At 70.4% G+C, this 55,878-nt stretch carries 54 protein-coding genes (1 of these 54 only partly in view); 28 read left to right on the top strand and 26 right to left on the bottom strand.

Features of this window, described 5'->3' with window-relative positions:
* Positions 1 to 1,402, top strand: the 3' portion of a protein-coding gene (locus ACIBLC_RS35490; protein ID WP_399215532.1) for a SpoIIE family protein phosphatase. The gene continues 644 nt to the left of window position 1, outside the view; only the last 1,402 of its 2,046 coding nucleotides appear in the window; its start codon lies beyond the left edge, outside the window; it ends in the stop codon at positions 1,400 to 1,402.
* 27 nt (positions 1,403 to 1,429) lie between these two features.
* Here the strand turns inward: ACIBLC_RS35490 and ACIBLC_RS35485 are convergent, their stop codons facing one another.
* Both ACIBLC_RS35485 and ACIBLC_RS35480 read right to left on the bottom strand, forming a co-directional pair.
* Positions 1,430 to 2,434 carry a GlxA family transcriptional regulator gene (locus ACIBLC_RS35485; RefSeq protein WP_399215531.1) on the bottom strand — a complete coding sequence of 335 codons (1,005 nt, stop codon included), beginning with the start codon at positions 2,432 to 2,434 and terminating at the stop codon, positions 1,430 to 1,432.
* Positions 2,422 to 3,069, bottom strand: coding sequence for an HD domain-containing protein (locus ACIBLC_RS35480; RefSeq protein WP_399215530.1), 648 nt, complete (start codon positions 3,067 to 3,069; stop codon positions 2,422 to 2,424). Before ACIBLC_RS35480 ends, ACIBLC_RS35485 begins: the two co-directional genes overlap by 13 nt.
* A 303-nt stretch (positions 3,070 to 3,372) precedes the next feature.
* Here ACIBLC_RS35480 and ACIBLC_RS35475 point away from each other — a divergent pair, with 303 nt between their 5' ends.
* The 4 genes from ACIBLC_RS35475 (at position 3,373) to ACIBLC_RS35460 (ending at position 7,345) form a co-directional block, all read left to right on the top strand.
* Positions 3,373 to 4,518: a S1 family peptidase gene (locus tag ACIBLC_RS35475; RefSeq protein WP_399215529.1), complete on the top strand. Its 1,146-nt coding sequence runs from the start codon at positions 3,373 to 3,375 to the stop codon at positions 4,516 to 4,518.
* Positions 4,519 to 4,660: 142 nt separating this feature from the next.
* A complete protein-coding gene (locus ACIBLC_RS35470) occupies positions 4,661 to 6,160 on the top strand; it encodes a metallophosphoesterase family protein (protein ID WP_399215528.1) in 1,500 nt (499 codons plus the stop codon).
* 81 nt (positions 6,161 to 6,241) lie between these two features.
* Entirely contained in the window at positions 6,242 to 6,607 is a 366-nt protein-coding gene (locus ACIBLC_RS35465) for a cupin domain-containing protein (protein ID WP_399215527.1), read from the top strand.
* 117 nt (positions 6,608 to 6,724) lie between these two features.
* On the top strand, positions 6,725 to 7,345 hold the full coding sequence (locus ACIBLC_RS35460; RefSeq protein ID WP_399215526.1) for an L-threonylcarbamoyladenylate synthase: 621 nt from the start codon (positions 6,725 to 6,727) through the stop codon (positions 7,343 to 7,345).
* A 43-nt stretch (positions 7,346 to 7,388) separates the two neighbouring features.
* Here the strand turns inward: ACIBLC_RS35460 and ACIBLC_RS35455 are convergent, their stop codons facing one another.
* The 4 genes from ACIBLC_RS35455 to ACIBLC_RS35440 form a co-directional block, all read right to left on the bottom strand.
* Positions 7,389 to 7,700, bottom strand: a complete 312-nt coding sequence (locus ACIBLC_RS35455; RefSeq protein ID WP_399215525.1) for a hypothetical protein — start codon at positions 7,698 to 7,700, stop codon at positions 7,389 to 7,391.
* On the bottom strand, positions 7,697 to 7,891 hold the full coding sequence (locus ACIBLC_RS35450; protein ID WP_399215524.1) for a hypothetical protein: 195 nt from the start codon (positions 7,889 to 7,891) through the stop codon (positions 7,697 to 7,699). Before ACIBLC_RS35450 ends, ACIBLC_RS35455 begins: the two co-directional genes overlap by 4 nt.
* Before the next feature lie 153 nt (positions 7,892 to 8,044).
* A complete protein-coding gene (locus tag ACIBLC_RS35445) occupies positions 8,045 to 8,755 on the bottom strand; it encodes an AAA family ATPase (RefSeq protein WP_399215523.1) in 711 nt (236 codons plus the stop codon).
* 122 nt (positions 8,756 to 8,877) lie between these two features.
* Positions 8,878 to 9,114, bottom strand: a complete 237-nt coding sequence (locus ACIBLC_RS35440) for a DUF6296 family protein (protein ID WP_399215522.1) — start codon at positions 9,112 to 9,114, stop codon at positions 8,878 to 8,880.
* A gap of 177 nt (positions 9,115 to 9,291) precedes the next feature.
* On the opposite strand from ACIBLC_RS35440, the gene ACIBLC_RS35435 reads away from it, so the two are divergent.
* Entirely contained in the window at positions 9,292 to 12,039 is a 2,748-nt protein-coding gene (locus ACIBLC_RS35435) for a SpoIIE family protein phosphatase (RefSeq protein WP_399215521.1), read from the top strand.
* Here the strand turns inward: ACIBLC_RS35435 and ACIBLC_RS35430 are convergent.
* Positions 12,030 to 13,667: an MFS transporter gene (locus tag ACIBLC_RS35430; RefSeq protein WP_399215520.1), complete on the bottom strand. Its 1,638-nt coding sequence runs from the start codon at positions 13,665 to 13,667 to the stop codon at positions 12,030 to 12,032. The two genes, ACIBLC_RS35435 and ACIBLC_RS35430, sit on opposite strands and share 10 nt — an antisense overlap.
* A gap of 164 nt (positions 13,668 to 13,831) precedes the next feature.
* On the opposite strand from ACIBLC_RS35430, the gene ACIBLC_RS35425 reads away from it, so the two are divergent.
* Positions 13,832 to 14,011 (top strand): antitoxin, encoded by a 180-nt coding sequence (locus tag ACIBLC_RS35425; protein WP_399215519.1) that lies wholly within the window; start codon positions 13,832 to 13,834, stop codon positions 14,009 to 14,011.
* A gap of 42 nt (positions 14,012 to 14,053) precedes the next feature.
* Here the strand turns inward: ACIBLC_RS35425 and ACIBLC_RS35420 are convergent, their stop codons facing one another.
* The 5 genes from ACIBLC_RS35420 to ACIBLC_RS35400 form a co-directional block, all read right to left on the bottom strand.
* On the bottom strand, positions 14,054 to 14,914 hold the full coding sequence (locus ACIBLC_RS35420; protein ID WP_399215518.1) for an ABC transporter permease: 861 nt from the start codon (positions 14,912 to 14,914) through the stop codon (positions 14,054 to 14,056).
* The gene (locus tag ACIBLC_RS35415) at positions 14,874 to 15,803 is read right to left on the bottom strand and encodes an ATP-binding cassette domain-containing protein (RefSeq protein ID WP_399215517.1); all 930 of its coding nucleotides are present in this window, start codon (positions 15,801 to 15,803) and stop codon (positions 14,874 to 14,876) included. The genes ACIBLC_RS35420 and ACIBLC_RS35415 overlap by 41 nt, the downstream gene beginning before the upstream one ends.
* On the bottom strand, positions 15,800 to 16,255 hold the full coding sequence (locus ACIBLC_RS35410; RefSeq protein WP_399215516.1) for a MarR family winged helix-turn-helix transcriptional regulator: 456 nt from the start codon (positions 16,253 to 16,255) through the stop codon (positions 15,800 to 15,802). Before ACIBLC_RS35410 ends, ACIBLC_RS35415 begins: the two co-directional genes overlap by 4 nt.
* A gap of 109 nt (positions 16,256 to 16,364) precedes the next feature.
* Complete coding sequence (locus tag ACIBLC_RS35405; RefSeq protein ID WP_399215514.1) at positions 16,365 to 17,429, bottom strand: NAD(+)/NADH kinase; 1,065 nt, start codon at positions 17,427 to 17,429, stop codon at positions 16,365 to 16,367.
* A 20-nt stretch (positions 17,430 to 17,449) separates the two neighbouring features.
* On the bottom strand, positions 17,450 to 18,154 hold the full coding sequence (locus tag ACIBLC_RS35400; protein ID WP_399215513.1) for a GAF and ANTAR domain-containing protein: 705 nt from the start codon (positions 18,152 to 18,154) through the stop codon (positions 17,450 to 17,452).
* Positions 18,155 to 18,310: 156 nt separating this feature from the next.
* On the opposite strand from ACIBLC_RS35400, the gene ACIBLC_RS35395 reads away from it, so the two are divergent.
* The 4 genes from ACIBLC_RS35395 to ACIBLC_RS35380 all read left to right on the top strand — a co-directional run bounded on the left by ACIBLC_RS35395 (position 18,311) and on the right by ACIBLC_RS35380 (position 20,930).
* Positions 18,311 to 19,150 carry an alpha/beta fold hydrolase gene (locus ACIBLC_RS35395; RefSeq protein ID WP_399215512.1) on the top strand — a complete coding sequence of 280 codons (840 nt, stop codon included), beginning with the start codon at positions 18,311 to 18,313 and terminating at the stop codon, positions 19,148 to 19,150.
* Positions 19,151 to 19,463: 313 nt separating this feature from the next.
* Positions 19,464 to 19,799 carry a hypothetical protein gene (locus ACIBLC_RS35390; protein ID WP_399215511.1) on the top strand — a complete coding sequence of 112 codons (336 nt, stop codon included), beginning with the start codon at positions 19,464 to 19,466 and terminating at the stop codon, positions 19,797 to 19,799.
* Between the two features lie 286 nt (positions 19,800 to 20,085).
* Complete coding sequence (locus ACIBLC_RS35385; RefSeq protein ID WP_399215510.1) at positions 20,086 to 20,466, top strand: hypothetical protein; 381 nt, start codon at positions 20,086 to 20,088, stop codon at positions 20,464 to 20,466.
* Complete coding sequence (locus ACIBLC_RS35380) at positions 20,463 to 20,930, top strand: peroxiredoxin (protein WP_399215509.1); 468 nt, start codon at positions 20,463 to 20,465, stop codon at positions 20,928 to 20,930. The genes ACIBLC_RS35385 and ACIBLC_RS35380 overlap by 4 nt, the downstream gene beginning before the upstream one ends.
* 158 nt (positions 20,931 to 21,088) lie before the next feature.
* On the opposite strand, the gene ACIBLC_RS35375 is transcribed toward ACIBLC_RS35380, so the two are convergent.
* Positions 21,089 to 23,911: an AAA family ATPase gene (locus ACIBLC_RS35375; protein ID WP_399215507.1), complete on the bottom strand. Its 2,823-nt coding sequence runs from the start codon at positions 23,909 to 23,911 to the stop codon at positions 21,089 to 21,091.
* Between the two features lie 155 nt (positions 23,912 to 24,066).
* Between ACIBLC_RS35375 and ACIBLC_RS35370 the strand changes: the two genes are divergently transcribed.
* Positions 24,067 to 24,762, top strand: a complete 696-nt coding sequence (locus ACIBLC_RS35370; protein WP_399215506.1) for a LuxR C-terminal-related transcriptional regulator — start codon at positions 24,067 to 24,069, stop codon at positions 24,760 to 24,762.
* Positions 24,763 to 24,970: 208 nt separating this feature from the next.
* Positions 24,971 to 25,186: a hypothetical protein gene (locus ACIBLC_RS35365; RefSeq protein WP_399215505.1), complete on the top strand. Its 216-nt coding sequence runs from the start codon at positions 24,971 to 24,973 to the stop codon at positions 25,184 to 25,186.
* A gap of 57 nt (positions 25,187 to 25,243) precedes the next feature.
* Here ACIBLC_RS35365 and ACIBLC_RS35360 read toward each other — a convergent pair whose 3' ends face one another.
* The 5 genes from ACIBLC_RS35360 to ACIBLC_RS35340 all read right to left on the bottom strand — a co-directional run bounded on the left by ACIBLC_RS35360 (position 25,244) and on the right by ACIBLC_RS35340 (position 29,406).
* Entirely contained in the window at positions 25,244 to 26,443 is a 1,200-nt protein-coding gene (locus ACIBLC_RS35360; RefSeq protein ID WP_399215504.1) for an SPFH domain-containing protein, read from the bottom strand.
* An 11-nt stretch (positions 26,444 to 26,454) separates the two neighbouring features.
* Positions 26,455 to 26,706, bottom strand: a complete 252-nt coding sequence (locus ACIBLC_RS35355) for a hypothetical protein (RefSeq protein ID WP_399215503.1) — start codon at positions 26,704 to 26,706, stop codon at positions 26,455 to 26,457.
* Between the two features lie 43 nt (positions 26,707 to 26,749).
* Complete coding sequence (locus ACIBLC_RS35350) at positions 26,750 to 27,832, bottom strand: glycerophosphodiester phosphodiesterase family protein (RefSeq protein ID WP_399215502.1); 1,083 nt, start codon at positions 27,830 to 27,832, stop codon at positions 26,750 to 26,752.
* 178 nt (positions 27,833 to 28,010) lie between these two features.
* Positions 28,011 to 28,892 (bottom strand): hypothetical protein, encoded by an 882-nt coding sequence (locus ACIBLC_RS35345; RefSeq protein ID WP_399215501.1) that lies wholly within the window; start codon positions 28,890 to 28,892, stop codon positions 28,011 to 28,013.
* Positions 28,893 to 29,169: 277 nt separating this feature from the next.
* A complete protein-coding gene (locus ACIBLC_RS35340; RefSeq protein WP_399215500.1) occupies positions 29,170 to 29,406 on the bottom strand; it encodes a chaplin family protein in 237 nt (78 codons plus the stop codon).
* 198 nt (positions 29,407 to 29,604) lie between these two features.
* Between ACIBLC_RS35340 and ACIBLC_RS35335 the strand changes: the two genes are divergently transcribed.
* The 8 genes from ACIBLC_RS35335 (at position 29,605) to ACIBLC_RS35300 (ending at position 38,518) form a co-directional block, all read left to right on the top strand.
* Complete coding sequence (locus tag ACIBLC_RS35335; protein WP_399215499.1) at positions 29,605 to 29,811, top strand: hypothetical protein; 207 nt, start codon at positions 29,605 to 29,607, stop codon at positions 29,809 to 29,811.
* 192 nt (positions 29,812 to 30,003) lie between these two features.
* A complete protein-coding gene (locus ACIBLC_RS35330) occupies positions 30,004 to 30,831 on the top strand; it encodes an SAM-dependent methyltransferase (RefSeq protein ID WP_399215498.1) in 828 nt (275 codons plus the stop codon).
* 88 nt (positions 30,832 to 30,919) lie between these two features.
* Positions 30,920 to 31,456: a hypothetical protein gene (locus tag ACIBLC_RS35325; RefSeq protein WP_399215497.1), complete on the top strand. Its 537-nt coding sequence runs from the start codon at positions 30,920 to 30,922 to the stop codon at positions 31,454 to 31,456.
* 211 nt (positions 31,457 to 31,667) lie between these two features.
* Entirely contained in the window at positions 31,668 to 34,532 is a 2,865-nt protein-coding gene (locus ACIBLC_RS35320; protein WP_399215496.1) for an AAA family ATPase, read from the top strand.
* Positions 34,529 to 35,524 (top strand): alpha/beta hydrolase, encoded by a 996-nt coding sequence (locus tag ACIBLC_RS35315; protein WP_399215495.1) that lies wholly within the window; start codon positions 34,529 to 34,531, stop codon positions 35,522 to 35,524. The genes ACIBLC_RS35320 and ACIBLC_RS35315 overlap by 4 nt, the downstream gene beginning before the upstream one ends.
* A gap of 211 nt (positions 35,525 to 35,735) precedes the next feature.
* Positions 35,736 to 36,731 (top strand): helix-turn-helix domain-containing protein, encoded by a 996-nt coding sequence (locus ACIBLC_RS35310; protein WP_399215494.1) that lies wholly within the window; start codon positions 35,736 to 35,738, stop codon positions 36,729 to 36,731.
* Positions 36,732 to 36,794: 63 nt separating this feature from the next.
* Positions 36,795 to 37,763, top strand: coding sequence for an alpha/beta hydrolase (locus tag ACIBLC_RS35305; protein WP_399215492.1), 969 nt, complete (start codon positions 36,795 to 36,797; stop codon positions 37,761 to 37,763).
* 29 nt (positions 37,764 to 37,792) lie between these two features.
* The gene (locus ACIBLC_RS35300) at positions 37,793 to 38,518 is read left to right on the top strand and encodes an alpha/beta fold hydrolase (protein ID WP_399215491.1); all 726 of its coding nucleotides are present in this window, start codon (positions 37,793 to 37,795) and stop codon (positions 38,516 to 38,518) included.
* Positions 38,519 to 38,850: 332 nt separating this feature from the next.
* Here ACIBLC_RS35300 and ACIBLC_RS35295 read toward each other — a convergent pair whose 3' ends face one another.
* The 3 genes from ACIBLC_RS35295 to ACIBLC_RS35285 all read right to left on the bottom strand — a co-directional run bounded on the left by ACIBLC_RS35295 (position 38,851) and on the right by ACIBLC_RS35285 (position 40,673).
* A complete protein-coding gene (locus ACIBLC_RS35295) occupies positions 38,851 to 39,369 on the bottom strand; it encodes a hypothetical protein (RefSeq protein WP_399215490.1) in 519 nt (172 codons plus the stop codon).
* A gap of 189 nt (positions 39,370 to 39,558) precedes the next feature.
* On the bottom strand, positions 39,559 to 40,131 hold the full coding sequence (locus ACIBLC_RS35290) for a DUF6624 domain-containing protein (protein WP_399215489.1): 573 nt from the start codon (positions 40,129 to 40,131) through the stop codon (positions 39,559 to 39,561).
* Complete coding sequence (locus tag ACIBLC_RS35285) at positions 40,128 to 40,673, bottom strand: ATP-binding protein (protein ID WP_399215488.1); 546 nt, start codon at positions 40,671 to 40,673, stop codon at positions 40,128 to 40,130. The genes ACIBLC_RS35290 and ACIBLC_RS35285 overlap by 4 nt, the downstream gene beginning before the upstream one ends.
* A 144-nt stretch (positions 40,674 to 40,817) precedes the next feature.
* Between ACIBLC_RS35285 and ACIBLC_RS35280 the strand changes: the two genes are divergently transcribed.
* On the top strand, positions 40,818 to 41,639 hold the full coding sequence (locus ACIBLC_RS35280; protein ID WP_399215487.1) for an SDR family NAD(P)-dependent oxidoreductase: 822 nt from the start codon (positions 40,818 to 40,820) through the stop codon (positions 41,637 to 41,639).
* Positions 41,640 to 41,692: 53 nt separating this feature from the next.
* On the opposite strand, the gene ACIBLC_RS35275 is transcribed toward ACIBLC_RS35280, so the two are convergent.
* The gene (locus ACIBLC_RS35275; protein ID WP_399215486.1) at positions 41,693 to 43,105 is read right to left on the bottom strand and encodes a hypothetical protein; all 1,413 of its coding nucleotides are present in this window, start codon (positions 43,103 to 43,105) and stop codon (positions 41,693 to 41,695) included.
* Positions 43,106 to 43,360: 255 nt separating this feature from the next.
* Here ACIBLC_RS35275 and ACIBLC_RS35270 point away from each other — a divergent pair, with 255 nt between their 5' ends.
* The 4 genes from ACIBLC_RS35270 (at position 43,361) to ACIBLC_RS35255 (ending at position 45,983) form a co-directional block, all read left to right on the top strand.
* Positions 43,361 to 44,227, top strand: coding sequence for a helix-turn-helix domain-containing protein (locus ACIBLC_RS35270; protein WP_399215484.1), 867 nt, complete (start codon positions 43,361 to 43,363; stop codon positions 44,225 to 44,227).
* A 3-nt stretch (positions 44,228 to 44,230) separates the two neighbouring features.
* Positions 44,231 to 44,476, top strand: coding sequence for a DUF397 domain-containing protein (locus ACIBLC_RS35265; protein ID WP_399215483.1), 246 nt, complete (start codon positions 44,231 to 44,233; stop codon positions 44,474 to 44,476).
* Positions 44,477 to 44,634: 158 nt separating this feature from the next.
* Positions 44,635 to 45,147: a hypothetical protein gene (locus ACIBLC_RS35260; protein WP_399215482.1), complete on the top strand. Its 513-nt coding sequence runs from the start codon at positions 44,635 to 44,637 to the stop codon at positions 45,145 to 45,147.
* A gap of 26 nt (positions 45,148 to 45,173) precedes the next feature.
* On the top strand, positions 45,174 to 45,983 hold the full coding sequence (locus ACIBLC_RS35255) for an SAM-dependent methyltransferase (protein WP_399215481.1): 810 nt from the start codon (positions 45,174 to 45,176) through the stop codon (positions 45,981 to 45,983).
* A gap of 3 nt (positions 45,984 to 45,986) precedes the next feature.
* Here the strand turns inward: ACIBLC_RS35255 and ACIBLC_RS35250 are convergent, their stop codons facing one another.
* The 4 genes from ACIBLC_RS35250 to ACIBLC_RS35235 all read right to left on the bottom strand — a co-directional run bounded on the left by ACIBLC_RS35250 (position 45,987) and on the right by ACIBLC_RS35235 (position 52,947).
* Positions 45,987 to 47,384, bottom strand: coding sequence for an FAD-binding oxidoreductase (locus tag ACIBLC_RS35250; protein WP_399215480.1), 1,398 nt, complete (start codon positions 47,382 to 47,384; stop codon positions 45,987 to 45,989).
* 168 nt (positions 47,385 to 47,552) lie between these two features.
* Complete coding sequence (locus ACIBLC_RS35245) at positions 47,553 to 50,147, bottom strand: AAA family ATPase (protein WP_399215479.1); 2,595 nt, start codon at positions 50,145 to 50,147, stop codon at positions 47,553 to 47,555.
* Between the two features lie 37 nt (positions 50,148 to 50,184).
* Entirely contained in the window at positions 50,185 to 52,320 is a 2,136-nt protein-coding gene (gene glgX, locus ACIBLC_RS35240) for a glycogen debranching protein GlgX (RefSeq protein WP_399215478.1), read from the bottom strand.
* Positions 52,321 to 52,404: 84 nt separating this feature from the next.
* Complete coding sequence (locus tag ACIBLC_RS35235) at positions 52,405 to 52,947, bottom strand: pep a2 (RefSeq protein ID WP_399215477.1); 543 nt, start codon at positions 52,945 to 52,947, stop codon at positions 52,405 to 52,407.
* Positions 52,948 to 53,254: 307 nt separating this feature from the next.
* On the opposite strand from ACIBLC_RS35235, the gene ACIBLC_RS35230 reads away from it, so the two are divergent.
* Entirely contained in the window at positions 53,255 to 53,521 is a 267-nt protein-coding gene (locus ACIBLC_RS35230) for a DUF5133 domain-containing protein (RefSeq protein WP_399215591.1), read from the top strand.
* 163 nt (positions 53,522 to 53,684) lie between these two features.
* Positions 53,685 to 55,778: an alpha-1,4-glucan--maltose-1-phosphate maltosyltransferase gene (locus tag ACIBLC_RS35225; RefSeq protein WP_399215590.1), complete on the top strand. Its 2,094-nt coding sequence runs from the start codon at positions 53,685 to 53,687 to the stop codon at positions 55,776 to 55,778.
* Positions 55,779 to 55,878 lie beyond the last annotated feature (100 nt).

The raw sequence follows: 55,878 nt of genomic DNA, 5'->3' as shown, positions 1-55,878 counted from the left end.
GGCGGCGGATCCCGCGGACCGCGCGTTCTCGGAGTCCTACCACCGCATCGAGGACGCGGAGGGCCGCGTACTGGGCCTGGCGATGTCCATCATCGACGTCTCGGAGCGGCAGCAGGCGGCGGCCGAGATCTCCCAGGCACGCGAGCACCTGTCGGTGATCGCGGACGCCGGAGCGCGGATCGGCACCACGCTGGATCTCCAGCAGACCGCCCGGGAACTGGCGGACGTGGCCGTACCGCAACTCGCGGACCTGGCCGCCGTCGACGTGCTCGAGGCGGTGGTCGCCCACGGCACCACCACGGCGGTCACCGAAGACGCCCAGGCAGAGTTCCGGGCGCTGGCGGTGGCGGCCGGATACCTCACGGACGCCATCCACGCCGCGGACCCGGTCGGCGAGCTGGCCACCTACGGCCCGACGCGGATCATCACCCAGTGCGTCCGGGAGGCCAGGCCGATCCTGGTGGAACGGGTGGACTCCGCCATGATGCGGCGCATCGCCAGGGACTCGCACGCCGCACAGACCCTGCGCGCGGCCGGAGTCCACTCGTATCTGGCCGTCCCGCTGGTGGCCAGGGGCGAGGTGCTGGGCACGCTCAGTCTGTACCGCACGGTCAACACCCGGCCGTTCGACGAACAGGACGCCGTCCTCGCCTCGGAACTCGCAGCGCGGGCGGCGATCTGCGTGGACAACGCCCGGCTCTACGGACGCGAGCGCACCGCCGCTCTCACCCTCCAGCGCAGCCTGCTCCCCCGCACGCCCGTGGACCACGAGGGGCTCGACATCGCCGTCCGCTACCTGCCCGCACTGAGCGAGGTCGGCGGGGACTGGTACGACGTGCTGCCCCTGAGCGGGGGCCGGACCGGTCTGATCGTCGGTGACGTGATGGGCAAGGGGGTTCAAGCGGCCGCGGTCATGGGGCAGTTGAGCACCGCCACCCGCGCGCTGGCTCGACTCGACCCGTCTCCCGCCGAGCTGCTGGGCCACCTCGACGACATCGCGGGTTCGCTCGGCGACGCGATCGCGACCTGCGTGTACGCCGTCTGCGACCCGCGACGGGGCACCTGCGAGCTCTCCAGCGCCGGTCACCTCCCGCCGGTCGTGATCCGCCCCGACGGGAGCGCCGACCTGCTCGACATCCCCGGCGGCGTACCGTTGGGCGTCGGTGGCGTGCCCTTCGGCACGATGGAGGTGGAGCTGCCGCCGGGCTCTCTGCTCGCCCTCTATACGGACGGTCTGATCGAGAACCGCACGGAGCCCATCGACACCGGCCTGGACAGGATGACACGGTTCCTGCAGAGCACCCGGCAGTCCCTTGAGCGGACCAGCGACATGCTCCTGGGCGCGCTGCGCCCCGAGCCCGACGACGACGTGGCACTGCTGCTGGCCCGCACGCACGGCTGACGACCGGCGCGCGGACAAGGGGGCCGGTCACCCGTCCGCGGCGCCGCCCGTCGTCCGGAAACGTGCCCGGTACGCCGTCGGTGAGACGCCCAGCGTCTGCTGGAACACGCGGCGCATGGACTCCGCCGAACCGAAGCCCGCCTCCTCGGCGACCACGTCGACGGTGTCGCTGCCGGATTCCAGCAGGGCCCGTGCGGCTTCTAGGCGCACGGACTCGACGTACTGGCCGACGGTCATTCCCGTCTGCGTACGGAAGAGTCTGCTGAGGTGGCGGGTGCTGACGCCGGCTCCGCGGGCGAGCGCGTCCAGGTCGCGGGCCGCGGCGGGGTCGGCTCCCACACAGTTCATGACGCGGCGGACGACCAGGTGGGTGGCGTCCCGTGGGGTCAGCCGCGCGCTGAACTGGGACTGACCACCGGGGCGCGCCATGAAGACGACGAGTTCACGGGCGACGTCGCGGGCGGTGTCGGGGCCGTGGTCCTCCTCGACGAGGGCCAGGGCGAGGTCGATGCCCGAGGTGACGCCCGCGGAGGTGATGACGTTGCCGTCCCGGACGAACAGCGGATCCGTCTCGACCGTGACCCGCGGATAGGCGCCGGCCAGCTCCGCGGCGAGCTGCCAATGGGTCGCGGCCCGCCGGTCGTCGAGCGCTCCCACCTCTGCCAGCAGGAAGGCCCCCGCGCATACGGACGCGACCCGCTCGGCGCGTCCGGCCAGCTCCGCGGCGGCGGCGACCAGGCTCTCGTCGGCGACCACCTGCCGCCATTCCCGGCTGCCGGGTACGAGCAACGTGCCCAGGCGGCAGGGGACTTCGTCCCAGCCGCCGTCGACGCCGACGCGCACGTCGGCAGAGGTGCGGATGTCGGCGCCGGTGACGGACACCAGGCGCACGTCGTAGCGGGCTCCGTAGGTGTTGGCCGTCTTCAGAACCTCCACGGGGCCGGTGACGTCCAGCAGTTGCACTCCGTCGAAGGCCAGCACCACGACGACGTGGGCCGCCGTCCCGGAGGCCGCGGGTCTTACTCGGGCCATGGGGAGTCCAGGATGGTGCGGACGAAGTCGCCCCGCTCGAAGCCGGGTACGTAGTGCTCCAGTACGTCGGCCTTGACGTTGCCGAAGGTGGTCTCGGGCTTGGGGCGGATGCCGTCGGTGAAGGCGCCCAGGATCTGCTTCTTGAAGTCGGGCCGGGGGTGCAGGGCGACGATGCCCGCCCGGTCGGCGGCGGAGATGTCGTCGAAGCCGATGCCCAGGACGTCGTACTCGACGCCCGCCGTCACCAGGGCCACCTCCGGCTCCATGAACTGCGGGATGCCGGGTGTGGTGTGCAGGGCGATCGCCGTCCACACCAGGCGGACGCTGTCCTCGGGCACGTCGTGCGAACGCAGGAAACGGCGGGCCTCATCGGCTCCGTCCACCTCGAAGCGGCGTCCGCTGGAGTGGAAGCGCTCGGACAGTCCGAGGTCGTGGAACATCGCGCCGAAGTAGAGGAGTTCGGGGTCGAAGCTCAGGTCGCGGTGGTGGCCCCGCAACGCGCCGAACAGGTACACGCGGCGCGAGTGGTGGTAGACGAGGTCGCTCGTGGTATCCCTGACCAGTTCGGTGGCCTCCCTGGCCAGCCTGGTGTCCGGCACGCTCACCCCGGCGACCGGGTTCGAGTCCGTGGTCATCGTTCTCACCCGCGATTCTTGGTCATTTCCGCCGCCGGGCCGTCCGGCGACAGGATCCAGCCTCGTCGGAGCGGTGGCACGACGCCATGGCCGCAGGGCCATACAACCCACAGATACGGACACCCGCACGTCGTACGCCGCTCGAGGACCGCCGGAGCGTGGTCGCAGGGCCGAACAATCACTGTGATTGGCATGGACCTGACCATGATCACCGGCTAGCGTCAGCGGCGCACCTCAGTGAGAGCGCTCTCACCCTGCCCTTCCGCTCCTACCCCACGACCGGAACGACGAAAGGCAACCCCCTTGAGACGCACAACAGTTCTGCGCTCCTGTCTGTCCGCGGCCCTGCTCCTGAGCACGGTGGCCGCCGGTGCCGCCACCCAGGCATCCGCCACCCCCGCCGCATCGGACCGCGCCCCGGCGTCACCCGGCCTGATCACCGCCATGCAACGGGACCTCGGCCTGTCCGAATCCCAGGCCACCGCCCGCCTCAAGGCCGAGACGACGGCTCGTACCGTCGAGCGCGCCGCCGAGCGCGCCGCGGGCGGCTCGTACGGCGGGTCCTGGTTCGAGGCGAAGAGCGGCAAGCTCACCGTCGCGATCACCGACAACGCGCGGAGGACGGCCGTCGAGGCCACCGGCGCCCGGGTCACTCTCGTCGCGCACAGCGAGCGTCGGCTCGACGCCGCCATGGCGCGGATCGACAGGCTTGACGCGCCGTCCGGTGTCAGCGGCTGGCACGTCGACCCCCGGAGCAGCTCGGTCGTCGTCGGCGTGGTCTCCGCACAGAAGGCTGACAACGATGTCGAGGCGTTCGTCGCCCAGGCCCGCAAGGCCGGTCCGGTGACGGTGGAGGAGACCGGGCGTTCCCCGCGCACCCTCGCCGCCGGGACCGTGGGCGGAGACCCGTACTACACGGGCAACGTCCGCTGTTCCATCGGCTTCTCCGTGTACGGCGGCTTCGTCACCGCCGGACACTGCGGGCAGCCCAGCGCCGGGGTCCGCGGCTGGGACGGCAGCTACATCGGCAACTTCCAGGGCTCCTCGTTCCCCGAGAACGACTACGCGTGGGTCAACGTCGGCAGCGGCTGGTGGACCGTGCCCGTCGTGCTGGGCTGGGGAACCGTCTCCGACCAGCTCGTCCGCGGCTCGGGCGAGGCTCCCATCGGCGCGTCCATCTGCCGATCGGGCTCGACCAGCCACTGGCACTGCGGCACGGTGCTCGCCAAGAACGAGACCGTCAACTACAGCCAGGGTGCCGTGCGCCAGATGACGAAGACGAACGTGTGCGCCGAACCCGGGGACTCCGGCGGCTCGTTCATCAGCGGCGACCAGGCCCAGGGCGTCACCTCGGGCGGCTGGGGCAACTGCTCCAGCGGCGGTGAGACCTGGTACCAGCCCATCAACGAGATCCTCAGCCGTTACGGGCTAACCCTCCACACCGCCTGACCGGCGGTCGGGGCCGGTCCGGCACACCCCATGTGCCGGACCGGTGGCCGGCGCCGCGAAGTAATCCCCGCAAGCCGGGAGTTGTCGCACCTCGAAGCCGCCCGTTCCGCGCCCACCGGAAGATCGTTGTTACGGTTCACCGATGTCCGACTCATCGCGTGACACCGCCGAGGGCGCCGGCTGGGGAACCCCAGAACCCGGCGCCTACCAAGAACTGATGCCGCACCGGGTGGAGAAACTCTCCTGGCTCAACCCGAAAACGCTGTGGCCCGCCCGCAACGGCGTGCTGGCCTCCTGGTTCGGGGACCCCACGGGCCGTACCCGCGGCCGATGGGTGGAGCAGCGGCTCGCCGCCGGGGCTCCCGCGGACGCCCTGATCCGACGCGATGATCCCGACGACTTCTCCTTCATGGTCATCGGTGACACCGGCGAGGGCGACGCCCCTCAATACGCCGTGGTGCCAGGGTTCCTGAAGATCAGTCAGGACACGAGGTTCGCCGTTCTCGCCAGTGACGTGGTCTATCCGGTCGGCAGCGCCGACGACTACGGCACGAAGTTCTACCGCCCCTACAAGGACTATCAGGCACCCGTCTACGCGATACCCGGCAACCACGACTGGTACGAGGACCTCCAGGGTTTCATGCGCGCGTTCTGCGACGCGCCGCCCCTGGCACCGCAGGCCGCGCCGCGCCGGCTGTCGCGGGCCTGGCTCCGCGCACTGCTGTGGCACACACCGGGCACGCAGGACGAGCAACGCCTCGCCGAGGCAAGGCAGTCGCGTACCGCGCCCGCCCAACAGGCAGTCCAGCCCGGCCCGTACTGGGCCATCGACGCCGGACCGGTGCGCATCATAGGAATCGACACCGGACTCCTGGGCACCCTCGACGCCGAGCAGGGCCGTTGGCTGCGCGAGGTGTCCAGGGGAGACCGCCCCAAGATCCTCATCACCGGCACGCCCCTGTACGTCGACGCCGAGTACGACCCCTGTCCCATCGAGGGCGGCGGCACCGTCGACGACATCGTGCGCGATCCCGGGCACCACTATGTCGCCGCGATCGGGGGCGACATCCACAATTACCAGCGCTATCCGGTACGGGTGGACGGTCGCACCATCCAGTACGTGGTCGCGGGCGGCGGCGGGGCGTTCATGCACGCCACGCACACCATCCCCCCTGTCACGGTCGCCGGGGTCACCGAGAAGGACTTCCGCTGCTACCCGCTGCGCGGTGACTCCCTCGCCTTCTACAGCAGGCTCTACGGACGGCGTCTGCGCCTGCGGCGCTTCTTCACGCTCACCGAGGCCCAGGCCACGGCGGTCATCGCGAAACGGCTCGGTATCCGCGCGACCCGCGACTGGGGCGAACCCGCCCCGATCACCCTGCGCACCCGCCTGGTCGCCGCCCTGCTGGGCGCAGGCCGCCGGCCCGGCCACGGCTCGCGTCTGCGCCTCCCGGTGCGCAAGACGTACACGCAGCTGTTCTCGCCGGGCTCGGCGACCTACAGCCCGCCCTTCTTCAAGTGCTTCCTACGGCTGGACGTCACCCCGGCCTCGATCCGGCTGCGCTGCTTCTCGGCCACCGGGAACCGGAAACAGGAACTCGACCCGCCGGTCGAGGACGAAGTGATCATTCCCCTGCGCTGACACCCGCGTCGCCCGGATGGCGCACTCCGGTGGACAGGCGGACCATTGAGTGCGGGGGTTCCGATGTGAAGGGAGGCCGTCATGATCGAGGTCAAGACGGTCGACAAGCCGGACGAGCGGCGCGATTTCCCTCGCGGTCACCTCGAAGCCGTCCACCTCACCGGGCTCGACTTCGCGGTGGGTACCTTCGAGCCGGGCTGGCGTTGGTCCGAGTCCGTGGCTCCCATCGCGGGAACCGAGAGCTGCCAGGTCCATCACAACGGCTACGTCGTCCAGGGACGGATGCACATCCGCATGGACGACGGCGGCGAGAGTGAGCTCGGGCCCGGCGACGTGTTCGTGGCCCCGCCCGGACACGACGCGTGGATCGTGGGAGACGAGCAGTGCGTGGTCTACGACTTCGCCGGAGGCATGGCGAGGGAGTACGCGAAGGCGTCGGACGGTTAGGAGCGGCCTGTCCGGCCACCACCCGGCGGCCGAGTGCGACCGGCCCGTCACCGGGAGACAGCAGGACACCTGGGGAGGCGGTCGGAAACGCCGCCTCCGCGGACCTAAGCTCGGTGTATGGCCAAGTACTTTGACGTGCACCCGGACAACCCGCAGCCGCGCACCATCACCCAGGTGGCGGAGACCATCCGCGGCGGAGGTCTCGTCGCCTATCCGACGGACTCCTGCTTCGCGCTCGGGTGCCAGCTCGGCAACCGGGAGGGGCTGGACCGGATCCGCTCGATCCGCCGGCTCGACGACCGCCACCACTTCACCCTGATGTGCCAGGACTTCGCCCAGCTCGCTCAGTTCGTGCACCTCGACAACTCGGTGTTCCGGGCGATCAAGGCGTCCACTCCCGGCAGTTACACCTTCATCCTCCCGGCGTCGAAGGAGGCCCCGCGCAGGCTGCTGCACCCGAAGAAGAAGACCGTCGGCGTCAGGATTCCCGACCATGTCGCCGCCCAGGCGCTCCTCGCCGAACTCGGCGAGCCGCTGCTGTCGACCACGCTGCTCCTGCCCGACGAGGAGAAGCCCCTGACCCAGGGGTGGGAGATCAAGGAAGAACTCGATCACGTGGTGGACGCGGTCCTCGACTCCGGTGACTGCGGCACCGAGCCGACGACCGTCATCGACTTCTCCAGCGGGGAGGCCGAGATCGTACGCCGGGGAGCCGGCGACCCCTCCCGGTTCGAATAGGCCGGTTCGAATGGGCCGGCTTCGGGGGCGTACGACGTCCGGGTCAGAGGTCCAGGACAGCGCGGAGCGCGTTGTCGACGAGGGCCTGCTGGTCGGGGCCGATGTTGCCGTGCGCGGTCCCCGTATCGAAGCGGGACGCCGACAGCTGGACGAGGTTGACGGCGACGACCGACGCCTCCACCGGGGAGGCGAGGCGCACACTCATGGCGGTGTCGGGGTGCACGGCCGGGGCGTGCAGAACGAGCGCGACCACGGCCCCGTACGCGTCGGCGAGCCCGTCGAGGCTGACGATCAGTACCGTGCGGGTGCCCTTGCCGGTGTCGACGTCCCACACGTCGCCCTTGCGGATCGTCACAGGGCGTCGCCCTCGCCGTCGAGGTCGAGGGCGGCCTGGGCGTCGACCGCGGCGAGCTTGCGGGCGGCGTCGAGGGTCATCTGGCGGCGCACCGCCTGCACGATGTAGGCGTTCAGCGAGGGCGCGTCGGCGGCGGCGGCGCGCAACGCGTGGTCCATGGTGTCGGGGATCCGCACGGTGACTACACTCATGCAGCCAAATGTAGTGGCACGGGGGTCACCGCCGCCAGGGCGGTACGGGTGCCACCACCACCGGTACCGCACGCACGTGTGTCACTGGAGGTGCCACCGGTCAGAGCCCTGCTGCCGACAACGCGCCGGTCGACCGGCAGGCGATACGGTCGCCTACGGCTCGATGATGTGCCGCAGATAGGCCTGCGGGTCGTCGAGGTAGCGGCGCCAGTGGTCCACGACGCCGAGCTCCTGCCAGGCGGTCCTGCGCATGCCGTGCTCACCGACCTCGACGATGTCCGCGCCCGGCAGGGCGGTCAGCAGCGGGGAGTGGGTGGCGCAGATGACCTGGCCACCCTCCTTGGTCAACCGGTCGATGTGCCCGATGAGTTCGAGGCACGAGGAGAACGAGAGCGCCGCCTCCGGCTCGTCCAGGACATAGAGCCCCGCTTGCAGGAACTTGCCGCGGAACGCGGCGAGGAAGCCTTCGCCGTGGCTCACCGAGTCCGGCGAGAAACCCTCCCTGCCCAGGGCGTCGAGCGCGGTCTCGGCCCGCAGGAAGAAGCCCTTGCGGGCCGACCAGCTGGTGGCCATACGGCGTCCGCGCGGGGCCGCGTCGAACCTCATCCGCTCGCCGAGCACGGACTTGCCGCGCGAGGAGGCGTAGCGCCAGTCGTGGGAGCCGCCGTAGGAGTCCAGGCCGAACGCCTCCGCGAGCGCCTCGACCAGGGTCGACTTCCCCGAGCCGTTCTCACCGACCAGAAAGGTCACCGGCGCGGTGAAGCGCAGCCCCCCGTCGAGCAGTTGCCGAACGCAGGGCACCGACCACGGCCAGGTGTCCTGGTCGTGGTCGGAGCGATGGGCATACGCACGTTCGATAATCACCGTCCCAGTGTCACCCATCGCACGGATCCGCTCTTTCCGTCCAGCCCGGGGCCGAGGCCCGTTGACAGGGTCCGTGTGGCGTGAACTACCTTCTGGACAGGGACGGTTCGGCGACGCCGGGTTCAGGGAAGAGGTTCGGCGGAGGGAGACGACGGCACCTGATAGGCGCCGCTGGCCAGCATCCGCACCTCCCCCGCCGGGCTGATCTCCGCGCGGAGGATGCCGGTGGGATCGCAGTACACGGGGTTGCCGCCGGGTCCCGCGGTGTCGGTCCGTTCGACGACCACCTCGTCGGTCGCGGTCCCGCCTCCCGATCGCCGGTGGGTGAAGGACAGCCGGTAGCGATCCGTGGTTTCCATGACGACCTCCAGCGCTAGAGACAGCCCCGAGAGACAAATGGCGACAAACAGACCCACCTCCATGATGCGTCCGAATGCCCCCGGAGGGCGTACGCGCCCGCCGCGACGGGCCGCCACCCCTGTCACAACGTGTGACGCCTCTCGCCTCCCGGCGCCGGGCAGTGTAGACATATGCACATGGTCCGACTAATGGGTCGATCCTGGGCTCGGTCGACCCGGGCACCCCACAGACCGCCCGAGCCACGGGGGCCACAGGAGGACGAGCCACGTCACCGGCCCCTGCGACGGCTGTGGTCGGCTCTGAGCGGTCGCAGCGTCGCCGGACAGGTGTTCGTGCTGCAAGTGGTGATCGTGCTGCTGCTGGTCGTGTCCGCGGTGGTGGCGCTGGTACTGCAGGTGCGCCACGACAGCACGGTGGAGGCCCACAGCCGTTCACTCTCCGTCGCCGAGACCTTCGCCAACTCGCCCGGCATCGTCGAGGCGCTGCGCTCCCCCGACCCCACAGCCGTGCTCCAACCGCGGGCCGAAGCCGCGCGCAAGGCGACGAAGGTGGACTTCATCGTCGTCATGAACACCGACGGGATCCGCTACACCCACCCCCTCCCGGACCGGATCGGGAAGAAGTTCGTCGGGGACATCTCCCCCGCCCTGGCCGGCCGCTCCATCACCGAGGACATCACCGGAACCATCGGGCCGCTGGTACAGGCCGTGGTCCCCGTCGAGGCGCCGGACGGTTCGGTCGTCGGCATCGTGTCCGCCGGTATCACCACGGCGAACGTGGGCGGTGTCGCGGAGCGGCAGCTGCCGCTCCTGCTGGCCGCCGCGGCCGCCGCGCTCGCCCTGGCCACAGCGGGGACGGCACTGGTGAGCAGACGCCTGCTGCGCCAGACCCGGGGCCTGGGCCCGTACGAGATGACCCGGATGTACGAGCACCATGACGCGGTGCTGCACGCCGTCCGCGAGGGCGTGGTCATCATCAGCGGCGAGGGCCGGCTGGTGCTCGCCAACGACGAGGCGCACCGGCTGCTCGATCTGCCCAAGGACGCCGAGGGACGGCCGCTCGCCGAACTCGGACTCGATCCCGACATGGCCGGCCTGCTGGCCTCGGGACGCGTCGCCACGGACGAGGTGCATCTCGTCGGCGACCGGCTGCTGGCGGTCAACCAGCGGCCCACGGACCTCAAGGGCGGCCCGTCCGGCAGCGTCGCGACGCTGCGTGACTCGACCGAGCTGCGGGCGCTGTCCGGCCGGGCCGAGGTGGCACGCGAACGCCTCAAACTCCTGTACGACGCGGGGGTGGACGTCGGGACGAGCCTGGACGTGACCCGTACCGCCGAGGAGCTGGCGGAGGTGACCGTGCCGCGGTTCGCGGACTTCGTCACCGTGGACCTGGCCGAGGCCGTGCTGAGCGGCGAGGAGCCGGAGAACGTGGGCCGGCTGCGCCGCACGGCGTCCAGCGGGATCCGCGACAACGCCCCGCTCTACCCGGTGGGCCGGCAGATCACCTTCGTCGCCACCTCACCGCAGGCCCGCAGCCTCAGCACCGGCGAGTCCTTCATCGAACCCGACCTCAGCAAGGCGGCCGGCTGGCTCGCCCAGGACCTGGAGCGGTCCGCACAGGTCGTGGCGTACGGAATCCACTCGCTGATCACCGTGCCGCTGCGGGTGGGCCCGCTGGTGATGGGCGTGGTCAACTTCTGGCGCTCCGAGAAGCCGGAGCCCTTCGACGTGGAGGAGCTGACGCTCGCCGAGGAACTGGTGGCCCGTGCCGCCGTGTCCATCGACAACGCGCGCCGCTACACCCGCGAGCACACCATGGCGGTGACGCTCCAGCGCAGTCTGCTGCCGCGCAACCTGCCCGAGCAGACCGCCCTGGACATCGCCTACCGCTATCTCCCCGCGCAGGCGGGCGTGGGCGGGGACTGGTTCGACGTACTCCCCCTGTCCGGCACCCGGGTCGCCGTCGTCGTCGGCGACGTCGTCGGGCACGGGCTGCACGCGGCGGCCACGATGGGACGGCTGCGTACCGCCGTGCACAACTTCTCGGCGCTGGACCTGCCGCCCGACGAACTGCTCGGGCTGCTCGACGAGTTGGTCGGCCGTATCGACCAGGACGAGGACGCGGAGGACGGTGGCGCCGCGGTCACCGGCGCCACCTGCCTGTACGCGATCTACGATCCGACCTCCCGCACGTGCACGGTCGCCAGGGCCGGCCACCCGCCGCCGGCGCTGGTGCGTCCCGACGGCACTGTCGAGTTCCCCGAGGTGCCCGCCGGTCCGCCGCTCGGCCTCGGTGGCCTTCCCTTCGAGACGGTCGATCTGGTCCTCGACGAGGGCAGTCGCCTGGTCCTCTACACGGACGGGCTCGTCGAGGACAGGGAACGCGATATCGACGTGGGACTCGAGATGCTGCGTACCGCGCTGTCCGGGCCCGACCGGTCTCCGGAGGACACCTGCCGGACCGTCCTGGACGCCCTCCTGCCGGCCAGGCCGAGCGACGACATCGCGCTGATCGTGGCCCGCACCCACGCGCTCGAAGCCGACCGGATCGCCGACTGGCAGGTGCCGGCCGACCCGGCGGCCGTCGGCGAGGTACGCGCCTCGGTCACCCGGCAGCTCGCCCGATGGGGCCTGGAGGAAATGGCGTTCGCCACGGAGCTGATACTCAGCGAGCTGGTCACCAACGCGATCCGCTACGGCACCGGACCCATCCAGGTACGGATGCTGCGCGACCGTAGTCTGACCTGCGAGGTCTTCGACAGCAGCAGCACCTCGCCCCATCTGCGCTACGCGGCCGGCACGGACGAGGGCGGACGCGGTCTGTTCCTCGTCGCGCAGCTCTCCGAACGGTGGGGCACCCGCTACACCGCGGCCGGCAAGGTGATCTGGGCCGAGCAGTCGCTGCCCGCCGACGCTCAGCCCTGACGTGGGCGCCCTTCGCGCGTTTCCGGCTCCGGCGCGCCCGGCTCCCGCGCCCCCGGGTCCCGACCGCCCCGCTCCCCGGTTTCCGCGAGCGGCGACGCTCCGCCGCCCTGGAGGCGCTTCAGATCGTCGGGGCGCACCTGGATGACGAACAGCGCGATGAGCGCCGCCACGACGGCGAAGATGGCGGCGACGACGAACGCGCTGGACACACCGGAGGCGAGTACCTGGTCGCTCCAGGGTTTCGGGAGCTGGCCCGTCCTGCGGAACTCCAGCCGCTGGGCCGGGCTCGCGTCCGCCATGAAGCGGGCGGCCTGGTCGGTGGCCTCATTGCGACTGGCCGTCCCGAAGACGGTGACCAGCACGGACAGGCCGAGCGAACCGCCCACCTGCTGGGTCGCGTTGAGGATCCCGGAGGCCGCTCCCGCCTCCTGGGGGGCCACACCCGACACCGCCATCAGGGTCAGCGACACGAACTGCAGGCCCATGCCGAAGCCGAAGACCAGCACGGGGCCGAGGATGCTGCCCGCGTACGTGCTGTCGACATCGGTCAGGGTCAGCCAGCCGAGTCCCACGGCGGCCAGCACCGCGCCCACGGCCATGAAGGGCTTGGGTCCCCAACGGGGCAGCAGCTGCGAGGCGAACCCCGCGCCGATCGCGATGATCACGCTCACCGGCAGGAAGGCGAGTCCGGCCCGCAGCGGACTGAATCCCAGGATGTTCTGTACGAAGAGGGTCAGGAAGAAGAACATGCCGAACATCGCGGCGGACAGGCTCAGCATCATCGCGTAGACGCCCGAGCGGTTGCGGTCGCGGAACATCCACAGAGGGGTGATGGGCTGCCTCGACCGTTGCTCGATGAGGATGAACAGGGCGAGGAACACGACCGCCGCCACGAAGGCAGAGATGGTCAGGCTGTCGCTCCAGCCCTCCTCCGAGGCCCGGATGAACCCGTAGACCAGCAACACCATGCCGAGGGTGGACGCGAGTGCGCCGAGGAGGTCGAAGTGTCCGGCATGGCGCTCGGACTCCCGGATGTAGCGGGGCGTCGCGAGCACGATCAGCAGGCCGATGGGCACGTTGACGAAGAGGACCCAGCGCCAGTCGAGCCACTCCACGAGCACCCCGCCGGCGAGCAGGCCGATCGCGCTGCCGCCCGCCGAGACGGCCGCGAAGACCCCGAACGCCCTGTTGCGTTCGGGCCCTTCGCGGAAGGTCGTGGTGATCAGCGACAGGGCGGTGGGGGAAGCGATGGCGCCGCCGACGCCCTGGAGCGCGCGTGCCGCCAGCAACTGCCAGGACTCCTGGGAGAGTCCGCCGAGCAGCGACGCGAACACGAAGAGCAGCACGCCGAACATGAAGACCCTGCGCCGGCCGAGGATGTCGCCCAGCCGGCCGCCCAGCAGAAGCAGCCCACCGAAGGTCAGCGTGTACGCGTTGATCACCCAGGAAAGGTTCTCGGTCGAGAAGCCGAGCGACGTCTGGATGTGCGGCAGCGCGATGTTCACGATGGTGATGTCGAGGACCACCATCAGCTGGCACGAGGCGATGACGAGGAGTGCGATACCGCTGCCTCTGGCTCGCTCCGGGGATTCGGCAGACTGCGAAGGTGTGGCTTGTGCACCTGTCATTGGATGCCCCGCGTCTCAGTTCAGAGGTGAACGTGGACGATCACTACATCGACGTTAGTGCTGGTCACCCGAGCTCACCAATCGATCATGCCCGTGCTGAGATGCGGGGACCCGGCACCGCGGGAACACTGGGGCAGTGGGGGTACGAGCGAGAGGACACCATCATGTCCGTCATGGACAAGCTGAAGAGCATGCTCAAGGGCCACGAATCGCAGGCCGACAAGGGCATCGACAAGGCGGGCGACGCCGTCGACGGCAAGACCCAGGGCAAGTACAGCGGCCAGGTCGACACCGGCCAGGACAAGCTCAGGGACCAGTTCGGTACGCGCCCCGAGGACCGGTAGGGCCACCCGAGGCGCGTAGGCGGCCGGCCGCGCTCGCCGGGCTCAACGGGCCAGGCGGCCCAGCAGCGACGAGGCGGACCAGATACCCAGAGCCGCGGCCACGGCCAGAACGCCGAAGTCGAGTGCCAGGTGGGCGGGCGTGCCGAGCAACAGCCCGCGCAGCGCGTCCACTTGGTAACTCAGCGGGTTGACCTTGCTGATGACCTGGAGCCAGCCGGGCATGATGTCCACCGGATACAGGGCGTTGGAGCCGAAGAACAGCGGCATCGTGATGGCCTGGCCGATGCCCATCAGACGGTCCCTGCTGAGCACGATGCCCGCGATGGTCATCGAGAGGCAGGAGAAGAAGGCCGACCCGAGGATGACGGCGAGCACAACGCCCAGCAGGCGAAGGGGATTCCACGTCATCCCCACGCCGAGCAGTGCGGCGATGAGGACGACCACGACGGCCTGGATCACCGCTTTCACACCGGAGGCGAAGGCCTTGCCCGTGATGAGCGCCGACCGCGGTGTCGGAGTGACGAGAAGTTTGGTGAGGATTCCCGCGTCACGTTCCCAGATGATCTGGATGCCGTAGAAGATGGCGATGAACATCGCCGACTGGGCGATGATGCCGGGCGCCAGGTAGTCGATGTAAGGGATGCCGCCGGTGGGTATCGCCTTGATCCTGGTGAAGGTCTCGCCGAAGATCAGCAGCCACAGCGCGGGCTGGACCGCCCGGGTGTAGAGCTCGGTACGGTCGTGGCGGATCTTCTGGAGCTCGACCGCGCACATCGCGCCGACCCGGGCGGGCAGCACCCGCCAGCCGGTGCGGGCCCGGGGCGGGACCAGGAGCAGTTCGAGTCCGGCCGGGTGGACGCGGTCAGCCGACCCGGGTCGCGGTACGGCGGGTGCTTCGGACATCGCTGAAGTCTCCTGACTTGTCGTCGAGGCCGCTGCCGGCGATGTCGCGGAAGACGTCCTCCAGCGTGGGCAGTTCGCCGGGCTTCGTGGTTCCGCGGCGTTCGCCGAGGCCCGTCCTCAGTTCGGTGGGAGTGCCGAGGGCGTGGATACGGCCGTGGTGCATCAGCGCGACGCGGTCGCAGTACTGGTCGGCCTCGTCCATGTAGTGGGTCGTCACCAGGACGGTCATGCCGGTGGCGGCGCGTACGGCGTTGATGTGCTCCCAGACGCTGGTCCTGGCGATCGGGTCCAGGCCGATCGTCGGTTCGTCGAGGATCAGCAACCGGGGCGCGCTCACGAGTGCCTGGGCGAGTTCGAGACGGCGGACCATGCCACCGGAGTACGTCTTGGCGAGCCGGTCGGCCGCGCCGGAGAGGTCGACGGCCGCGAGCGCCTGGTCCACGCGGGCCGCGCGCTCCTGGCGCGGGACGTCGAAGACGCGGGCGAACAGTTCGACGTTCTCGCGGCCGGTGAGTCCGGAGTCGGCGGAGAGCTGCTGCGGTACGTAGCCCAACAGGCGGCGTACGGGCATGCGTTCGCGGGTGGCGTCGTGCCCGAACACGCGGACCATGCCGGCGGGGACCGGCAGGAGCGTGGTGATGCACCGGATGGCCGTGGTCTTTCCGGCGCCGTTGGGCCCGAGCAGGCCGAACACCTCGCCGTCGCGGACGGATAGGTCGAGCTGGTCGACCGCGGTCGTCTCGTCGAAGGTGTAGGTGAGTGCGGAGCAGGTGACGGCGTCCGTACGGGGACCGGCTACGGCCCGTTCGTCGTCGGCGTGTGGCTCCTCACCGTTCGCAGTGCTCCCCTGCGGCACGGGGTCTCCCTTTCCGGTCGTCCGACGTGTCATGTCTCCTCGGCCTCCTCGTGCAGATTCGCCGCCAGCTTGCGCAGGGCCGGGAGGGCTGCCTCCAGCGCGGCGCGGTCGGCCTCGTCGAGACGGGTCACCTGGCGGCGTACGAGCGCGGCGCGGCGCAGGCGCCAGTCGCGCAGCCGGGCTTCGGCCGCCGGTGAGGGCAGCAGCCGCGCGGCCCGCCGGTCGGCGGGGTCCGTCTCGCGGATCAGATAGCCCTCCCCCACCAGCCGGTTGACCAGTGTCGACACCGAATTGCCCGCCAGATAGAGCTCTTTGGCGGCCTCCGACACACCGATGCCCGGGCGATCCACCACCAGGCGCAGCAAGTCGATCTCGGCGCCGCGCAGTTGCGGGACGGTCATGCCGCTGCGCAGCCGGCGTCTGATCAGCCGTTGCAGGCCGGCCAGGGCGTCGGCCAGTGCCTCGGGAAACCTCTCTGACTCCACGCCTCGAAGATAGCTCTGCTTGAGAGGTATTTCGGGAAAGGGAGAGTCAAGAAGGGGCAAGCGGTGGGTTCAGCGGGGCGGGGGATCATCCGGGCGGGCGTGGCCGGGCTCAGCGGGGCATGGGTGGCGGACTCAGTCTTAGGTGGGCGAGATCCGGCGGGATGGGGGCGTCGGGCCAGAAGAACGGCGCGGGCTGCCCGTCCGTCGCCGTGGCGGGCGCGTCGGTGAGCCGGAATCTGTCGCGGAGCCTGCCGTAGAAGTCGGTGGGGCGCAGGCGGATGAGGCGTGCTCGCCGCGGGGCACGGAAGACGCCGATCCAGTCGCCGGGATCGAGCACTCCGCGGAGCTGGCCGTCGACGCTGACCGCGGCCTGTCCCGAATGCGGCAGGACGCGCAGGGCCACCGGTTCGTCGGGGCCGGCGACGACACTGCGGTCGAAGGTCATGTGGGGCGCGATCGGTGTGAAGACGACCGCGTCCATGTGCGGGGAGAGGACCGGGCCGCCGGCGGCGAAGCTGTAGGCCGTGGAGCCGGTGGGCGTGGTGACCGCGACGGCGTCTGCGGAGTAGAAGGCCAGCAGGCGGCCCGCCAGATAGACGCCGACGCTCACCTGGTGGTCCCGGGCCAGCTTCTCCACGACGACGTCGTTCAGCGCGAAGACGTCGAGGGCGAGCCCCCAGCCCTCCCCCTCGGTGCTCTCGGGGCGCACCTGCGGGGGCGGAAGGGCGGGGCCGCGGCCATAGCGCAGCAGGGCTTCCATCCGTTCGGGGATCTCCAGGGCCCGGGATGCGCGCATGGTCAGCGTCATGCGTTCCTCGACGGTGGCGCGGCCGTGGTGGACGGCCTCCAGCGCTTCGCCGACGTCGCACGCCTCCACCTCGGTGAGGAAGCCGACCTTGCCCAGGTCGACCCCCAGCACGCTCGCCCCGCTCTTGAGCGCGATTCTCGCCCCTCTGAGGAACGTACCGTCGCCGCCGAGGGTCACCACGAGGTCGGGGTTTCCCGCCGCCTCCGCCTCCGCCCTGCCGCTGAGGCGTTGGTGGTCCTTGGCCCACACGTCGATGTCGGCGCAGGGGATGTCGTGGGCGTCGCACCAGTCGTGGACCGTGCGCGCGACGTCCCGGGAGGCCGGGCGGCCCAGGTGGACCACCAGTCCGACGCGTCGTATGGCCATGGAAACCTCCAAGGGCGCACTCAGGTCGGTCTCTCACCCGTCTCGCAGACCCGGCGGGCGATCTCGCGGAGTTTGATGTTGTGGTCCTGGGAGGCCTTCTTGAGGACGCCGAAGGCGGTTTCCTCGGCCAGGCCGTGGCGTTCCATGAGGATTCCCATGGCCTCACCGATCTCGTGGCGAGTCTCCAGGGCGTGACCGAGCTGCTGGTGGGTGCGGGCCGCGGAGAAGGCGACGGCCGCGTGCGAGGCCAGGACCCAGCCCGCGCGCTGGGCCACGTCGTCGAAGGTGCCCGGGCGGTGGGAGTACAGGTTGAGCGCGCCGAGTTCGTCGTCCTCGGTGTAGAGCAGAAAGCCCATCATGCTCCCCATGCCCAGCTTCCTCAGCTCGGGGGCGAAGCGGGACCACCGTTCGGGGGGATGGTTCAGGTCCTTGATGGTATAGACCTGCGTGCGGTCGGTGACGGCGTCGAAACAGGGCCCCTCCCTGAGGTCCTGCTGGATCCGGTCGGCCGTGCGCACCACCTGGTCCGTCGCCGCCAAGGCCGTCACCTCGCCCCGGCGCACGGTGAGGATGCCGGCCTCGTCACAGCCGTTGATCAGTGCCGTCGCGTGTTCCACGATCCGGTCCATGGTGGCCTGGACCGAGTCCTGGGCCAGCAGATCGCGAGCCATCTCCGCCAGGGCGACGGAGAACCGCTCCCAGTCCGCTCGGGGCTGATCCGACATGCACCACCTGCTTTTCCGTGGCGGCGCGAACGCCGCTCACCCGGGTTTCCATCTTGCCATCAGCGCGCTTCCCCCGCGCAGAGCGGTTCTTCACGGGGCCGTCCGGCACTGTGAATCCGGTTGCCCCGGCCGTACCGCGCTGCCATGGTCTTGGCCATGCCCCGTTTCTCCACACCCGACGGAACCAAACTCACCTACCACGTCTTCGGGGACGGATCTCCGGTGATCTGCCTGCCCGGCGGACCCATGCAGGCGTCCGTGTACCTCGGTGACCTCGGCGGCCTGTCAGCGCACCGAAAGCTGGTCATGCTGGACCTCCGGGGCACCGGGCAGTCGCAGACGCCGGCGGACCCCTCCTCGTACCGCTGCGACCGTCTTGTCGATGACGTGGAAGCACTGCGCGAGCAGCTCGGTCTGGACAGGATCGACCTGCTCGCGCATTCCGGCGGTACGAATCTGGCGGTGCTGTACGCCGCCCGGCACCCGGAGCGGGTGAGGAGGCTCGCACTGATCACGCCGAGCGTCCTTGCCGTCGGGCAGGCGATCACCGGGGAGCTCAGGCGCGAGACAGCGCGGCTGCGGCGGGACGAGCCGTGGTTCCCGGCGGCGTTCGCCGCTCTGGAGGCGATCACCGACGGCCGGGCCACGGACGGCGACTGGCAGGCGATCGCGCCGTTCCACTACGGCCGCTGGGACGAGCGGGCGCGGGCTCACCAGGCCGCCGAGGACGGCCAGCGGAACAACGAGGCCGCGGCCGTCTACGGCGCCGAGGGCGCGTTCGACCCGGCCGGCACCCGCGCGGCGCTCGCACTGCTGGGGGCGCCGGTCCTGCTGCTCGCCGGCGAGGCCGATCTGAACTCGCCCCCTCCCGCGATGACCGGGTTCGCGGGGCTGTTCCCGAACGCACGGCTGGTCGTCCAGCCGGGGGCCGGACACTTTCCGTGGCTGGACGACCGCGAACGGTTCGTGGCGACCACGGCGGGGTTCCTGGGATAGGAGACGAAGACCGCGGGAGATGCCCTCGCCCTTACGTGGACAAGTGGGGCCATGGGCAGGCAAAGATCATCGGAGACGTCATCGAGGTGTGGAACGGAGGAAGTTGAGCATGCGTCTGAGGAGACGGGCAGCGCTCCGGAGCGTTGCCCCGCCCGCGTTGTCAGTGCCCTCGGGAACAATGCTGAGCAGCGAGAACGTCACCGCCCCCTGGCGGTACGCGATCGAACCCCGTCCGTCGAAAGGCCGCCCGCACATGACGCCCCTCCCCCACCACCGCGCCGTGCCGCAGGCCCTGACCGGAGGCCGGTGACCCATGCTCCGAGCCCTCCCCCGCGCGCACGCTCCGCTCAGCCCCGGCGGCGCCGAGGTCCTGCGTCTCGTGATGGAACAGCGTGCCCCGGTCTTCCTCACGGTGCACCCCAACGGGCGTCGTCGGTACGGCTACTGGCAGTCCGTCGGTTCCGAGGCCGGACGAGGGGGTTGCCACGTGGCCCTTCCCACCGCCGAGTGCGACGCGCTGCACGCGGCGGGCCGGATAGAGCTGGGGGATCCGGTGGTGGACCCGGCGAAGACCACGTATCCGGTGCGGGTGGCGATACGCCCCGCACCAGCCCTGGCAGGCTCGACGCGGCAGGCCCTGACCGCGTGAGGGCGAAGGCGGAGGTCCCCTCCGCGCACACCCCGGATACGCACGACGAAGCGGGCTGGCCACATCCAGGTGTGGCGGGCCCTGCGGCGTAGGTGTCGGCAGTGCCGGAAGACGTCCTTTGGTTCACATCCCGGCTCGCTCGACGCATGCGATCTGCTCATACGACTCACCGCCGATCCGCAGCTCGAACATGGGGAGACGGCAGCCGTTCCTCGCGGGCGCACCCCCCTCGCCCACTCCGACTTACTATCCAGTAAGGTCGCGCGACAGGCCCCGAGGAGGAAACGTGCCACGGTCGGAACGCTCACCCCTGTTGCTCGCCGGCCTGCTGGCCACCGCGGGCGCTGCTCACTTCGTCGCACCACGGCAGTTCGACGCGATCATCCCGAGTGCGCTGCCCGGTTCGCCCCGGGCGTGGACCTACACGAGCGGCGCCCTCGAACTGGCGCTCGCGGCCGGGGTGGCGCTGCCACGTACCCGCCGGGTGACCGCGCTGGCGACCGCCGCCTTCTTCGTCGGGGTGTTCCCCGCCAACGTCCAGATGGCCGTGGACTGGCGCGACAGGCCCGCGCCGCTCAAGGCCGCCGCGTTGGCGCGGCTTCCGTTGCAGGTACCGCTCGTGCTGTGGGCACGCGGCGTCGCCAAGGGTGGAGAGGGACGGTCATGACGCGGGGTGTCGAGGTGGGTGACACGGTCGAGGACTTCGCTCTGCCGGATGACACGGGTACGGTCCGACAGCTGTCGGAGCTGCTCGCCGACGGTCCGGTGGTGCTGTTCTTCTATCCCGCAGCCCTCACCGCGGGCTGCACCGCCGAGGCGTGCCACTTCCGCGATCTGGCCGCCGAGTTCGCCGCCGCCGGTGCGCGCCCGGTCGGGATCAGCGGTGACCCGGTCGAGCGTCAGCAGGAGTTCGCCGGGCAGCACACGCTCGGCTTCCCACTTTTGTCCGATGTCGACGGTACGGTGCGTGAGCGGTTCGGGGTGAAGCGTGGCTTCTCCCTGGCGCCCACGAAGCGGGTGACCTTCGTGATCGGGCAGGACCATACGGTGCTCGAGGTGGTCCGCAGCGAACTGCGGATGAGCGCACACGCCGACCGCGCCCTCGCCGCGTTGCGTGTCCAGCAGAGCTGAGCCACCGTCCGTAACAGCTCGCATGCGGTGCCCATGTGGGCGTTGCCGGAGTAATAACTTATGACGTGCCCGAGGCGGTCGCAGTCCGATGCGATCGCCTCCGTGGGCCCGCCGGGGCGCGCCGAGGAAACGGTGAACAGGCCCCGCCCCAGCAGGTTTCAGACGCCCTGCGCGGGACCGGGCTCCCGCTCGCCCATCGCGGCGGGGAGTTCGGCCCTGCGGCGGATGCCGAGCTTGCGGTAGGTGCTGGTGAGGTGGGTCTCGACGGTGCGCCGGGCCAGGTGCAGGAGTTCCGCGATCTCGGTGTTCGTCCGTCCGTCGGCGGCGAGGGCGGCGATGCGGCGTTCACTGCCGGTCAGTGCCGCCCAGCCGGTGAGCGCCGTGGCGGCGCCACGGGAACGTGCTTCGGGCAGCGCCTCCTGCGCGAGGACCCGCATGCGTACCGCGCCCAGCCGTTCCGCGCGCTCGGCGGCCTCCCGCAGCGCCTCCCGGGCGCGGGCCCGGTCACCCGCGGCGGTGAGCTGGCGGCCCTGCGCGATCAGGGCGGGGATCAACTCGGTCTGCGCCGAGGCGTCGCGGAGTATGCGTACGGCCTTCTCGGCGAGCTCAAGACCTCGCCTGCCCCCGGTCGCGGTGGCGAGCCCCCGCATCGCCCGGCCCACCAGCCGCGGGGTGTTCCACACCAGCGCGAGCCGCATCTCCTCGCGGGCCAGGGCGAGGGCCTCCTGCGGGCGTCCGAGCGCGACACGGCAGTCGGCGGCCGCGGTCCGCCAGGGCGTGACGACCGGGCTCACCACATCGCGTGCCGTCTGCCTGCGCCCGCACTCCAGGAAGTCGGTGAGCGCGCCCGCCTGATCACCCGACGCGGACCGCAACACGCCCCGGGCGTAGAGGAATCGGTTGAGCTCCCAGGATTCGCGCGCGTCCCGGAGATCGAAGCTGTCCGCGAGGCGGGCGGCCTCCGGTGTGCGTCCTGTCTCGACCAGGGCGATCACGGCGTGCGCGTGCGCGTTGGCCGGGTCGGACCGGAGGAGTCGGGGTTCGGTGACCTGCCAGTCGGTGGGGTCGGCCAGCAGATCCGCGTACGCTCCCCCGCCCGCGGCGATGTCCGCCCGCACGTTCAGCAGCGCGGGGTTCATGGGGTGCAGCAGGAGCGGGCGCTGCACGGCCAGTCCGCGCGACACCAGCCGTTCGGCCTCGTCCGGTTCGTCGGCCCACTGCGCGACGGCGGCGGCCGTGCCCAGCAGGAAGGGTTCCGCGAGCGGGTCGGTGGGTTCGTCGAGGAGCGCGCGGATACGGTTCATCGCCGTGGCCGCGGAGATGTGGCCCGCCGTCGACTCGTAGCGCACCAGGAGTGCCCGGCCGGCCGTTCCGATGAGATGCGGCGACCGTTCGGCGGTGTCGTACAGCCACCGGTAGGCCTCCTGTCTGACCGCCTGGTCGTTGTCCGACAGCAGTGCCGAGGCGTTCTGGAGCAGCCGGATCAGATCGGGATGGCCGGCCAGTTGCCCGTCCAGGCCACGGAGCGCGTCGACCGCCGCGCGCGCCTCGCCCCGCAGGGCCAGCGCCGTACCCAGCGCGACCGCGGCCCGCGCCCGGTCCTCGGGCATCCCCGGCAGCCGTGTCGCCTCGGCGAGCCGAGGTATCCCCGCCGAGGAGCGTGCGGCGGCGAACTCCAGGGAACCCAGTTCCGTGAGGACCGTGGCCCGACGGCTGGGCGTCAGCGGCTCCTCAAGCGTCCGGCGCAGGTAGGACACCGCGTCGCCGGTTCTGCCGTGCCGGACCGCGACGGTCGCGGCGTCCAGGAGCACGGCCACGGCCCATTCCGCGCCCGGGCCGACCGCGGGAGTCCGCAGAAGCTGTCCGGCCACCGCTTCGGCGCGATCGCCGCGGCTCAGCATGACCTCGGCCGCCGTACGGTGGGCCGCCCGCCGTCTGACGCTCGGCCAGCCGCTCAACACCGCGTCCCGCAGCAGGGGGTGGGCGTAGCGCGGCCGCCCGTCCTCGTCGCGGCGCAGCAGCCCCAGGCGGGTCATCGCGGTGAGCCAGCCCGGCACCCTCGATGGGTCGACTCCCGCCATGCGGGCGAGCAGTTCGGCCGTCCCCTCGCCCTGCCCGTCGTCCAGGGCGTCGTCGTCGAGTGCCGCGAGGGCGCGGGCGACACCGGCTGTGGCGGGTCCGGCGCTGTCCAGCCACCACGAGACGGCGGCCGGGTAGGCGCCCGGATACAGGGCCGCGCAGGTCTGCGGCACGGTTTCGGGCAGGGTGCCCTCCGGCTCCTTCGCGCGGAGGTCGTCCAGCAGGGCGCGCAGCAGCAGCGGACTGCCCGCACCGGCCCGTACGCAGTCGTCCACCCACCCGGGTTCCGCCGCCCCGATCTCCGAACGGACCAGCTCGGCCGCGGCGTTCGCGCTCAGCGGGGAGAGCGTGTGGGTGCGTACGAGGGTGGGTGAGAGCGTGTACGCCAGGCCCTCCGAGGGCGGGTCGACGTCGTACTGACAGCGCTCGGTCACGATGAGCAGAAGTGGCAGCGCGTCGATGCGCCGGGCGGCTTCGACGAGCCAGCGGCGTGAGGACCCGTCGGCGAAGTGGACGTCGTCCACGGCCACCAGCAGCGGCGCGTCGGCGGCGTACGCGCGGAGCCGGCTCCACAACTGTGCGGCATAGTTCCGGTCGTACGAGGGGGCGACGTGGTCCGGGCAGGGCTCGGCGGCGTTCGCCGGTTCGGTCTCTAAGGACAGCAGCCGGAGCACCGCGGAGAAAGGGGCGGTTTCGTCGTCGGGCGAGCAGCGGGCCCGCAGCACCCGCACCCCGCGTGCCTGCGCCTGCGCGGCGACGGCTTCCAGGAGAGCGGTACGGCCTGTCCCGGACGCTCCTCGGAGCAGCACCAGCCGGCCGGACCCGGCGTGTGCGCGATCCGCCTCGGCCGCCACCAGCTCCACGGCCTCCAGTCGTTCACGCAGTGGTCCGAGTTCGCACATCGATGCCTCCTTTTGTCGGCGTCTCATGATCGATCTCGTGGTGCGTCTCGTGGTGCTCCACGATTGTGCGGGCACACCGGGCACAGAAAGCTGGGGCGAGCCGATCAGTCATTGACGGCACGGGGGCCACCGGCATGTGGACTTGGGAGTAACGGTTGCGCAGCTCACAACGGCCCCCCGACGCGGGCGCGTCACACCCGCACGCCGAAACGGGGGCAGCGGATTCCAGAACCCGGATACCCGTGGTGGTCCACGCGCCGGACCCGATCTCCCGGGCCGGAGTTCGCGGCCTGGTGGCGCGGCAGCCGGTGATCGACCTCCTCGACGACGTGCCGGCCGGCCCCGGCACGGTGGCCGTCCTGGTGAGCGAGACGCCGGACGAGAGCACGCTCTCGCGGTTGCGCCAGTTGGTACGCGGTGACGGAGCGCGCGCCGTCCTGGTGGTGGGCACGATCCGTGAGGCCGAGCTCCTCGATGTCATCGAGTGCGGTGTCGGGGCGATCGTCTGGCGCCACGAGGCCAATGCGCACCGGTTGGTGCAGGCCGTGCTCGCGGCCTCTCGGGGCGACGGTGATCTGCCCGCGGATCTCCTGGGACGCCTCATCACTCAGGTGGGTTCACTCCAGCGCACCGCGGCAGGCCATTCCGGGGTTCCGCTCTCCGGTCTGGTACCGCGTGAGGTCGACGTCCTGAGGCTCGTGGCCGAGGGACTGGACACCGGGGAGATAGCGAGCAAGCTGTCCTACTCCGAACGCACGGTCAAGAATGTCATGCACGGGCTAACGACCCGGCTGCATCTGCGCAACCGCGCACATGCCGTGGCCTATGCCCTTCGCGAAGGCTACATCTGATCGAACGGACCTTCGCAAGGGGCCGTCAGGGCAACCGGGCCGGACCGAAGGGGAACCTCGGGCCGGCTCGCCCTCCGCGGCCCACGGGAACGTGTCACTCCTTGATCGGGTGTCTCCGGTTCTGTCCGAACTGAGAGGATGAGTCCCGCGGCGACGCCGCGGCCTTACCTTAGAGGCGAGGCACCGACCCCGAGGAGAAGCACCAACCGTGCACGACGCACCGATCTACGCCCAACTGATATCCGAGCGCGGCGACATACCGCTCCAGGTCCGTACCGAAGCTCACAGGATCCAGCGTGAACTCGAATGGATCGTCAACGCCGATCCCGCGTCCGCCGGTCTCCGTTCGAGGCCTCCGGCCGCCTCGGTCCCGAGCTCCCGCGCCCTTCCTCCCGGGTCGGGGTCGACCGGCTGGCTCTCCTGACGCGAGCGCCGAAGGCGCGGCCCGGTCTCGTGGTCGGGCGGCAGCACCGGCGCCGCGCTAGCGGGAGTCGCCGGGGCCGTCCTCCCGCTCCCCCTCGTCGGTGTACTTCTCCGGAGTACGCGAGGAACTCCCCAACTCCAGGGGCGCCTGGGCCTTTTCGGGGCTGCCGTCGGAGTTCTGGCCGCTCAGGTTCTGGCGGACGGAGTCCAGGATCGTCAGGCCCTGGGCGACCAGGCCCGCGGCGATCTCGCCCAGACCGTCCGCGCCGTTGAGGACGTTGACGTTGGCGCCGGCGAGACCACCCGCGGCTTCCTTGACGATGAGCGGGAGCTGGTCGATCAGCATCCGGTCGAGGGCGACGCGGTCGTACGAAGCCGCGGCCGCCGCCTGGATCTTCATCCGCTCCGCATCGGCGATGGCGAGCACCCTGATCCGCTCGGCCTCCGCCTCGGCGGGCTTCACGATCTCGGCCACCAGCTGCTGCTGACGCAACTTGGCGGCGCGCTGGGCCAGTTCGGTCTGGGCGGCGAGCACCTCCTGCTGCGCGTGGGCCTGCGCCAGCGGTCCGGCCTGCGCGGCCTGCGCCTGCGCGCGGTCCACCTCGGCCGAGTACTCCGCCCTGACGATCGCGGTCTGCCGGGCGTACTCGGCCTGGTTGCGCGCGGCCACCTGCTCCGCCTCGACCGAGGCCTGGGTGGCCTGCGCCTGGGCTATCTGGGCCTGTCGCTGGATGGCCGCCTTGTGCGGTGCGGACATGGCCTCGATGTAGCCGGTGTCGCCGTCGTCGATCGACTGGATCTGAAGCGAGTCCACGATCAGGCCGATCTTCGCCATCTCGATCTTCGAGGTGTCGAGGACCTCCGCGGCGAGCTTCTGCCGCTCGGTGACGATCTCCTCGACCGTCATCGAGCCGATGATGGAACGCAGATGGCCGGCGAAGATCCGGCCGGTCAGCACCGACATCTGGTCCTGGTCGGAGAGGAAGCGCTGCCCCGCGTTGATGATGCTCTCGGTGTCGTTGCCCACCTTGAAGGCGATGACGGCACGGACGTGCAGCGAGATGCCCTGCCGGGTTACACAGGTCTCGGTGACTTCGGCCTCGCACATCGACAGCGTGAGGAAGCGGGTCTTGCGGAAGACCGGGAGCACGAACTTGCCGTGCCCCGTCACGACCAGGAAGGGCGCGCCGCCCAGTCCACGTCTGCCTCCCGAGATCAGCATCGCCTCGTCGGGAGCGGGAACGCGGTAACCGAACATGCTTCTCCTCCTCAGCCGGCGTCGGCCAGGCCGTCGCCCAACTCGTCCAGCGGATCGGCCCACTTGATGACGTCGACCGCACGACAGCCCCGGGACTCGACCACCAGCACGGTCGCCCCGGTCGGCAGGGGCTCCTGCGACCAGGCGAAGAAGGTCTCGGTGCCGCCTCTGACCCGCACGAGGATCTCGCCGGGGCCGACGGCTCCCCTCGTGCCCACGAGCAGTTCCCCCGTGCAGCCGATCACGGCTTCATCCTGCACCACCGCGGGACGCCCCCATCAGTCGGGTTGTCCTTCGACTGTAGACCTACCCGTACTGCTTGGGCAGTTTGAAGCCGCGCTGGGCCAGCACGGTGCGCAGCCGGTCCGGATAGTCGGTGATCAGTCCGTCGACGCCGTCGTCGATGAGCTTGTTCATGGTGGCCGGGTCGTCGATGGTCCAGGGGATCACCTTGAGGCCGAGGCGATGCGCTTCGTCGACCATCCGGGCGGTGACGTAGGGGACGTAACCGGGGTCGGTGACCTTGCCGTTCTGCGGACTGCCGTGCACCGGCGAATAGGCGCTCGCACCGAAGGACTTGACGGCCTTCAGGGGGTCGCCGCCGAAGTCGTCGATGTCGATGCCGCCGAGCCACGGGGACGCGCCGGGCTTGCCGACCTGGAGGAAGTCCTTGTTGTCGAGGGCCACCAGCGGCAACCGCGGCTCCGTCTCGCGCATCGCCATCAGCGCGCCCCAGTCGAAGCTCTGGACGGTGACCTGGCGCAGCATGCGGGCCCGCCGGATCTCACGGGCGGTCACCGCCACGAACTGCTCGCGCGGGGCGGTCTCGGCGGGCGCGCCCGCCTCCACCTTCGTCTCGACATTGAGCTTCACGTCGTACGCGCGGTAGCTCCTCACCAGGGCGAACACCTCGCGGAGCAACGGCATCCGGGCACCGGGGGCCGCCACCTGCTCGGGGAAGTCGGGCAGCGTAAGGGAGCCGCAGTCCAGGGTTCTGACCTGGGCGAGGGTGAGGGTGTTCACGTACTTGCCGACGTACGGGTACTGCGGGTCGCCCGCCACGACCGGCGCCGTGTCCTTGCACTTGGTGCCGTTGACCCGCCGGTCATGGGTGACCACCGCCTGGCGGTCCCTGGTGATCTGGACGTCCAGTTCCAGGGTGCTCACGCCGGTCTCCAGGCCGTGGGCGAAGGAGGCGAGCGTGCTCTCCGGCCGCAGTCCGAGTCCACCGCGGTGCGCCTGGAGGTCGAAGGTTCCGGGCTTGGGCCGGTGCCGGTCCACCGCACCGCCGAGCGCCTCCGCGGGTGTCGCGAGGACGCCCGCGGTGCAGGCCAGGGCTGCGGTGCAGGCGAGCGTGGTGGCAACGGCGGAGGTGCGCCATCCGATCATGAGTGGGCCATCCCTTTCGGTCCGTGCACGGGTCCGCGCGGAATTCGGCCCACAGTATGGAGCGAGGGTGGCCGCGCCGGGGGTGTCCGAGGTGGTGGCGGGGCGAAGCCTGGCTTAAATCCGGACAGTTGGGCACCACGCGCCCACGCACCCCCTCCGACACCCCCGGCGGTGCTGCTCAGCTCTTGGTGAACTTGTAGGTCTTGCTGTCGGTCAGGACGCAGAAGCCGGGCGATATGACGATCACGCGCAGGGTTCCGGTGCGCCGGTCGTAGTCGATGCCCTCCGTCTCGAAGGTCCCCGTGCAGCCGCTGCGCAGCGGGAGTTGGCGCAGCGCCGTGACGTGACCGGTCACGTTCGCGGTGCCGTTCGGCTCGGCGGACAGGTCGACCTGGAGCAGCGGCTTGGTGATGCCGAAGAGCGTGCCGGCCGGGTCGTCGGAGGAGCACAGCAGTCGCGTCGAGGTGACGAAGTCGCAGCCCTGTACGTCACGTACGGCGTGGTCGAGGGTGATGGTGGACGCCTGCGGGAGGTTCGCCGAGGGCGAGGTGCTCGGGTTCACGCCGGGCGTGGGGAACACCAGGAATCTGGTCATCGTGCCGTACTCGCCGTTCACCATCCATGAACCGCTCGGCGAGATGGCGACCCAGGAGTTGTTCAGCGCCTCGCCGGAGCCGAGTGTGTGGACGTACTCCGACCACGCGCCGCCCGGCGCCTGCACCCGGAACATCTTGGCGGTGCCGCCGTCGGCCTGGTACGGCTCGACGTAGTAGCCGTTGTAGGAGGCGTCCGGGTCACCGACGTGATTCCAGCCACGGGCGTAGACGCCGGCGGGGATCGTGCCGACCCCCGTGTAGCGGTTCGGGCTTCCGGCCGGGACCTCGACTGAGGTCAGGCCCTGGCTCTCGGCCAGCGGGTCGGCACGGTCCGAGCCCACCTCGTTCCAGGTGTCGGCGGCAGCGGCGGGCGCGGTGGCGGAGACGGTCAGGACGGCGGCCGTGGCGAGCGTGACGACACCGGCCAGGGCCGCGTGACAACGTTGCCGGACGAGCATGCGCATGTGGTCTGCTCCTCGGTGGGGGGCGCTTGTTCGGCGCACAGTCTGGCCTCCCACGACGGGCATGTACAGACCAATGTATGGACGCCGGCCGTCAACTCAGCGTCCAGCAAACGACAGTTGCCCCCGCGGCCACCTCACCGGGGTCGCGCATGCCCGGGACGCCGCCTGTTCCCCTTCCCGCGAGACCTCCCGCGTCACCTCCCGCGTCACCTCTCGCGTCGACTGAGCCGACAGGGCGGCGCCGGGCAGGCAGAGCCCGCCCGGCGCCGCCCTCGCGTCAGCCGTTCTGGCACTCGTTCCCGAAGGCCGGGTTCAGCAGCCCCACCACGTTGATCGAATCGCCACAGAGATTCAGATCGAGGTCGAGCGGGATCTGGACGACGTTGCCGGACAGGAGGCCGGGGCTGTTCGCGGCGACGCCGACCGGGTCGGGGTCGTCGGCCACGGCGGTGCCCGCGGCGAACAGCAGGGCCGTGCTCGCCAACCCGGTGGCGGCCATCAGACGGAAACGCATTGCAAGCTCCGATCAGTCGGTGGGGCTGTGGGTTCCTCCACCATCACCTCGGCATCCGCCGGGCGACATCGTTGTACGCCCGAACGGGGGCCCGCGGCCCCACCGGACCACCTGAGTCCCACAGGGGCCGGACGCGTCGCGCGGGCCGCGCGGAATGCCCGTAGCGTGAGAGGAGATCAGGTGGAACAGGGAGAGATCATGTCAACCAGCCAGCCCGATTCGCCCTCGCCGTCCGACGACACGACGACCCCCGACGCGTTGCTGCACACCGGCTCCGAGGGCGACGTGACCCCCGAGGATCTGGTGCTCGCCGCAGGCCTGGACGTCACCCCGGAGACCCTCGCCCGGGCCGAGCGCAAGCTGGCGGCGGAGGGCCCCGCGGCCCTCGACAAACTGCTGCCCTAGCCGCGGCGAGAGCCGCGAGGTCTTCACAGGGTCAGCGGCCTGTCCTCCACGCGAAGTGGCCGACAGCATCCGGTACTTGGCCAGAACCCGTACGCCGGTGACAGGTTGGGGAGCCGAAGCGGAGCGTGAGCCGGGCTCGAACGTCTAGGTTGACGTCTAGCCCATTGATTACGCCGCGCAGGAGGCACCCCCGTGTCTGAGCCCGACCCCCAGTTCGCTGCCGCCGCAGAGATACGTGCCCGGATCGACACCACCAAGCCGCACTCCGCGCGGTTCTGGAACTACTTCGTCGGTGGCAAGGACAACTACGAGGTCGACCGCGAGATCGGCGACCACATCAAGGAGATCTTCCCCGGGCTGGTCGACGTGGCGCTCACCAGCCGCCACTTCCTGGGCCGCGCGGTCCGGTACCTCGTCGTGGATCAGGGCATCCGCCAGTTCCTGGACATCGGCACCGGGCTGCCGACCGCCGACAACACCCATGAGGTGGCCCAGCGGCTCGCCCCGGACAGCCGGATCGTGTACGTGGACAACGACCCCATGGTGCTCGCCCACGCCCGTGCGCTGCTCACCAGCACTCCCGAGGGCAAGACGTCGTATCTCGACGCCGACCTCTACGACCCCGAAGCGATCCTGAAGGCCGCCGAGGGCACGCTCGACTTCTCCCAGCCGGTCGCCCTGATGATCCTCAACACCCTCGGCCACGTCGCCGACTACGAGCGGGCGCGCGGGCTGGTGTCCCAGGTCATGGACGGCCTCCCGGCGGGCAGCCACCTCGTGATCAGTGACAGCACCTCCACGAGCGAGGGCATGATCGCCGCCTCGAACGCGTACAACTCCAGTGGCGCCGTGCCGTACTACGTGCGCAGCGTCGAGGAGATCGGCGGCTTCTTCGACGGGCTCGAGCTGGTGGAGCCCGGGATCGTCCCGGTCACCAACTGGCGTGCGGAATCCGGGGGTTCCGAGGGCGCCGGTCCCGCCGTCGACGCGTACGGCGGGGTGGGCCGCAAGGTGTCCTGATCCGGACGTACGTGGTGGGGCGGGGAACCCTGCGAGAAATCACCCGCCCCCTCACTCCGGAACAGGCTCTCCTGCGACACTGAACCGTATGGATTCCCGACACCTGAGACTCGGCCGCCGTCGCATCTGGATGCTCAGCGGGGTCTGCTTTCTGGTGCTCGGACCGATCGGCTACTTCCTGGGTGGCTGGATTCCCCTCGTGCTGCTGACCGTCACCCTGCTCGTGGCCACGTCGGTCTCGCACTGGCATGCCCCGTCCTGGCTCGCGCCCGCCATCGCCAAGGGACAGCGCGAGAGCCGCCGTGACGTCGCCACCTTCTGTGTCGTCATAGCCGTCAGCGGTTACGCCCAGCCCCTCGCGCCGCCGTCCGACGCGTCCCGGGACATGTCGGCCCTGCGCCTTGAGGCCTACCGGGCCGCCGCCGACGACGATCTGTCCGAGGAACTGCGGGGCCTCGCGGCCGACGCCCTGGCCGCCGCCGACCACGCGCACGCGGAGGACACCCCGGCGGCCTGGCGCGCCGCGCGGGTGAGTTCCGAGCGGCTGGCCCATGCCTCGCAGGAGGGCAACCCCTACGTGCGGCAGCTCCTCATCCAGTGGGTCGAGGGAAATCCGGCCGCGTAACGCCGAGCCTGTTCCCCGTGGTCCGGCCACGACGGGGCGACCCAGCCCCTGGCATCAGCACCAGCACCCTGCTCGAATGCGGGGCCGTCATGATCGCGCGGTAGGCTACTGGCGCGTATTAAGGGGCGAAGTAGGCTGGAAACCGTGCCGATGTCGGCTTTTCGGCCGCGACAGGTTGGGGATCCCGGTTATGGACAGAGCCACTGTCGCCATGTCTGCCGCTGCCAGGACCAGTGGTATCGAGTCGGCCGGCACAGGGCAGGGTGACGCGCTCCCGATCGGCCGGGAGGCGGAGATCGGCCGGATCCTGGAGTGCGTCGAGCGCGGTCGCGACCGGCCCCAGTCCCTCCTGGTGCTGGGCGAGACCGGTACCGGCAAGACCGAACTGCTGCGCGTCGCGACGGAGCGGGCGAGCCGGATGGGCACGCGCGTGCTGGCTGCCCAGGGCTGCGAGACGGAGATGCAGCAGTCGTTCGCAGCGTTGCACCAGCTACTGCTCCCGGTGCTGGGCGATCTCGCGTTCCTGCCGGAGCACCAGCGCGACGCCCTCCGCGCGGCCTTCGGACTCGCCCCGGCCACCGGTCCGGCCGAGCCCATGGTGTTCCGCGTCGGCGTCCTGATGCTGCTCGGACAGGTCGCGCGGACGAGCCCCGTACTGCTGGCCGTCGACGACATCCAGGCCTGCGATCGCGACTCCCTCGATGTTCTGCTCTTCGCCGCTCGACGCCTGGCCGGCGAATCCGTCACGGTGCTGCTCGCGGCACGCGGTGAGGTTCCCCCGCCGGGCATCCCCGCGGATCTCGCGGTGCTGCCCCTCGGGCCGCTGACTTCCCAGGCGGCAGCCCAGCTCCTGGACTCGCAACCGGGGGCGCCCACGGGAGGCGCCAGACTGGACCTGCTCCAACAGGCGGAGGGCAATCCGCTGGCCCTCATCGAACTGTGCCGGGCCCTTCGCGTCGACGGGGCGCTGACGAACGACGGCATGCCGCAGACCTCGCGTATCCAGCAGATGTTCGCCGCTCAGCTGGGCGCGTTGCCTGCGGCGACGCGGCGCGCGCTGCTGTACTCGGCCGCCGCGTCGACCCACGAGGACCTGGCGACGCTCATGGCCGCCCTGGGCAAAGGGTGCGACCTGTCCGTATGGGCCCCGGCGGAGCGCGCGGGCCTGATCGCCGTCACCGACGGACGTGTGGTGTTCCGGCACCCGCTCATCCGCACCGCGGCGTTCCACCGCGAGCCCGTACAGGCACGGCAGCAGGCGCACCGGGCCTTGGCAGCGGTACTCGGTGACCAACCGTCCCGTCAGGCCTGGCACCTGGCCGGTGCGGCGATCGGCCCGGACGAGTCGGTGGCTGCGGCTCTGGAGGCCACCGCCCTCATGGCGCAGCGACGAGGAGGCGTCTACGCCACCGCGAAGACCTTCGAGCAGGCTGCGCGCTTCAGCCCCAGCGATGAGGACCGGGCCCGCCGCCTCGCGGAAGCCCTGACGGCGGCGAACGACTTCGGAGACCCTGCCTGGGTCCGCGAACTCTACGCGGACTTCGTCGCCGTGAATCATGACCCGGAGCTGCTGAGCGTCGCCATCTGCGCCACCAGTTGGGCGCTGTCGTTGTTCTCGTTCCAGCGCGAGGCCTTCTCCCTGCTGGTCGATGCGTGGGAGCGCACTCCCCCGCTCGACGGGACGACCGCCACGGTCATGGTCACGCTCGCCGGCGGAATCGCGCACCAGTCGGGACTCGCTGAGCACCTGCGGGTCCTTCCGGGGATGCTCGACCAGGTCACCCTGATCAACCGGGCCGAGCGGGCCGGTCCCAGGACGACGGAGCCGTACTACTCCAATCTCACTCGGGACGAAGTCACTGCCTCTCTCCTGGCCGTCGTCAGGGCCACCGGCGATCCCACCCGCGCCCCCGGCCTGTTGAAGACGCTTTCCTCGCTGCCACGGCTGTCCGACCCGCGGGACCCCGCGACACTGCACCGGATGGTCGCGGTCGGATCGGTTGCCTACTACGCGGACGAGTCGGACCTGTGCGTGGACCTGTTTCGGCAGGTGTTCGTGACGCTGCGGGCGGCCGGCGCCATGGGCCCGGTCGCGCACCTCCTCGCGGTGCAGGCGGACGTGCTGCTCGCCACCGGGCGATGGGCGGAGGCGGAGGAACTGATCGAGGAGGCCCAGGCCTTCGCGGTCGTCCGCGGAATGACGTACACCGAGTTGGATCTCGACGCACTGCGGGTGACCCTGCGCGCTCTGCGCGGGGACAACGAGCCGGGGGTCGAACTGACCGGACCGAACTGGCAGTCCGTCGGCCTCGACGAGAACCGCGCCACCATGGCCCGGATGCTTCGGGCGCGGGGACTCGCCGCCCTGTCCCTCGGGGACCACGAGAACGCCTTCCGCAACCTCCGGTCTCTGTTCGAGGACGACGGCACTCCGGTGCACAACCTCCTGTCCAGCCGTTCCATCGCCGCCCTCGCCGGTGCCGCCCAGCGGCTCGGCCGGCACCCGGAGGCAGCGCAGATCCTCGCGGCGGTGCGACGGGCCGAGGGCCGTCGGCCGACCCTCCGGATGACGCTGTTGATGCACCACGCGGCAGCCTTGGTGGACCTGGACGCCGACGCCGAGAAGCATTTCCGCCTGGCCGTGGTCAATCCGGGAGCGGAGCAGTGGCCGTTCGAACGCGCCCTGGCACGGATGAGCTACGCGCTCTGGCTGCGCAGGAAACGACGGCCCCGGGAAGCACGCGAGCAGTTGGCGACCGTCATCGAGGCCGCTACCCGGCTCGGCGCGCACCGGCTCGCCGCGCAGGCCGGTGCCGAACTGCGTGCGAGCGGCGGGGCCGCCGTTCCGGAGACTGCCACTCCGCTGGCGGAGCTGACCGCTCAGCAGCAGCAGATCGTGCGGCTGGCCGCGAACGGCCTGTCGAACCGTGAGATCGGGGAGCAGCTTTTCCTGTCCCCCCGTACCGTCGGCACGCACCTGTACAACGTCTATCCCAAGCTTGGCATCAACAGTCGCCATCAGCTGCGGGACGTCATCGAACAGCGCACGGGATCGGAAGGGACAAGCGGGAGATGAGCGGGACGCTGTCGGACCCCGACGGGGACAAGGGCCCGGGAAGCCCGTCGGTCGTGGTGCTCGATCCGCTGGTGCGTCGGCTGGTCGACGCCTCCTCCGCACCGCCCTTCCTCCACGAACTGGGCCCGGCCGACGGCCGGCAGGTGCTGCTCGAGTCCCAGGGGCATGAGATCGACGACTTCGGGGTGGATGCCGCCTTCCAGGTGGCACCGGTGGGACCATCCGGCCTGGTGGGCTTCTGGATTTTCAGGCCGACCCGGATCAAGGGCCCGCTGCCAGTGGTTCTCTACGTCCACGGCGGCCGGTGGATGCTGGGGGACGCACAGACCCACGCCCGGCTGGTCAGCGAACTCGTGCTGAGCGCGGGTGTGGCCGCCCTCGTCCCCGAGTACACCCGCACACCCGAAGCCCGGTTCCCGGTGGCCATCGAGGAGTGCTACGCGCTGATGACCTGGGCGGTCCGGCAGGCCGGTGAACTGGGCCTGGACGCGACCCGGTTGGCGGTGGCCGGAGACTGCGCCGGCGCCACCATGGCCACGGCGCTGACCATGATGGCCAAGCGGCGCGGCGGCCCGCGGATCCGCGCCCAGCTGCTGTACTACCCGGTCACGGACTCGCGGTGCGACAGCCCTTCCCAGCGGCAGTTCGCCACCGGATACCTCCTGACCAGCGAGGCGTTGCACTGGTACTGGCACCAGTACACCGACAGCCCTCGGGACCAGGCCGATCCGACAGCCTCCCCGGCACGGGCGAGCCTCACGGATCTCGCGACACTCCCTCCGGCGCTGGTCATCACCGCGGAGGCCGACGTCGCCAGGGACGAGGGCGAGCGGTACGCGCAACAGCTGCGGCGCGCGGGAGTCACGGTGACCGGGCTCCGCTTGCTCGGCACGGTGCATGACTTCGTGTCGCTGTCCTCCTTGCGCGACAGCCCGCCGACGCGGGCCGCCGTACGGCAGGGTGCCGCCTTCCTGCGAACGCTGCTCGCCTGAGCGCACCACATCGGACGCGGGGCATGACGTAAAGACCAGTCGACCGGACCAGTCGACCTACTTATGCCTCTCACCAGGGCACACGGCAGGCTGGGAGCAGGCAGAAGATCTGCGGTCCGGCCCCCGACCAGAGGGATCCACGCCGGCAGGGCAGACAGGGGATTCGTGTACGGATCGTTTCCGGGCACCCGTGATGTCCAGGGGGAAACCAGTGTCCACCGTCCTCTCCACAGCGCAGCTGTCCGCCGCCGACCGGGCGGAGCGCTGGCATCAGGCGGTTTCCGGCACCTTCATGCCGATGGACGTGAATCTGCTCGAGAAGGAGCCGTCACCCGGAAGCATCGTCAGCAGTCGGCTCGGCGCCCTGCAGGTCTCTCACGTACAGGCCGGACCGCAGGTAGTGACGCGCAACAAGCGCAATATCTCCCGCGAGGACCGGAATTCACTTACCGTCAGCCTTCAACAGCAGGGCACCGCGATAAAGGAGCAGGACGGGCGGGAATCCGTGATAGAACCGGGGCAATTCTCCATCACTGATTCGTCCCGCCTCTTCAGGATAAAACTCGAAGAGGAATTCACTTTCACCTCCTTCCATTTTCCTCGCGAAGATCTTCACGTCCGGGACGAGGATCTGCGGGCACTCACCGCCACCGCCTTCACCGGTGAGGAGGGCACGGCCGGACTCGTGGCGACCTATCTGGCGCGTATGGCGCGCGAAGCCGAGGGCTTCGACGACGCCGTCGGCCGCCGGGTTGCCGCCACCGCGCTCGATCTGCTGGTGCTGCTCATCGACGAGCGGCGCGGACGCTTCGCGTCCGATGGCCCGCAGGTGGCCGCGGCCTCACTCGACCGGGTGAAGGAGCACGTCATGCGCAACCTCGACGACCCCGGCCTGTCACCGTCCAGCATCGCCGAAGCCCATTGCATGTCGGTTCGCTACCTGCACAAACTGTTCCAGCTCGAGGACACAACCGTCGGCGGCTGGATCCGGACGCAGCGACTGGAGCGGTGCCGCCGGGATCTCCTCCGGCCCATGGCCAGAGAGGTGGGGGTGGCGGCAATCGCCCAACGCTGGGGTTTTGTGAACCCCAGCCATTTCAGCCGGGCCTTTCGCACGGCTTACGGTACGACGCCCCGCGAATGGCAGGTCCACGGCCGGTCCGGAGCACACTACGGGAACACTGGCGGTGCGCTGACGGACAAGTGACCGGTAGCGGCAGCCCATAGAGTCGTGAGCAGGAAAGCATTCGCACCACGCAAGGAACTGCAGATGTCTGACACGACTCCTGTACGCCCCGTTCTCGAACCCGAGGCCCTGGCCTTCGCCGAGGCGACCGCCAATCCGCCGTACCTGTTCGACCTGGCCCCGGCCGAGGGCCGCAAGGCCGTCGATGAGGTCCAGTCGGGCGAGGTCGTCCTGCCCTCGGTCGACGAGGAGTGGATCACCGTCGCCGGTGGCCCCACCGACGGTGTCCGGGTGCGGATCGTGCGGCCGGCCGGCGCCACCGGCACCCTGCCGGTAGTTCTCTACATCCACGGTGCCGGATGGGTCTTCGGCAACGCCCACACCCACGACCGGCTCGTACGCGAGCTGGCCGTCGGCGCACAGGCCGCGGTGGTGTTCCCCGAGTACGACCTCTCGCCCGAGGCCCGTTACCCCGTCGCCATCGAGCAGAACTACGCCGTCGCCCAGTGGATCGTCACCCAGGGGGCCACCAAGGACCTGGACGGCACCCGGCTGGCCGTGGTGGGCGACTCGGTCGGCGGCAACATGAGCGCCGCGCTCACGCTGATGGCCAAGGAGCGCGGGGACGTACCCCTGCTCCAGCAGGTCCTGTTCTACCCGGTCACCGACGCGAGCTTCGACACCGGTTCCTACCACCAGTTCGCCGAGGGCTATTTCCTGCGCCGCGACGGCATGCAGTGGTTCTGGGACCAGTACACCACCAGCGAGGCCGACCGCGCGCAGATCACCGCCTCCCCGCTGCGCGCCACCACCGAGCAGCTCACCGGCCTTCCCCCGGCCCTCGTCATCACCGGCGAAGCCGACGTCCTGCGCGACGAGGGCGAGGCGTACGCCGCCAAGCTCCGCGAAGCCGGTGTCGCCGTGACCGCGGTCCGTGTCCAGGGCGTCATCCACGACTTCGTGATGCTCAACGCCCTGCGCTCCACCCACGGCGCCCAAGTGGCCATCACACTGGCCACCGACACCCTCCGCACCGCCCTGCACCCGGCCTGACCTGCCCCCCACCAGCAAGGAGGGTCTCCATGACCCAGTCAACCGCTCCCACCATCGTCCTGGTCCACGGCGCGTTCGCCGACGCCTCCAGCTTCGCCCGGGTCATCCCGGAGCTGCTCGCCGACGGTTTCCACGTGGTGGCCCCGGCCGTGCCCAACCGCAGTCTGATCGGCGACGCCGCCTACATCGCCTCGGTCGTCCGCCAGATCCCGGGCCCCGTGGTCCTGGTCGGCCACTCCTACGGCGGCGCGGTGATCACCGTCGCCGGCGTCGAGGACAACGTGCAGGCCCTGGTCTACCTGGCGGGCTACGCCCTTGAGCAGGGAGAGAGCCTGGGCGAGCTCCAGGGCCGTTTCCCCGACTCGGATCTGGCCTCGGCCCTGGTCTACACGCCGTTTCCGATCGAGGGCTCCACCGAGAGCGGTACCGATGTGACGGTGGACGTCGCGAAGTTCCCCGCGATCTTCGCCGCCGATGTCGAGCAGGACCTGGCCGAGGTCCTTGCCGTGTCCCAGCGCCCGCTGGCCGCACAGGCGTTCGCCGACGCGGCCCCGGCGGCGGCGTGGAAGACCAAGCCCTCCTGGGGTCTGGTCTCCTCGGCGGACCACACCATCAACCCGGACGTGGAACGCTTCGGCTACCAGCGCGCCGGGATGACCACCGTCGAGGTCGACTCCTCGCACCTGGTCATGCTCGCCCACCCCAAGAAGGTCGCCGAGCTGATCCGCGAGGCTGTTCAGACCACGGCCCACTGACGACAGCCGTCCCGCACGCCCGCTGCTGCCGCCCGGCCTCTCCTGCCGGTCGGCAGCCGGGCGGCGCGGGCGCCTTCGAGGAGATCACCTGCTCCTGGACACCCGCGCCGAGGGGCAGCTCGCCCTGGTCGACGCACCGACCGGGCGGGGGCGGAGTCCGGGCGGCGTGGCAGTGGGCGACCCACGGCACGCCGCCGGGATCACCGCCTTCCCCCGCCCCTCGACGGCTCGGCACCCCGCTCGCCCGCGGCTGGATCCACCCGGGACCGGCCTGGTCCCGGGCCCCACGCGGCCCGTCGCGCCCGGGCCTCCCGCAGGAGCAGACTCCCGGTTCACGACCCCGCTTCCTTGCGCAGATAGTTGCTCACCTGGCAGGCGAGGCTCTCCCTGCCCGTGCCGGGCAGTTCACCGGCGTCCACGGGAAGCTCGTACGACTCGATTCCGCCAGCCCACAGATACCGCTCGGTCCACTCCTCGTCGACCTTGAGCTGGATCTGGATGTCCACCCGGGACAGCCGGGCGTCGAGGCACGCGGCGTACAGAACGGCGGTGGCCCGGTGCAGCGGGTAGACGTCGAACCCCTCGATGAACTGTGAGTTCCGCCAGTCGAGGAACGCGCTCTCGCCGTCGTCACCGACGCGGACATCGATCTGGCCGTCTTCGAGGTGGATACCGAAACGCTCACTCGTGCGATTTTCGACGGTGACACGGAATCGGAAGTAGGTGAGTCCCTCGGCGGCGTCGTCCCGGCCCCGCGGGGGGTCCGCCTTCTCCAGGCCGTGGACGCGGACCCGAAGGCCGGCTCGTTCGTCGTACTCCTGCCAGTCCTCGACCACGTTCGGCTCGCGCACAGTGCACCTCTCCACCTCAGAGAGCTGTTTCCTATCTGTGCCCTCAACGCAGTGTCAAATGAGCGGGACATGCCGTAGCCAGGCGTTTCCCGCTGCTTGATCGGCGATCAAGCCGTGCGCAGCCAGAACCTTTCCCGGGCGGCTCCGACGACAATTCGCCACGTGCCGCACATCACGTTCCGCGGTGTCTCACTCGCCGGTGCGCAGCGCCCGCAGCTGCTCGTCGAGCGGGCCCAGGCCGACATCGCGGCGGCGCTCATCGAGGGTCTGGGGCCGGCGGACCGGATAGGGGCGGAAGGTCGCGGGATCTACACGGGTGCCGTAGAACTGCGGCTGCCCCTGTTCGACCGCGCAGTGGTCGGCGATATAGGCATGGTGCAGCGCGGGGCAGCGCCCGTCCGCGGCGGCCTGCGCTATCAGGTCGCGGCACGTCAGCTGGAAGTCGAGGTCCGTGGCGTGCAGAAGGATCATGAGGGCTGCCGTCGACGCGGGTGCGCCGACGACGTCGGCGGCCGGCCAGCCGTGGTGGTCGACGATCGTCCGCAAAGCCGCGGCGTTGGCTCCACGGCACTCGCTTATGGCACGGCGACACCGCGGCGCGGGGTTCGCCCTGGCCTGCCGCATCAGGCGATGCTCCTCGCCGGCCCTGCGCTCCAGTTCCCCGGCGAGCGCCGTCGCGAGCGCCGGAACCATTTCGCGGGTCGCCACCTGGTCCTGCCGCGCGTGACCACCGGCGGCGAGGCGCCCGGGGGAACCCTTCATCGCGCTCCCTGAAGCTCCAGGGTGAACCACACCCTCTTGCCCGTGGTGCCGGGTTCGGGCGGCGCGATGCCCCACTCGTCGGCCAGCGCGTCCACGATGGCCAGTCCGCGTCCCGACTCCTCGGCCCGGTCCGCCGTACGCGGGCACGGCAGGGCGGACGAGCGGTCGGAGACCGTCACGCGCAGGTCGCGCTGGGTGTACTCGATGGTGACGGTGATCGCGTCGGCCGCGCCGGGGCTGCCGTGTCTGATGGCGTTGGAGAACAGCTCGCCCGTCGCGAGGACAGCGTTGTCGACGCACTCGCGCGGCAGGCGAAGACGCATCAGGTACTCGGCGACCATGGTCCGCACGCCCGATGCGCGGGACGGGTGGGCGGGGACGGTCGTCCGCAGCAGATGGGTCCTGCGCGCCGGGATCATCGGCGATGGCGGGGGCCCCACGGTCTCATCGGGCCGGATCCTCTCCGCCGGGGTCTGCCCGTCCGCCGATTCACGTGCCAGTGAGGGCGACGGCCCGTGGCGATGCGCCCTGGATACCGTCATCGATCCTCCTTCTGGTGCAGCACGGTGGGGGACGGTCTCGGTGGCTGCCCGTGCAGCCAACACGCCGGAGCAGGGGAGGGACCAGGGGTTATCGGGGTTGTCCGGTTGCGGGCCCGTAGTGACATGGGATGTATGTTCGATCGCGTGAGGAACGTCAGCGGGGCTCGTGCCGAGGCGCACCCGAGCGGTGCCGGCGGATGGCCCGGCGTGCGTGGAAAGCGCGTACTGGTCACCGGCGGCACCCGAGGGCTCGGCGAGCAGATCGTGCGGCTGCTGGCCGCCGAGGGCGCGCGGGTGGCGACCTGCGCGCGCGACCCGCACGGCCTGGCGGCACTGGCCGGCTCGCTGGGCACTCCCCTGTTCACCGAGCCGCTCGATGTCACCGAGCCAGAGCGCCTCGAAGCCTTTGTCGCGGCCTCGGCGAAACGTTTCGGCGGTCTCGATGGGGTGGTGGCCTGTGCGGGCGGGTCTCGCGGGGGCGCCTTCGAGCAGGCGGACGCCGCGGACTGGACGGCGACCTGGGAAGTGAACGTCGGCCACACGGCGCGGCTGGTGCGGGCCGCGGTTCCGCATCTGCGGGTCGCGGGCGGCGGCTCCGTCGTGGTGATCTCGTCGATCTCCGGCTGGAAGCCCGGTCCACCCGTCCAGTACGGCGTCGCGAAGTCCGCGCAGATCCACCTGGCGGCCTCGCTCGCCCGGGAGCTGGGTCCGGACGCGATCCGGGTGAACGCCGTCTCCCCCGGGTCGATGCTCATCCCGGGCAAGCGCTGGGACCGGATGCGGCGGGAGGACCCGGAGGCGTACGCCGGGTTCGTGGCGGCGGAGTTCCCGGGCGGCGAGCCGGTCGCGCCCGTGGAGGTCGCCCGCGTGGTCGTCTTCCTGCTGTCCGACTGGTCGAGCGGGATCTCCGGAGCCCATCTCCCCGTCGACCGCGCCCAGAACGCTCCCTCGCCGGACGGCTACTGAGTGACCAGGGGCCGCGCAGGGTTCGGCGGGCACCAAGACACCGGGCCGATCCGTCATGCCGCCGCCCCCAGCACCGGACGGGCCCGGTGTTCGAATTCCTGCACCAGGGCCTCGTGCCGGCGCGGCTCCAGCCGCCCGCGGAAGTCGCGCAACGCCTGGATCGACCGTTCGCTGTGCACGGTGCTCAGCGTGTCGAGAGCCTGGGTGGCGGTGCCGAGCGCCTCGTCGAGGCGGCCCTGCTGGAGGTGGGCGGTGGCCAGCACGGAGCGGCTGATGGCCTGGCGCCTGCGCCGGTCGGCGTTGGCGCTCAGCGACTCGCTCGCGGTGCGTTCCGCCTGCGCGGCAAGCCCGAGGTCACGGAAACAGAGCGCGGACTCGGCCTGGAGATAGTGGTGGTCGAGGTAGCGCACCCACACCGACTCCTGCGCGGCTCCGCGGCTCACGGCCAACTGCCGCTCCGCCAGGAGCAAGGCCTCGGTGGCCTCCGCGGAGCGGTTCTGGGCGGCGTGTCCGCGCGCCGACATGGCGTACAGCCGCATCAGACCGAGCGGGCTGCCCGCGTCCTTCGCGGTGGCGATTCCGGCCCTGGCCAGGGCCACCCCCTCGTCGGGGCGGCCGAGGCTGGTGGCCAGATGGGAGAGCCCGGCCAGGATCTGGCCGCCGAGGACCCGGTCGCGTCCCTCGGCGCACAGGCGCAGTGCCTGGATCATGTAGCGCTGCGCGAGGCCGTACTCCCCCGCGTCGTACGAGCTCCAGCCGGCCATCGCGGCGAGGCGCGCGGCGGCGGCGTACAACTGGCGTTGCAGTTGCGGCGGCGTGCCGCGCCTCTGCAGCATCGGGACGACCTCGGTGGTGAGGTAGTGGACGATGCTGGTGCGCACTCCGCCGCCGCCGTACTGGTTGTCCATCTGGTCGAACATGGCGATCATCGCGTGCACCTGCTCGGCCGGTCCGCCGCTCGCCGACAGGTTCGGCCTGTCGGCGTCCTGGTGCTCCAGCAGCCAGAGCAGCCAGTCGCGTTGCGGGTTCGCCAGCGCGGCGGCGACGAAGGGGACCGAGCCGAGGAGGCTGCGGCGGGAGATGTCGGTGGATCCCAGCTCGGCCAGGGTGTGAAGGGTCTCTGCCACGTCTTCGCCATAGACCAGCGCCCGGCCCGCGACCGGACGCTGCTGATCGGGGACGAAACCTACGTCCGCGGGCGACACGGCGCGGCCGAGTCGCTCGGACAGCACGGCGGCGATCAACTCGGGAGTGGTTCCCCGCGGTTGCTGGCCCTGGAGCCAGCGGGTGACCGAAGCCTTGTCGTAGTGGGAGTCGACGCCCTGACGGCGCCCCAGTTCATTGACCCGCAGGGCGAGTGAGGCGTAGGAGCAGGCAGCGTCCTTGAGGGCCGCCGCCAGCGCCTTGTTGGCCCCTGCGGGTGCCTTGCCCGGGTTTCTCGATAATCCGTCGGTCACGGTGGCCATCCCGGTCTCGCATCACGGTCGCGTGCAGCTGCGTCCGTCCATAGCCGCCCTCGATACACCAAGTCCCGTACGGCCGAACGCAGTTGACCTTCCGCCCCGCTGACGGTGCGCCAGGTCACTCGATCACTATGGTGGCCTACACACTCACCATGCAACCTGCGTTCTGATAATTTCAGAACGAACTGCATCGCTCTGTCTCTGTCATCGACCGCGTGGCACACTGCTCGCTGTGATTGCCGTACCGGGAGGTAGCACGTGAGCGAGAACCGCTCTGGCGGCAGCGCACCCACGGTCCTGCGGATGGTTCTCGGCAAGCGGCTGAGGCAACTGCGGGAAACGGCCGGGGTGTCGTTCGAGGACGCGGCACGCGCCATCGAGGTCACCCCGCTCACGGTCCGCAGGATCGAGAAGGCCGAGGTCGGACTCCGCATCCCGTACGTACGGGAGTTGCTGCGCACCTACGGGGTTCCGGCCGCGGAGATCGACGACTTCCTCGCCATGGCCAGGGAGGCCAACCAGCCGGGCTGGTGGTACAAGTACCGCGACGTGCTGCCGGAGTGGTTCAGCGCCTACGTGAGCCTGGAGAGCGAAGCCAGCGTCATCCGTCTCTACGAACCCCACTACGTTCCGGGCCTGTTGCAGACGTACGACTACGTCACCGCCCTCATGCGGGTCGGCTTTCCCAACGAGTCGAAGGAGGACATCGCCCGCCGGGTCGACCTGCGGGTCAAGCGCCAGGACCTGCTCGGCAAGCCGGACGCGCCCGCGGTCTGGGCCATTCTGGAGGAGACGGTGCTACGCCGTCCGGTGGGCGGGGCCGAGGTGATGCGGGCTCAGATCGACCATCTCCAGGAGGTCCTGGACATGCCGAAGGTCCGGATCCAGATCATGCGCTTGGGAGTGGGGGCGCACCCCGGCGCGTTCGGCCCGTTCCACCACTTCCGCTTCGGCTTCTCCGAACTGCCCGACGTCATCTACACCGAGAGCCTCGCCGGCGCGGTCTACGTGGACCGCCCCGACGACGTCGTCAGCTATCTGGAAGTACTGGACCGGATGTCCGTGCAGGCGGAGCCGGTCGCTCGAACCAGGACCATCCTGGGTGAACTGCGTAAGGAGTTGTGATCCATGGAATCCATGGGCCCCATCAACAGCGGCATGCCGTCCGTCGACCTGGGCACCGAGGGCTGGGAGAAGCCCTGGAGCGGTACCAACGGCGGGAGTTGCGTCGAGGCGAAGCGCCTGCCCGACGGCAGCGTCGCCTTCCGTCAGTCCAGGGATCCGGAAGGTCCGGCCCTGGTGTACTCCCGGGACGAGATGGTCTCGTTCCTCCAGGGCGCCAAGTCGGGCCAGGCCGACTTCCTCATCGCCTGAGGCCCGCCACCCCTTTGCCGTAGCTCCGCCACCACGTCGCCCGCGAGCCCGCCACTACGGCTGCACAACCGGACAACCCGCACGCACCCTCCCGCCGTGCGGGTTGTCCCCTCCACACTGGGCAAGTCGATCGTCCTGCGGAGGGAGTGGGTGCGGGGATGCTCCTCCACCAGGCCCTCAGCCAGTGCCGGACACTGGTCATCGAGGGCCCCGACGGCATCGGCAGAAGCGGCCTGACCGACGAGCTGACCCGCCATGGATTCATGATCCGGCGTTCACGCGGCCACCTCCACCATGTGGACCCGATCCGGCCCTACCGCGAACTCCTCGACTCCCCCGGCCGGTTGGCCGTCGACGGCGGCATCATCCACGAGCTCGTCTACGGACCACTGCGCCGCGGTCGCTCCCGGGTGACCTGGATCCAGGCCCTCGACTTCGCCGAGGCGGTCGCCGAACGCGACGGCGCACTCGTCCATGTGACGGGCCGGGTGTCCGACACCGAGGCGGCCGACGCCTACGAGCGGGCGTTCCGCACCCTGGCCGAGCACGCCCCCGTCGTGACCCTCGACGCGGAGGAAGTGGGCCCGCCGATCCCCGGCCCCGCTCCACCCTGCGCCCAACTCAGGCGCTCCGCACAGACGTTGACGATAGGTTGGCGACAGACCGCGTGACGCACGGTAACGGTAGGAGATATTCCATGGCAGACGGCCGGACCACCCCGGACCAAGAGGCATTGTCCAAGATCGACACCACGGTGCCGCACTCCGCCCGCATCTGGAACTACTGGATGGGCGGGAAGGACAACTACGAGGTCGACCGGGAGGCGGGCGACGCCTATCGCGAAGTCGCCCCGAACATCGAGACGATGGCCCGCGCCTCCCGTGACTACCTGATCCGTACGGTCACCTTCGTGACCGGCGAACTCGGCATCCGCCAGTTCCTCGACATCGGCACCGGTCTTCCCTCGTACGACAACACCCACCAGGTCGCCCAGCGCATAGCGCCCGAGTCGCGCATCGTCTACGTGGACAACGACCCGCTGGTGCTCCGCCATGCCCAGGCTCTGCTCACCAGCACCCCCGAGGGCATCACGAACTACATCGACGCCGACCTGCACGAGCCCGAGAAGATCATCGAGGCGGCGGGAAAGATCCTGGACTTCGACCAGCCTGTCGCCCTGATGCTCATGGGCATCCTCGGCCACATCCAGGACTACGAGGAGGCCAAGTCGATCGTCAGCCGCCTCCAGGCCGCCCTGCCCTCCGGCAGCTACTTCGTGCACTACGACAGCACCGACACCGACGCCGCCCTCAAGGAGGCCCAGCAGGGCTACGACGACACCGGCGCCGTCCCGTACGTGCTGCGCAGCCCCGAGCAGGTCAGCGCCTACTACGAGGGCCTGCAACTGGTGGAACCCGGCATCGTGTCCTGCCCGCTGTGGCGCCCGGAGCCCGGTACGTCGCCCGAGCCCACGGACGTCCACGGCGGTGTGGCCCTCAAGCCGTGACGGTCAGGACTCCGACGCCGGTTCGATGTTCTGGTTGAGGCAGAACAGGTTGCCCGGGTCGTGGTCCGCCTTGATGCGGGCCAGGCGTGCGTAGTTGTCGCGATAGCTGGCCCACACGCGCTCCTGGCCCTCGTCCATCATCATGTTCACGTAGGCCCCGCCCGCGGAGAACGGGTGCAGCGCGTCGAAGTAGTCGACCGTCCACCGCTTGATGAGGTCCGCGTTGGCCGGGTCGGGATCGACGCCGGCGTAGACGGACGCCCAGCGGGCATCGCGATAGCTCCACGCGGTGTCCGCGGAGGCGTGGTCGTGAACCGCGCCGTCGATGGGGTACAGGTGCGCCGTCGACTTCCATGTCGGCAGTTCGGCACCGAACTTGGCGTGCTGGTCGACCGCGTCGCCCGGGATCTCGTTGACGAAGTCCGCGCGCCAGTACCACTGGTCGGCGGGCGGGTAGACCCCGTCGAAGGCCGACTGGAGCGCGGGGTAGGGCATCGGCCCGGGGCCGTGCAGCAAGGGCTGGGGCAGGGCGTCGAGGAACGGTGCCATCAGCCGTGCGGCCTCGGCCGTGTCGTCCCCGACGTAGCACCACACGACGCCGCAGACCTTGCGCAGATGAAGTTCCTCGGGAAACGGCGCGGCCGGCGGGACGGACCCGACCATGAAGAAGGCGTTCAGTTCGCGCGGCGCGTCGGAGATGAAGTCCCGGTAGACGGGCAGGACTTCGGCGGTGAGTTCGACGGGCCAGAAGGTGGGGCCCGCCACCACGGTGCTGACCTCGTGCAGCCTGAAGAGGAACGACCTGACGACGCCGAAGTTGCCGCCGCCTCCGCGGATCGCCCAGTAGAGGTCGGTGTTCTCGTCCGCGCTCGCACGCACCTGCTCGCCGTTCGCGAGAACGAGGTCGGCCTCCAGGATGTTGTCGATGGTCAGCCCGTACTTGCGGGTGAGATGGCCGAGGCCACCGCCCAGGGCGATGCCGCCGACGCCTGTCGTGGAGATGATGCCGCTGGGTGTTGCCAGACCGTGCTCGTGGGTGGCGCGGTCGACCTCGCCCCAGACGCAGCCGCCACCGACCCGCACCGTGCGCGCCTCAGGGTCGACCTCGACGTCATTGAGCAGGGAGAGGTCCAGGACCACGCCCCCGTCGCAGGTTCCCAGGCCCGCTCCGTGATGGCCGCCGCCGCGGACCGCGAGCAGCAGACCGTGGTCACGGGCGAAGCCCACGACCTGTGCGATGTCGTCGGCACTCGCGCAGCGCGCCACGAGTGCGGGCCACCGGTCGATCATCCCGTTGTACACCTTGCGGGCCGTGTCGTACCCGGGGTCGTCCGGGCCGATCAACTGTCCCTTGAATCCTGTGAGTTCCTGACCTGCCACCTGTGCGGTCGTGATGGACATGAGCATCCCCCGTGAAACCGGGAACCGGTTGCGGGCACCCCTGACGAGCCCTCTCCGGTTCCCCTCTGACGGACCCGTTTGAATCCGATACGTCTGTTCTATTCCAGGTTCCCGGTTCGCGGACATCCGTGCCCGTCACCTACCTCTTCCCCGGCGGCTACCTACCTTTCACCTACGGGGCCGCATGCCGAGCTGCACGGCACGGGCCGCGGCCTGGCGCCGGGTGCGGACTCCGAGCTTGTCCAGGACGGCCGAGACATGGTTGTCGACCGTGCGCACCGACACCACGAGGCGGTCGGCGATCTCGCCGTTCGTCATCCCCTGCGCGACAAGTCCCATGACCTGCAACTGGCGTTCGGTGAGACCCGCGGGATTGTCCCGGGTCGCCGCGAGGGGGCCCCGCGGGATGCGGCGCATGCCGAGTGCGCGCAGCTCGCCGCGGATCAGCTGAGCGAGCGGCCCCGCGTCCAGCGAGTCCAGCGCGGCGAGTGCGGTGAGCTTGTCCTCGGGGTCCGGGCTCTCTGCGAGGGCGGCGGCATGCTCGTAGGGGCATCCGGCCGCCTCCCAGAGCAGCGCCGCCTCACGCCAGTGCCCCGCGGTCTGGAGCGCGTACGGATGTCCCGAACCGTCCGCGGGAACGGCCTGCCCGGCCTTGGCGAGCCAGTAGCCGAGCTCGGCCCGGTGCGCTCCCGCGTCCAGCCGGCAGGCCTCCGCGAACGTCTCGCCCGCGGCGGCGGCCACCGCCGAGTGGTCGCGGCGCAGCCAGGCCGACTCCGCCCGGGCCGCCGCGACCGGTCCGGTGCGCTGGAGCTCGCTGCTGCGCACCGCGATCTCCCAGGCCCGCGTGAGCAGTTCGTCGCCGCCGCTCCTGCCGCGGCGCACCCGAACCCGGGCCAGCACGGTCAGCGCGGGACAGCGGGCGGGCACGAAGTCGTGGGCGCCGGCCTCGGCGTGTTTCTCGGCGTCGTCCCAGGCACCGGCGGCGAGCCGGCGCATGGCCAGCTCGACGGTGAGATAGTTCAGGAAACCCAGGTGTTCCGCCCGGTCGGCCAGTTCCATGGCCGGGGCCAGGAAGCGGTCGGCCTCGGCGTACTCCAGGTTCTCCAGCAGACTCCAGATGATGTTGGCGTAGGCCCGGCAGGCGTGTTCGACCTCGCCGGCCCCGAGCGCCACCTTCAGGCTCTCCTCGACCTGTGCCCGTCCCAGCGGATCACCGGCACGCCAGCGGGCGGAGCCGACGTTGTTGAGGGCGTGCGCGAGGATCTCGGCGGCACCGGCGCGACGGGCCAGGTCGATGGCCCGCTCGCCGAACGCGATCGCCTGCGCGTGCCGGTCGGACAGCATGTGCAGTTGAGCGGTGTTGCTCAGGGCGAGCGCGAGCAGCCGGTCGTCGCCCGCCTCTTCCAGTACCGCGATGGCCTCTCTGGCGGCCGACCGCGCCTCCTCGGCGTCACCGGCCCACCATTGGATCCGGGACAGCCATCGCAGGTCCGCGCCGAGCGCACGCGCGTCTCCCAGGGACCGGCGCAGCGCGACCGCCTCCCGCTCCGCGTCGACAGCGGCCACGGAGTCGGCGATGGTGTAGCTCTCCACCGCGTACCGCTCGAGGAGGCCGGCGAGTTCCGTGGGGGTGAGCCGGTCCCTCTGACGGAGTACGAGCCTGAGATGGGCGGCTGCTTCACGGTGGGCACCCGCGCGGGAGGCGTCGTGTGCGGCGCCGGGGCCGTGCCGGGCGATCGCGTCCAGGTCACCCGCCTCCGCGGCGTGGTGGACGATCCGGGAGGCGTCGGAGCCGGGTACGGCGATGAGCGCGGCGAGCACGCTCCGGTTCAGCTCGATCCGCCGCGCGGCCGGCAGCGAGTCGACTATGGCCCGGCGGATCAACTCGTGCCGGAAACCGGCGCGTTCCGGCGTGACGACCATCAGGCCGCGCTGCTCGGCTGCCGCCAGCTGGGCCACGTCATCCGTCAACAGCACTCTGACCAGCGAGCGTTCCACCGCGGAGGGCACCACGGCCAGTTGCTCCAGGGCGTCCCGGGTGGTGTCGTCAAGCCCCCGCAACCGGGCCAGTACGGCGTCCACCACGGTCGGCGGCACACCTCCGGTACCGCCGGCCGCCACCACCTCGGCGACGAAGAACGGGTTGCCCGACGTCACTTGGTACACCCGCGCCGGATCCAGCTCGCTGGTGGCGCTCAGCCGACGCACGGCGTCCGGGGACAGCCTGGACAGCGGCAGGCGGTGCACCCGCTCCGCGCGGGACACCTGGCCGAGCAGGTGCCGCAGCGGATGTTCGCGGCCCAACTCGTCGTCCCGGTAGGTCAGGACCAGTACGGCGGGCAGTCGCTCGACGCGCCGGACGAGGAAACGCAGGACGTCGAGCGATGCCTCGTCCGCCCAGTGCACGTCCTCGACGACGAGTACCGCGGGATGCGGCGCCCGGCTCAGCTCCGCCCGCAGGGCGTCGTACATCAGATGGCGGTCACCACCCTCGGGGAGCACTCCCGCCAGTTCCGGGCCGACGCTTGCGACGAGGTCACGGAAGGGGCCCAGCGGCCGTCGTGTCGTGAGGTCGTCGCACTCCCCCAGCAGCACGCGTACGTCGGGGCGCAGGACCTCCGGCAGCGCCTTCACCAGGCTGGACTTGCCGATCCCTGCCTCGCCGAAGACGAGCGCCACGGATCCGGCGCCGTCGGCCGCTTCCCGCGCGGCGGCTGCCAGTTGGGCGAGCTCCTGTTCGCGCTCGAGGATCCCCCGATCCACGGGAACGATTCTGGCACGCGGGTCGCCGTCCGGTGGGTCAGGACACGGACCGCGCCTCCCTCGGCTCGCCGCGGTGCCGGGACAGCAGCAGGAGACTGCGCCCTTCGACACGGACGTCGGTGCCGGCCTTCCGTTCCGACTCGTCCGGCAGCCCCTGCGGCTCCGCGGTGTCGATCTCTACGGTCCACCGCTCGCCGTAGGTGGTGTCGGGGAGGCGGAAGGTCACCGGCTCCCAGTAGCTGTTCAGGAGCAGCAGGAAGGAGTCGTCGACGACCGGGGCGCCGTTGGGGTCCGGCTCGGCGATCGCGTCGCCGTTGAGGAAGACGGCGACGGCGTGGGCGTCGGGACGCAGCCAGTCCTCGTCGGTCATCTCGCGCGCGTCGGGGCGCAGCCACACCAGGTCGGGCAGTGGCTGGTCCTCGTGTGTCGCGGTGTCGCCGAGGAAGAAGCGGCGGCGGCGCAGGACGGGGTGGGCGGCGCGCAGCGCGATGGCGCGCCGGGTGAAGTCCATGAGCTCGCGCTGCTCCGGGCTCAACCGCCAGTCGATCCAGGAGATTTCGTTGTCCTGGCAGTAGGCGTTGTTGTTGCCCTGCTGGGTGCGGCCCAGTTCGTCGCCGTGGGCGAGCATCGGGATGCCCTGGGACAGCAGCAGGGTGGCGAGCAGATTGCGCTGCTGGCGGGCGCGCAGTTCCAGGACCCCTTCGTCGTCGGTGGGTCCTTCGTCGCCGCAGTTCCAGGACCGGTTGGTGCTCTCGCCGTCCTGGTTGTTCTCGCCGTTGGCCTCGTTGTGCTTGTCGTTGTACGAGACCAGGTCGCGCAGGGTGAAGCCGTCGTGCGCGGTGACGAAGTTGATGCTGGCGCGTGGCCGACGCCGGTCGTGCTGGTAGAGGTCGGAGGAGCCGGTCAGCCGGGAGGCGAACTCACCGAGCGTGTGCTCGCCGGCGCGCCAGAAGTCCCGTACGGAGTCACGGTACTTGCCGTTCCACTCGGACCACAGGGGCGGGAAGTTGCCTACCTGGTAGCCGCCTTCGCCGATGTCCCAGGGCTCGGCGATCAGCTTGACGCGGCCGACCACCGGATCCTGCTGGATCAGGTCGAAGAACGCGGAGAGCCGGTCCACCTCGTGGAACTGTCGTGCCAGGGTCGCCGCGAGGTCGAAGCGGAACCCGTCGACGTGCATCTCGGTGACCCAGTAGCGCAGCGAGTCCATGATCAGCTGGAGCACGTTCGGGTGCCGCATCAGCAGACTGTTCCCGGTGCCGGTGGTGTCGTAGTAGTGCGCCGGGTCGTCTTCCACCAGGCGGTAGTACGAGGCGTTGTCGATGCCGCGGAAGGAGAGCGTGGGGCCGTTCTCGTTGCCCTCGGCGGTGTGGTTGTAGACGACGTCGAGGATCACTTCGAGCCCCGCCGCGTGCAACGCCTTCACCATCGACTTGAACTCGGTGACCTGCTCCCCGCGCGTGCCGTGCGCCGCGTAGGCGTTGTGCGGCGCGAAGAAGCCGATCGTGTTGTAGCCCCAGTAATTGGACAGCCCACGGTCGCTCAGGAAGCCGTCCTGGACGAACTGGTGCACCGGCATCAGCTCGACCGCCGTGACGCCGAGCGAGGTCAGATGCTCGATGACCGCCGGGTGGGCGAGCCCCGCGTAGGTGCCGCGCAGTTCGGCGGGGACCTCCGGGTGCGTGCGGGTCAGGCCTCGCACATGGGCCTCGTAGATCACCGTCTCGGCGTACGGGCGCATCGGCGGGCGGTCGTCGCCCCAGCCGAAGAACGGGTCGGTCACCACGCCGAGCGGTGTGTGGCCGGCGCTGTCGGCCGGATCGGGCCCGTCGGCGGCGCGCTCGAACAGCGAGGCGTCGTTGTCCGCCTGCCCGTCGACCGCCCTCGCGTACGGGTCGAGCAGCAGCTTCGCCGGGTTGCAGCGGTGTCCGGCGGCCGGGTCCCAGGGTCCGTGCACCCGGTAGCCGTAACGCTGCCCCGGCCCGACTCCCGGCAGGTAGCAGTGCCAGACGGAGCCGTCGACCTCGGTGAGCGTGACGGTGCGAGGGACGCCGGACGCGTCGATCAGTACGAGATCGACGCGTTCGGCGACTTCGGTGAACAGGGCGAAGTTGGTTCCTTCGCCGTCATATACCGCGCCCAGTGGATAGGGGCGGCCGTTTCGTATAGGCACGCGATCACCGTAAGACGATCACGGCCTCCCTGTCCTCACGGGTGCGCCGGACGGCGACCGTGAGCGCTCCGTGCCCTCACGGATTCACCGGACAGCGACCGCGGGCTCGGCGTCGTCATGCGAGCCGACGAGTACGGTTCCGGGGTTCTCGCGGGATCCGGTGAGCGCCGGCACAGGCAGCGCGCGAGGCATCCGGCGCGCCTCCCGCAGGCTGGGCGCGGGTCCGGGCGGCACCAGCGGGGCGTGCTCGGCGGCGCGGGCCCGCCACGAGAACCAGATGATCTTGCCGCCGGCTCCGGTGGCGCAGCAGCCCCAGCCGTCGCTCAGGGCGGCGATCTGCGCGAGGCAGCCCTGTGGGGTGTTGTGCGGGCGGATGTCCTGGTCGTTGTCCGAGACGGCGGTGATGAGGTGCTGGCCGTTCCACCACATCTCGATGGTCGTGTTCTTGTCCGCCGCGTGCTCTTCGATCGTATGGAGCAGCGCCTGGGCACAGTGGCAGACGGACTCGACGAGGTTCTCCAGGTTCCAGTACCGGAGGTGGGCGGCCAGGATGCGCCTGACCTGTCCCACCCGTTCCGGGCTGACCTCGACGTCGAGGTGGTAGTAGCAGGGGACCGCAGCTTTCATTGTCGTTCGCTCCTCACCGGCGAAGCTCCGCTGCTCCTCGCCCCTGCGGGACGAGCCCCGAACACGTAGCGTGAGCGCTGATCGCTTCTGAGTCAGATCCCAGAGTGCGAGTACTGCTCCATTCGTGCAACACGAGACCGGCCCCAATGTTGTTGAAGAGCCAACAAGACGCTCGGTGGCCGCACAGGCACCATGGGTGAGGGCATCTGTCTCGGTAACGGGTCGGTGTCCCTGCGTGCACGGTCCTCACTCGCCATCCGGGCGAGCCGTGCGTGTTCGAGAGAGTGGGAAGGTGACCAGCGTGATGCTGCTGCTGCCCGCCGAAGCCGAGGTCGCCAGGCATCTTGAGCGGTACCGGGCCTGGGAACGTCTGCTGCTCGCGGCCCCCGCCGACCACACGGTGCGGGGCAATTTCGAGAACACGGGATACACGCTGTGCGTGCTGATGGGCAAGCGCTGCGCGCGCGAGGCCGCGCACGCCGCCGAGCGCTACCTGCGTGCCGTTTCCCCGATGGCGAGGACCCGAGGCGCCCAGGACCGCGGGCCGGGCCGGACGGTGGGCCGGTGCCCCTGAGGGCCCCGGCGCGTCGAAGCGTTCCGACGCGAATCCGAACCGCAGGCTTGGCTCCACGACGGCAGAGGCGAAACCCATGGACGTGAATCCGGACAACGGCAGCATCCCGGCGGTGGATGTAGGCGCGCTCGACCTCCCGGACAGGAAGGGCCGCTCGGTCGGCATGCCGACCGCGGGTGCGCGCGCGACCTCCGCGCCGACTGCGACTGCCCGTTCGGCCCACGTCCCGTTGCCGGCCGTCCGTCCGGATTCCGTCGCCGCCGGCTCGTCCTCCGTGCCGGTCGTGGATTTCCACGCTGTCGACATCCAGGTCGTGGACGTCCATCCGGTCGTCGAGTGCGGCCGGCGGCCGGCCAAGGCGGTGTGTGGCGAGACCTTCCAGGTCACGGCCACCCTGTTCGGCGAGGGTCATGACGCGGTCGCCGCGAACGTCGTCCTGTGCGATCCGAGCGGCCGCCCCGGGCCCTGGACGCCGATGCGCGAACTCGCCCCCGGCACGGACCGGTGGGGTGCTCACGTCACACCGGGAGAAGCGGGCCACTGGACCTACGTGGTCGAGGCGTGGCGCGATCCTCTGACCGCCTGGCGCCACGCCGCCGGGATCAAGATCCCGGCCGGTATCGACTCCGGCCTGATGCTGGAGGAGGGCGCAGAACTGTACGAGCGGGCCGCCTCCGGAGTCCCGGACCCTGCGGACCGGGAGGCGGTACTCGCCGCCGCGAACGCCCTGCGAGACGAGGCCCGGCCGCCCGCCGCCCGTCTGGAGGCCGCTCTCGCCCCTGAGGCGGACGCCGTCCTGGCGGAGCACCCGCTGCGTGAACGAGTTTCCGCTTCCCTGCCGTTGCCCCTGCTCGTCGAACGGAAGCGGGCGCTGTACGGCTCCTGGTACGAGTTCTTCCCGCGCTCCGAGGGCACGCCCGAGCAGCCGCACGGCACCTTCCGGACCGCCGCCGAACGCCTGCCCGCCATCGCGGAGATGGGCTTCGACGTCGTCTACCTCCCGCCGGTCCACCCCATCGGGACGACGTTCCGCAAGGGCCCCAACAACACCCTGTCGGCGAGCCGTTCGGACGTCGGCGTGCCCTGGGCGATCGGCTCCCCGGAGGGCGGCCACGACGCCGTCCACCCGGACCTCGGCACGATCGACGACTTCGACGCGTTCGTACGCCGGGCAGCGGGGCTGGGCATGGAAATCGCCCTGGACTTCGCGCTCCAGTGCTCCCCCGACCACCCGTGGGTCCAGAAGCACCCGGAGTGGTTCCAGCACCGCCCGGACGGGACGATCGCGTACGCCGAGAACCCGCCGAAGAAGTACCAGGACATCTACCCGATCGCCTTCGACAAGGACATGCCGGGGCTGATCTCCGAGACGGTACGGCTGCTCCGCTTCTGGGTGGACCACGCCGTACGGATCTTCCGCGTCGACAACCCGCACACGAAACCGGTGGTGTTCTGGGAGCAGGTGATCGCCGACATCAACCGCACCGACCCGGACGTGATCTTCCTGGCGGAGGCGTTCACCCGCCCCGCGGTCATGGAGAGGCTCGCGGCGGTCGGCTTCCAGCAGTCGTACACCTACTTCACCTGGCGCGACACCAAGCAGGAACTGACCGACTACCTCCGCGAACTCGCGGGTGAGACAGCCGCGTTCATGCGCCCCAACTTCTTCGTGAACACGCCGGACATCCTGCCCGAGTACCTCCAGCACGGCGGTCGGCCCGCCTTCGAGGTGCGCGCCGTCCTCGCCGCCACCCTGTCGCCGGCCTGGGGGGTGTACGCCGGATACGAGCTGTGCGAGAACGCCCCGGTCAAGGCGGGCAGCGAGGAGTACCTGGACTCCGAGAAGTACCAACTCCGGCCGCGTGACTGGGAGGCCGCCGAGCGTACGGGCGGGACCATCGCGCCGCTGATCACGGAGCTGAACCGGACAAGGCGGCACCACAAGTCCCTTCAGGAGCTCAGGAACCTTCACTTCCACCGGGCCGACAACGATGCCCTGATCGCGTACAGCAAGCGCACGGGCGACGACACCGTCGTGGTGGTGGCCAATCTGGACCCCCACCACGCCCAGGAGGCGACGGTCTCGTTGGACATGCCGCAACTCGGCCTGGACCACGACGACTCGGTTCCGGTGCGCGACGAGCTCACTGGCGAGACCTACCACTGGGGCAGCTCCAACTACGTGCGTCTGGAGCCGGGAGCCGCCCATGTGCTCGCCGTCGGGCCCGCTCCCCGGAACGGGGGGTCTCCCGCATGATGGTGAACGAGCCTGTCCCGGATACGTTCGAGGACACCCCGGCCAAGGACCGCGATCCCGAGTGGTTCAAACGCGCCGTCTTCTACGAGGTCCTGGTCCG

This window comes from Streptomyces sp. NPDC050535 (genome assembly GCF_044457665.1).
In the GTDB taxonomy this organism is placed as follows: Bacteria; Actinomycetota; Actinomycetes; order Streptomycetales; family Streptomycetaceae; genus Streptomyces.
Note: the sequence above shows the minus strand (reverse complement) of the source record. Positions and strands in the feature narration are given on the sequence as shown.

Coding starts and splice junctions, on each gene's coding strand:
- ACIBLC_RS35485 (WP_399215531.1), bottom strand. CDS start 2,434: ATGGCCCGAGTAAGACCCGCGGCCTCCGGGACGGCGGCCCACGTCGTC.
- ACIBLC_RS35480 (WP_399215530.1), bottom strand. CDS start 3,069: ATGACCACGGACTCGAACCCGGTCGCCGGGGTGAGCGTGCCGGACACC.
- ACIBLC_RS35470 (WP_399215528.1), top strand. CDS start 4,661: ATGTCCGACTCATCGCGTGACACCGCCGAGGGCGCCGGCTGGGGAACC.
- ACIBLC_RS35465 (WP_399215527.1), top strand. CDS start 6,242: ATGATCGAGGTCAAGACGGTCGACAAGCCGGACGAGCGGCGCGATTTC.
- ACIBLC_RS35460 (WP_399215526.1), top strand. CDS start 6,725: ATGGCCAAGTACTTTGACGTGCACCCGGACAACCCGCAGCCGCGCACC.
- ACIBLC_RS35450 (WP_399215524.1), bottom strand. CDS start 7,891: ATGAGTGTAGTCACCGTGCGGATCCCCGACACCATGGACCACGCGTTG.
- ACIBLC_RS35440 (WP_399215522.1), bottom strand. CDS start 9,114: ATGGAAACCACGGATCGCTACCGGCTGTCCTTCACCCACCGGCGATCG.
- ACIBLC_RS35435 (WP_399215521.1), top strand. CDS start 9,292: ATGGTCCGACTAATGGGTCGATCCTGGGCTCGGTCGACCCGGGCACCC.
- ACIBLC_RS35430 (WP_399215520.1), bottom strand. CDS start 13,667: ATGACAGGTGCACAAGCCACACCTTCGCAGTCTGCCGAATCCCCGGAG.
- ACIBLC_RS35425 (WP_399215519.1), top strand. CDS start 13,832: ATGTCCGTCATGGACAAGCTGAAGAGCATGCTCAAGGGCCACGAATCG.
- ACIBLC_RS35420 (WP_399215518.1), bottom strand. CDS start 14,914: ATGTCCGAAGCACCCGCCGTACCGCGACCCGGGTCGGCTGACCGCGTC.
- ACIBLC_RS35415 (WP_399215517.1), bottom strand. CDS start 15,803: ATGACACGTCGGACGACCGGAAAGGGAGACCCCGTGCCGCAGGGGAGC.
- ACIBLC_RS35405 (WP_399215514.1), bottom strand. CDS start 17,429: ATGGCCATACGACGCGTCGGACTGGTGGTCCACCTGGGCCGCCCGGCC.
- ACIBLC_RS35400 (WP_399215513.1), bottom strand. CDS start 18,154: ATGTCGGATCAGCCCCGAGCGGACTGGGAGCGGTTCTCCGTCGCCCTG.
- ACIBLC_RS35395 (WP_399215512.1), top strand. CDS start 18,311: ATGCCCCGTTTCTCCACACCCGACGGAACCAAACTCACCTACCACGTC.
- ACIBLC_RS35390 (WP_399215511.1), top strand. CDS start 19,464: ATGCTCCGAGCCCTCCCCCGCGCGCACGCTCCGCTCAGCCCCGGCGGC.
- ACIBLC_RS35380 (WP_399215509.1), top strand. CDS start 20,463: ATGACGCGGGGTGTCGAGGTGGGTGACACGGTCGAGGACTTCGCTCTG.
- ACIBLC_RS35375 (WP_399215507.1), bottom strand. CDS start 23,911: ATGTGCGAACTCGGACCACTGCGTGAACGACTGGAGGCCGTGGAGCTG.
- ACIBLC_RS35360 (WP_399215504.1), bottom strand. CDS start 26,443: ATGTTCGGTTACCGCGTTCCCGCTCCCGACGAGGCGATGCTGATCTCG.
- ACIBLC_RS35350 (WP_399215502.1), bottom strand. CDS start 27,832: ATGATCGGATGGCGCACCTCCGCCGTTGCCACCACGCTCGCCTGCACC.
- ACIBLC_RS35345 (WP_399215501.1), bottom strand. CDS start 28,892: ATGCGCATGCTCGTCCGGCAACGTTGTCACGCGGCCCTGGCCGGTGTC.
- ACIBLC_RS35340 (WP_399215500.1), bottom strand. CDS start 29,406: ATGCGTTTCCGTCTGATGGCCGCCACCGGGTTGGCGAGCACGGCCCTG.
- ACIBLC_RS35335 (WP_399215499.1), top strand. CDS start 29,605: ATGTCAACCAGCCAGCCCGATTCGCCCTCGCCGTCCGACGACACGACG.
- ACIBLC_RS35325 (WP_399215497.1), top strand. CDS start 30,920: ATGGATTCCCGACACCTGAGACTCGGCCGCCGTCGCATCTGGATGCTC.
- ACIBLC_RS35320 (WP_399215496.1), top strand. CDS start 31,668: ATGTCTGCCGCTGCCAGGACCAGTGGTATCGAGTCGGCCGGCACAGGG.
- ACIBLC_RS35315 (WP_399215495.1), top strand. CDS start 34,529: ATGAGCGGGACGCTGTCGGACCCCGACGGGGACAAGGGCCCGGGAAGC.
- ACIBLC_RS35305 (WP_399215492.1), top strand. CDS start 36,795: ATGTCTGACACGACTCCTGTACGCCCCGTTCTCGAACCCGAGGCCCTG.
- ACIBLC_RS35300 (WP_399215491.1), top strand. CDS start 37,793: ATGACCCAGTCAACCGCTCCCACCATCGTCCTGGTCCACGGCGCGTTC.
- ACIBLC_RS35290 (WP_399215489.1), bottom strand. CDS start 40,131: ATGAAGGGTTCCCCCGGGCGCCTCGCCGCCGGTGGTCACGCGCGGCAG.
- ACIBLC_RS35285 (WP_399215488.1), bottom strand. CDS start 40,673: ATGACGGTATCCAGGGCGCATCGCCACGGGCCGTCGCCCTCACTGGCA.
- ACIBLC_RS35275 (WP_399215486.1), bottom strand. CDS start 43,105: ATGGCCACCGTGACCGACGGATTATCGAGAAACCCGGGCAAGGCACCC.
- ACIBLC_RS35265 (WP_399215483.1), top strand. CDS start 44,231: ATGGAATCCATGGGCCCCATCAACAGCGGCATGCCGTCCGTCGACCTG.
- ACIBLC_RS35260 (WP_399215482.1), top strand. CDS start 44,635: ATGCTCCTCCACCAGGCCCTCAGCCAGTGCCGGACACTGGTCATCGAG.
- ACIBLC_RS35255 (WP_399215481.1), top strand. CDS start 45,174: ATGGCAGACGGCCGGACCACCCCGGACCAAGAGGCATTGTCCAAGATC.
- ACIBLC_RS35250 (WP_399215480.1), bottom strand. CDS start 47,384: ATGTCCATCACGACCGCACAGGTGGCAGGTCAGGAACTCACAGGATTC.
- ACIBLC_RS35235 (WP_399215477.1), bottom strand. CDS start 52,947: ATGAAAGCTGCGGTCCCCTGCTACTACCACCTCGACGTCGAGGTCAGC.
- ACIBLC_RS35225 (WP_399215590.1), top strand. CDS start 53,685: ATGCCGACCGCGGGTGCGCGCGCGACCTCCGCGCCGACTGCGACTGCC.